The sequence below is a fragment of the Butyrivibrio sp. ob235 genome (genome assembly GCF_900109475.1).
Classification (GTDB): Bacteria; Bacillota; Clostridia; order Lachnospirales; family Lachnospiraceae; genus Butyrivibrio.
In genome coordinates this window covers 1-45,311 of record NZ_FOBE01000033.1, presented here as the reverse complement: position 1 = coordinate 45,311, position 45,311 = coordinate 1, and the positions used below count along the sequence as shown (strand labels likewise).

The 45,311-nt window shown below is 42.8% G+C and carries 40 protein-coding genes and 1 other annotated feature; of the genes, 34 read left to right on the top strand and 6 right to left on the bottom strand.

All coding sequences use genetic code 11. The features are described from left to right. The first annotated feature begins 147 nt into the window (after window positions 1-147). Window positions 148-403: a binding site (T-box leader), on the top strand. A gap of 186 nt (window positions 404-589) precedes the next feature. The 17 genes from BMW61_RS17975 (at window position 590) to rsmH (ending at window position 15,581) form a co-directional block, all read left to right on the top strand. Further along, the gene (locus BMW61_RS17975) at window positions 590-2,335 is read left to right on the top strand and encodes a proline--tRNA ligase (protein WP_091824808.1); all 1,746 of its coding nucleotides are present in this window, start codon (window positions 590-592) and stop codon (window positions 2,333-2,335) included. A 168-nt stretch (window positions 2,336-2,503) separates the two neighbouring features. After that, the gene (locus BMW61_RS17970) at window positions 2,504-3,130 is read left to right on the top strand and encodes a TetR/AcrR family transcriptional regulator (protein ID WP_022762167.1); all 627 of its coding nucleotides are present in this window, start codon (window positions 2,504-2,506) and stop codon (window positions 3,128-3,130) included. 76 nt (window positions 3,131-3,206) lie between these two features. Continuing rightward, on the top strand, window positions 3,207-4,055 hold the full coding sequence (locus tag BMW61_RS17965) for an ABC transporter ATP-binding protein (RefSeq protein ID WP_091824828.1): 849 nt from the start codon (window positions 3,207-3,209) through the stop codon (window positions 4,053-4,055). A 12-nt stretch (window positions 4,056-4,067) separates the two neighbouring features. Then, window positions 4,068-4,748, top strand: coding sequence for a fluoroquinolone export ABC transporter permease subunit (locus BMW61_RS17960; protein WP_091824806.1), 681 nt, complete (start codon window positions 4,068-4,070; stop codon window positions 4,746-4,748). A gap of 3 nt (window positions 4,749-4,751) precedes the next feature. Continuing rightward, window positions 4,752-5,465 carry a hypothetical protein gene (locus BMW61_RS17955; RefSeq protein WP_091824803.1) on the top strand — a complete coding sequence of 238 codons (714 nt, stop codon included), beginning with the start codon at window positions 4,752-4,754 and terminating at the stop codon, window positions 5,463-5,465. Between the two features lie 68 nt (window positions 5,466-5,533). Then, the gene (locus BMW61_RS17950) at window positions 5,534-6,163 is read left to right on the top strand and encodes a 5' nucleotidase, NT5C type (protein ID WP_242876798.1); all 630 of its coding nucleotides are present in this window, start codon (window positions 5,534-5,536) and stop codon (window positions 6,161-6,163) included. Beyond that, complete coding sequence (locus BMW61_RS17945; RefSeq protein ID WP_022762162.1) at window positions 6,160-6,714, top strand: NAD(P)H-dependent oxidoreductase; 555 nt, start codon at window positions 6,160-6,162, stop codon at window positions 6,712-6,714. The genes BMW61_RS17950 and BMW61_RS17945 overlap by 4 nt, the downstream gene beginning before the upstream one ends. A gap of 68 nt (window positions 6,715-6,782) precedes the next feature. Continuing rightward, entirely contained in the window at window positions 6,783-7,265 is a 483-nt protein-coding gene (locus tag BMW61_RS17940; RefSeq protein WP_242876795.1) for a GNAT family N-acetyltransferase, read from the top strand. Between the two features lie 46 nt (window positions 7,266-7,311). Beyond that, window positions 7,312-7,986: an ATP-binding cassette domain-containing protein gene (locus BMW61_RS17935; protein ID WP_049946104.1), complete on the top strand. Its 675-nt coding sequence runs from the start codon at window positions 7,312-7,314 to the stop codon at window positions 7,984-7,986. Continuing rightward, the gene (locus tag BMW61_RS17930; protein WP_091824797.1) at window positions 7,983-8,714 is read left to right on the top strand and encodes a hypothetical protein; all 732 of its coding nucleotides are present in this window, start codon (window positions 7,983-7,985) and stop codon (window positions 8,712-8,714) included. Before BMW61_RS17935 ends, BMW61_RS17930 begins: the two co-directional genes overlap by 4 nt. A 19-nt stretch (window positions 8,715-8,733) precedes the next feature. Beyond that, window positions 8,734-9,078, top strand: a complete 345-nt coding sequence (locus tag BMW61_RS17925) for a phenylpyruvate tautomerase MIF-related protein (RefSeq protein WP_091824794.1) — start codon at window positions 8,734-8,736, stop codon at window positions 9,076-9,078. A gap of 94 nt (window positions 9,079-9,172) precedes the next feature. Beyond that, on the top strand, window positions 9,173-9,847 hold the full coding sequence (locus BMW61_RS17920; RefSeq protein ID WP_242876793.1) for an HAD family hydrolase: 675 nt from the start codon (window positions 9,173-9,175) through the stop codon (window positions 9,845-9,847). A 56-nt stretch (window positions 9,848-9,903) separates the two neighbouring features. Further along, complete coding sequence (locus BMW61_RS17915; RefSeq protein WP_022762156.1) at window positions 9,904-10,809, top strand: metallophosphoesterase family protein; 906 nt, start codon at window positions 9,904-9,906, stop codon at window positions 10,807-10,809. Continuing rightward, complete coding sequence (locus BMW61_RS17910; RefSeq protein WP_091824792.1) at window positions 10,806-11,990, top strand: glycerate kinase family protein; 1,185 nt, start codon at window positions 10,806-10,808, stop codon at window positions 11,988-11,990. The genes BMW61_RS17915 and BMW61_RS17910 overlap by 4 nt, the downstream gene beginning before the upstream one ends. A 327-nt stretch (window positions 11,991-12,317) precedes the next feature. Then, window positions 12,318-13,220 (top strand): radical SAM protein, encoded by a 903-nt coding sequence (locus BMW61_RS17905; RefSeq protein ID WP_091824788.1) that lies wholly within the window; start codon window positions 12,318-12,320, stop codon window positions 13,218-13,220. Window positions 13,221-13,231: 11 nt separating this feature from the next. After that, window positions 13,232-14,485: a coproporphyrinogen-III oxidase family protein gene (locus tag BMW61_RS17900; RefSeq protein WP_091824786.1), complete on the top strand. Its 1,254-nt coding sequence runs from the start codon at window positions 13,232-13,234 to the stop codon at window positions 14,483-14,485. A gap of 58 nt (window positions 14,486-14,543) precedes the next feature. Next, window positions 14,544-15,581: a 16S rRNA (cytosine(1402)-N(4))-methyltransferase RsmH gene (gene rsmH / locus BMW61_RS17895; RefSeq protein ID WP_091824783.1), complete on the top strand. Its 1,038-nt coding sequence runs from the start codon at window positions 14,544-14,546 to the stop codon at window positions 15,579-15,581. A gap of 434 nt (window positions 15,582-16,015) precedes the next feature. Here rsmH and BMW61_RS17890 read toward each other — a convergent pair whose 3' ends face one another. Beyond that, window positions 16,016-16,783 carry a response regulator transcription factor gene (locus tag BMW61_RS17890; RefSeq protein WP_022762151.1) on the bottom strand — a complete coding sequence of 256 codons (768 nt, stop codon included), beginning with the start codon at window positions 16,781-16,783 and terminating at the stop codon, window positions 16,016-16,018. Further along, the gene (locus BMW61_RS17885; protein WP_091824780.1) at window positions 16,758-18,485 is read right to left on the bottom strand and encodes a sensor histidine kinase; all 1,728 of its coding nucleotides are present in this window, start codon (window positions 18,483-18,485) and stop codon (window positions 16,758-16,760) included. Before BMW61_RS17885 ends, BMW61_RS17890 begins: the two co-directional genes overlap by 26 nt. Window positions 18,486-18,623: 138 nt before the next feature. Between BMW61_RS17885 and BMW61_RS17880 the strand changes: the two genes are divergently transcribed. From BMW61_RS17880 to BMW61_RS17865, 4 genes are all read left to right on the top strand, one after another. Next, the gene (locus BMW61_RS17880) at window positions 18,624-19,532 is read left to right on the top strand and encodes an ABC transporter permease (protein ID WP_091824778.1); all 909 of its coding nucleotides are present in this window, start codon (window positions 18,624-18,626) and stop codon (window positions 19,530-19,532) included. A 72-nt stretch (window positions 19,533-19,604) separates the two neighbouring features. Continuing rightward, window positions 19,605-20,531 (top strand): carbohydrate ABC transporter permease, encoded by a 927-nt coding sequence (locus tag BMW61_RS17875; RefSeq protein WP_207650199.1) that lies wholly within the window; start codon window positions 19,605-19,607, stop codon window positions 20,529-20,531. Between the two features lie 71 nt (window positions 20,532-20,602). Beyond that, window positions 20,603-22,189, top strand: coding sequence for a type 2 periplasmic-binding domain-containing protein (locus BMW61_RS17870; protein ID WP_022762147.1), 1,587 nt, complete (start codon window positions 20,603-20,605; stop codon window positions 22,187-22,189). A gap of 18 nt (window positions 22,190-22,207) precedes the next feature. Next, a complete protein-coding gene (locus tag BMW61_RS17865) occupies window positions 22,208-24,646 on the top strand; it encodes a glycoside hydrolase family 31 protein (protein WP_091824775.1) in 2,439 nt (812 codons plus the stop codon). Window positions 24,647-25,015: 369 nt separating this feature from the next. Here BMW61_RS17865 and BMW61_RS17860 read toward each other — a convergent pair whose 3' ends face one another. The 4 genes from BMW61_RS17860 to BMW61_RS17845 form a co-directional block, all read right to left on the bottom strand. After that, window positions 25,016-25,885, bottom strand: a complete 870-nt coding sequence (locus BMW61_RS17860) for a CPBP family intramembrane glutamic endopeptidase (RefSeq protein ID WP_091824772.1) — start codon at window positions 25,883-25,885, stop codon at window positions 25,016-25,018. Window positions 25,886-26,085: 200 nt separating this feature from the next. After that, window positions 26,086-26,943 carry a CPBP family glutamic-type intramembrane protease gene (locus BMW61_RS17855; protein ID WP_091824770.1) on the bottom strand — a complete coding sequence of 286 codons (858 nt, stop codon included), beginning with the start codon at window positions 26,941-26,943 and terminating at the stop codon, window positions 26,086-26,088. Between the two features lie 7 nt (window positions 26,944-26,950). Then, complete coding sequence (locus BMW61_RS17850; protein ID WP_091824767.1) at window positions 26,951-28,024, bottom strand: HAMP domain-containing sensor histidine kinase; 1,074 nt, start codon at window positions 28,022-28,024, stop codon at window positions 26,951-26,953. Further along, window positions 28,021-28,713 carry a response regulator transcription factor gene (locus tag BMW61_RS17845; RefSeq protein ID WP_022762142.1) on the bottom strand — a complete coding sequence of 231 codons (693 nt, stop codon included), beginning with the start codon at window positions 28,711-28,713 and terminating at the stop codon, window positions 28,021-28,023. Before BMW61_RS17845 ends, BMW61_RS17850 begins: the two co-directional genes overlap by 4 nt. 236 nt (window positions 28,714-28,949) lie before the next feature. Here BMW61_RS17845 and BMW61_RS17840 point away from each other — a divergent pair, with 236 nt between their 5' ends. From BMW61_RS17840 to BMW61_RS17780, 13 genes are all read left to right on the top strand, one after another. Then, entirely contained in the window at window positions 28,950-30,287 is a 1,338-nt protein-coding gene (locus tag BMW61_RS17840; RefSeq protein ID WP_091824764.1) for a TrkH family potassium uptake protein, read from the top strand. A 10-nt stretch (window positions 30,288-30,297) separates the two neighbouring features. Beyond that, window positions 30,298-30,945, top strand: a complete 648-nt coding sequence (locus BMW61_RS17835; RefSeq protein ID WP_091824761.1) for a potassium channel family protein — start codon at window positions 30,298-30,300, stop codon at window positions 30,943-30,945. A 149-nt stretch (window positions 30,946-31,094) separates the two neighbouring features. Further along, entirely contained in the window at window positions 31,095-33,080 is a 1,986-nt protein-coding gene (locus tag BMW61_RS17830) for an ATP-binding protein (protein ID WP_091824758.1), read from the top strand. Further along, window positions 33,073-33,792 (top strand): response regulator transcription factor, encoded by a 720-nt coding sequence (locus tag BMW61_RS17825; RefSeq protein ID WP_022762138.1) that lies wholly within the window; start codon window positions 33,073-33,075, stop codon window positions 33,790-33,792. The genes BMW61_RS17830 and BMW61_RS17825 overlap by 8 nt, the downstream gene beginning before the upstream one ends. A 176-nt stretch (window positions 33,793-33,968) precedes the next feature. Continuing rightward, entirely contained in the window at window positions 33,969-34,889 is a 921-nt protein-coding gene (locus BMW61_RS17820; RefSeq protein ID WP_026497981.1) for an ABC transporter ATP-binding protein, read from the top strand. Next, the gene (locus tag BMW61_RS17815; RefSeq protein WP_022762136.1) at window positions 34,882-35,802 is read left to right on the top strand and encodes an ABC transporter permease; all 921 of its coding nucleotides are present in this window, start codon (window positions 34,882-34,884) and stop codon (window positions 35,800-35,802) included. Before BMW61_RS17820 ends, BMW61_RS17815 begins: the two co-directional genes overlap by 8 nt. A 12-nt stretch (window positions 35,803-35,814) precedes the next feature. Then, a complete protein-coding gene (locus tag BMW61_RS17810; RefSeq protein ID WP_022762135.1) occupies window positions 35,815-36,249 on the top strand; it encodes a LytTR family DNA-binding domain-containing protein in 435 nt (144 codons plus the stop codon). A 1-nt stretch (window position 36,250) separates the two neighbouring features. Continuing rightward, window positions 36,251-36,694 (top strand): DUF3021 family protein, encoded by a 444-nt coding sequence (locus BMW61_RS17805; RefSeq protein ID WP_091824755.1) that lies wholly within the window; start codon window positions 36,251-36,253, stop codon window positions 36,692-36,694. A 286-nt stretch (window positions 36,695-36,980) separates the two neighbouring features. Continuing rightward, window positions 36,981-38,669: a glycoside hydrolase family 3 protein gene (locus tag BMW61_RS17800; protein ID WP_091824752.1), complete on the top strand. Its 1,689-nt coding sequence runs from the start codon at window positions 36,981-36,983 to the stop codon at window positions 38,667-38,669. Between the two features lie 19 nt (window positions 38,670-38,688). After that, window positions 38,689-39,324 (top strand): beta-phosphoglucomutase, encoded by a 636-nt coding sequence (pgmB, locus tag BMW61_RS17795; protein ID WP_022762132.1) that lies wholly within the window; start codon window positions 38,689-38,691, stop codon window positions 39,322-39,324. A 153-nt stretch (window positions 39,325-39,477) separates the two neighbouring features. Beyond that, window positions 39,478-41,322: a family 43 glycosylhydrolase gene (locus BMW61_RS17790; protein ID WP_242876792.1), complete on the top strand. Its 1,845-nt coding sequence runs from the start codon at window positions 39,478-39,480 to the stop codon at window positions 41,320-41,322. A 60-nt stretch (window positions 41,323-41,382) separates the two neighbouring features. Further along, window positions 41,383-42,414, top strand: coding sequence for an alpha/beta hydrolase (locus BMW61_RS17785; protein WP_091824749.1), 1,032 nt, complete (start codon window positions 41,383-41,385; stop codon window positions 42,412-42,414). 30 nt (window positions 42,415-42,444) lie between these two features. After that, window positions 42,445-45,258 carry an alpha-L-rhamnosidase gene (locus BMW61_RS17780; protein ID WP_091824747.1) on the top strand — a complete coding sequence of 938 codons (2,814 nt, stop codon included), beginning with the start codon at window positions 42,445-42,447 and terminating at the stop codon, window positions 45,256-45,258. Window positions 45,259-45,311 lie beyond the last annotated feature (53 nt).

Sequence of the window (45,311 nt, the reverse complement as noted above, 5' to 3'; positions counted from 1 at the left end):
GCGGAAAATTCTGCGCAGTTAGAAGCATGAATAAGGCACTTGCAGGAGAACATATAGATATTCTGTAAGTAATCTACACAACAAAAAGCAATCATGATTCCGAGAGAAAAGGGCTTGTATTTTTTCTGATATGGATTAAAATAACAGTTAAATGCTAAGAACAGAAATAGTAGGTATCTTGAGACCTTCAGAGAGGAGTCGGTTGGTGAGAGGCTTCGGTTTTCGGATATTGAACCCGTCTGGGAGCAGCAGAAGGGAAAACTGATTTTATTCAAGAGAATCAGAAACTTCTGACGGAGGTCACCGTGATCATAGACATGCGAGTGCTTGCTTGCAATGAGGTGCAGGTTTTCAGGCCTGAATTTAGGTGGTAACGCGGATAAAAACATTATTCGTCCTAAGTGTACAAATAAAGTATGCTTAGGACTTTTCTTTTGCGTGTGAAGCAGAGCCATGCAAAAGCAAAAAGATGCATGCTTGCATGCAAATGTTTTTGCTTTTATATGGCGAGCAACACGAACGAGGAAATGCGAAGCATTTTCGAGTCCGTGTCTGCTTCACATCCAAAGTGAAGAAAGGAGTTGTTATTATGAAACTTAGCAAATTAGTCGGAGTGAGATTCAAGGAAAAGCCCGCTTTCTGTGTGATTGACAGTCACACTTACAGCCTTCGCGGCGGTTATGTAAAGCGTGTATCAAACGGTATTTTTTCACTTTACACGCCCATGAAGAAAGTTACTCAGAACATCGAGAAGATCCTGAGAGAGGAAATGGACGGTGTGGATTGCCAGGAAGTCATGTTTCCTGTGGTTCTTCCGGGAGCACTTTGGGAGGAATCAGGACGCTATGAGAGCGTTGGCGAAGAGCTTTTGAGATTCAAGGATCGTAATGATACTCCTATGGTACTTGGTATGACCCATGAGGAGGCAGCTGTCCATCTTGCGAGAGAGTACGGAAGCACCTATGCAAATTATCCTTTCGCTTTTTATCAGATACAGACTAAGTATCGTGACGAGGCACGCCCCAGAGCAGGACTTATAAGAGTACGTGAGTTTACAATGAAGGATGCTTATTCTTTCCATACTTCTCAGGAAGATCTTGAGAAATACTATGACAGAATGGCAAATGCTTATGACAGAATTTTCGAGAGAGCAGGTATTCCTGATGTTATCTCGGTTAAGTCTGATTCAGGTATGATAGGAGGAAGCGTATCTCACGAGTATATGCTGCTTACGGACGCAGGAGAGGACTCCATTGCACTGTGTGATGACTGCGGTTACAGCGCAAATATGGAAGCTGCGGAGACAACAGTGGACAATTCCGGATGCACACCTGCAGGTGAGCTTAAGAAGGTTTACACGCCTGATTGCAAGACCATCGAAGATGTATGCGCTTTCCTAAAGAGCAAAGTTGAGGAGTCCTGTAAGGCTGTTGTTTATCAGATAAATGCGACTGACGAGTATGTAGTTGTTTTCATTCGCGGAGACTACGAGGTCAATGAGACAAAGCTTGTAAACTACCTTCATGAGGAGGTTCACCCGGCTGAGATCACTGAGGAATCGGGACTTGTTGCCGGCTTCTGCGGACCTTACGAGCAGCACGGCAATTGCAGGATTGTTTATGATAAGTCACTTGAAGGCATCGAGAACCTGTGTTGCGGCGGAAACGAGACAAACTATCACTACACAGGCCTTAACATCAAGAGAGACATCGGAGATGTGGAGTACGTTGATGTCAGCAAAATTCGTGACGGTGACATCTGTCCCTGCTGCGGTAAGAAAACCATAAGAATCAGCAGAGGTATTGAGGTCGGTAATATTTTCCAGCTCGGTACCAAATACTCAGACAGCATGAAGATGACCTATACGGATGAGGACGGTAGTTCCAAGACACCCATCATGGGATGCTACGGAATCGGTGTTGGTCGCCTTGCAGCAAGCATCATGGAAGCCCGCCACGATGACAAGGGGCCTATCTGGCCCATCACTGTTGCACCCTGGAAGGTGCATGTTTGCTGCATGAGAAGAGATGACGATGCCTGCAGAGAAGCAGCTGACAAGATCTATGAGGAACTCACAAACATGGGCGTAGAGGTTATCTATGATGACAGAGATGTCCGCGCCGGCGTCATGTTTGCCGATGCAGATCTCCTGGGCGTTCCGGTTCGCGTGATTGTTGGTCCCAAGGCTCTTGCTAACGGAGAGATTGAGCTCTGCACAAGAGATAAGAGCGTACAGCTCTCTGTGAAAAAAGAAGATATCATCGCTGAAACCAAGAAGCTCATGGATTCTCTTTATGAAGAGATTAATTCCAAGGTGAAGAGCAGAATAAAATAAAATGCCCCTTTTACAGGATGAAAATAGTCCTGTAAAAGGGGTATTTTTATGCCCTGAATTATTTATTTGACTAAAAATATAAAAATAGTCAGAAAAGTATTGACATCGATTTGTGAGAAGGGTTATTATGACTAAAAATACAAATTTGGTCAAAAAGAGGATAAGTATATGCCAAAAACCTACACAGAAAGTGAAAGAGAGCAGATCATTATCCGCTTAAAGAAAGCAGCCAATGAGATGCTGATGAAAAAAGGTGTCAAGAAGACTACCGTGGATGAGTTGGTAAAACTTGCCGGAATTCCAAAGGGAACATTCTACCTTTTTTATCCATGTAAAGAGGTGCTGTTTTTCGATGCGGCCCAGGATTTCCATGAGCAGGTGGATGACTATATTACAAAGGGATTTCTTTCCATAATCGCAAGCCATAATATTGATCCCGAGGAGGAGGGAGCCTTCTCTGAATGTATTGATGAGATCGCTGAGGTGATCCTCGGGGCGATGGAAATTACAACCACTTCCTGCCTCAAGGTACTGCTTGAGCCTGAGGCGATGAACCAGGTTCTTTCGAAGCTTCCGGAGGATCTGCTTCAAAACCACAGGGATCAGGACACCCGTATGGGAGCAGGTATTATAGCAAAAGTGGCTGCAAGGAAGGGGCTCGACGTCGAGGCAGTTGTTGGATCCTTTTCAATGATTTTATTCGGTTCTATGTACAAGCATGTCATTGGAGAGGAGAACCTCAGAGAGAGCATGCGCATGCTGGTAAAAGGACTGGTTATACAGATTTTGGAATAAAACTCAGGATTCAAATAATTGTACGATTTTTAGGACAGCATAAAAAAGAGGAGATCAGGCTATGACAGACAACAAGGTGATTGATGTTAGAAATGTTTATTTCAGCTACAGTAAAACTCCCTTTCTGAAGGACATTACTTTTTCTGTAGATAAGGGAGAAATTTTCGGATTCCTCGGACCCTCCGGTGCAGGTAAGAGCACCCTGCAGAAGGTGCTTACCGGAATATGCACAAACTATGAGGGGAGCGCCAGCATTCTAGGTACCGAGAGCAAAAATCACGGCAAGGATTTTTATGAGAAAATCGGTGTCGATTTTGAATTCCCGAGCCTTTTTGATAAGCTTTCCGCCAGGGAAAATCTCAAATACTTCGCGTCACTCTACAGCGGAAACAAAAGGGATATCGATGAACTTCTAAAGGAAGTCGGCTTGTATGAGCACGCAGATAAGAAGGTTTCAGCTTTTTCCAAGGGCATGAAATCCAGACTGAACTTCATCAAGTCGCTGATCCACGATCCGGACGTGCTGTTTCTGGATGAGCCCACCAGCGGCCTTGATCCCAATAACGCCAAGATTATGAAGGACCTTATCCGGAAAGAGAAGGAGAGGGGTAAGACCATCATTCTCACTACGCACGACATGCAGGATGCGACCGAGCTTTGTGACAGAGTGGTGTTTATCGTGGACGGCCAGATGAAGGCGGTGGATACTCCGCATAATTTCATTATGAGTCGCGGTGCAGCCAGAGTGACCTACACCTATATGGAGAACGGACAGGAGCGAATGGTGAGCACGATTCTTTCGGACATCAGTGGCGACGAGACTTTAAAGCAGCTTATTGATGAAAACCGGATAACCTCGATTCACAGCGGGGAGCCCACACTCAATGACATTTTTATTGAGATAACCGGCACACATTTGGACTAACGGGTGACTACTATGAGACAAGCGAATGTAATAAAAGGTGACATCATCTTTCAGTGGAAGTACGGTTTTTATTTTCTGTACGTCCTCGTAATTCTGATTTACATGATAATCTTCTCATTCTTTGAAGGAAATATCAGGAACATCATTGTGTCCTGCTGCGTATATTCGGATCCGGCTGCAATGGGGATGTTCTTTATGGGAGCGTTGATCCTGCTTGAAAAGAGCCAGCATATCACAAGCTCAATAGTAATTTCGCCGGTTACACCCACAGAGTATATCTTCGGAAAAGTGATTTCCTTTGCGATAATCTCTCTGGTTGTGGGGCTTGTGTTGATCCTTTTTGGATCTACCTATAACCTGTTTTTGTGTATGGCGGGGATACTCGCAGGATCGATTCTCTTTAGCCTGTGCGGAGTTATAGTTGGAACAAAGGTCAGTAACCTCAATCAATACATACTGGGTACCGTGCCCTTTGAAGTTATAGGTTTTGCGCCTGTTATCGTGTATAGAGCAGGGATTATGTGGGACAATCCGCTGATGCTGATTCACCCCGGATGCGCCGCTATGAGGCTGATTGAGGGAAATACCGATATGCTGCCATTTTCACTGATAAGCCTTGCTGCGTGGATTGGAGTTCTGTATCTTATCGCACAAAGATGCGTCATTAGAATGTATAAGAATGTTGGAGAATAAACTATGAGTGCTACATGTAAGATGTTCGGCTTTATGGTAAAACAGATAACCCGCGATATGATGATGATCATGCTGGTCATCGCACCCTTTTTGGTGGGGAGTATCTTCAGATTCGGAGTACCGCTTTTTGAGGAAAAGATTCTTACAGGATTTGGTTATGGCAGCTTTCTTGTGCCTTACTATGATTTTTTCAGTTGGCTCCTTGCAATTCTCACGGGTATGATGTTTGCCTTCATAGGAGGACTTGTGGTTCTTGGAGAAATCGACGACGGGATCGCAAAATATATACTGGTGACTCCGCCCGGTGAAAACGGTTATCTTTTTTCAAGAATCCTTCTTCCCGGAGTGATATCGGGAGCTATGACAGCGGTTATTCTTCCTGTATTTGCCCTTACAAAGTTGAGTATTCCCGTAATTTTTGTTATGGTTATTTCATCAACACTTTGCGGAATAATCACATCCTTTCTTGTTGTGGTCATATCTTCCAACAAGGTAGAGGGCATGGCAGTTGGCAAGTTGTCCGGCCTGTTTGGCATCACTTTTTTTGTTCCGTTTTTCATAAAGGGAGCAGTCAGATATGTGTTTATCCCATTTCCCATGTATCATGTGGGTGTGTGGTCGAAGGATGAGACGCCCGTAAGCCTTTTTATTGCAGCTGTTCTTTTTGCAATATGGGGCGCGGTGTTGCTTAAGCTTTTCAGAAGAAAATTTCAATAATGCCTTCCCCCTATGAAAGGGGGAAGGTGTCAGCGTAGCTGACGGATGAGGGGTAAAAGGAGATAATTATGTACAGCAGAGAACCGCTGAAAATTTACGTAGATTTTGATGATTGTCTATGCGAGACGGCACAATCTTTTGTCGAGATCGCATCCAGACTTTTTGGGAAAAATGTCCCCTACGAAGAGCTCCATTCCTTTAATCTTCAGGAGTCCTTTTCACTGAATGATGAAGAATACGCTGAGCTGATGAAGGAGGGACATCGCCCCGAGATTCTTCTTTCCTATGAAGAGACGCCCGGAGCATCAAGGGTTCTTAATGAACTAATTGATGAGGGACATGAAGTTTTTGTAATTACAGGCCGTCCTTTCGCAGCTTATGAGGCATCAAAACAGTGGCTTGAGGAGCATGATTTAAGTCGCCCGAAGCTGTTTTTCCTTAATAAATACGGAAGAGACTTTTTCTATAAAGGCGGTGAGTTCAACCTGGAACTCGAGGACTATTACAAGATGCATTTTGATTATGCGGTGGAGGATTCACCCATGGCTTTCGGATTCTTCGATCATCTGCCGGATCTAAATGTCCTGGTGTTTGACAGACCCTGGAACAGCAAAGCAGAATTTCCCGGTGCAAACTATCATCGCTGCACCGACTGGGATATAATTCGTGACCGGATCAGAAAAGGAGGAATAAAATGATTCTTTACATTGATGCGTGTGTTCGTGAAAATTCCAGAACTAAGAGACTTGCGGATGCTCTTATGGAAAAACTCTCGGGAGAGGTCAAGTATGTAAAGCTGGAAGATATCAGTTTTGAGACCACAAGCGAAGAATATCTGACTAAGAGAGAAAATCTCATTGAGCAGTGCGCTTTCGATGATAAGATGTTTGATCTTGCAAGACAGTTTGCCAAGGCGGATACGATAGTTATCGCTGCGCCTTATTGGGATCTGTCTTTTCCTGCAAAATTGAAGCAGTATATTGAAGCCATAAATGTACTTGGAATCACCTTTTTATATACCCCGGAGGGCATGCCCAAGGGAATGTGTAAGGCTGACAAACTATACTATGTTACAACAGCCGGCGGCCCTGTGGTTCCCGATGAATACGGCTATGGCTATATAAAAGCGCTCGCTGAGAGTTACTACGGAATTAAGGACGTGAGCCTTATAAAGGCCAGCGGACTCGACGTTCTGGGAGCAGACGTCGATGCAATTATGAACGAGGCGATTGCTTCCATTTCAGTGTGAAAAGTTTGAACTATACTAATAAGAATGCCGTAAGGTTGAGAAAAAGGTTTTGATGTGGAGGTAATAAAGTGGGGGAAATTGAACTCGCAACGGAGAACGACAGAGAGCAGATACTGGCTTTATATGAGATGCAAAAGGGCAGGGAGTTTTGTGCGTGGGATGAGGATTATCCGTCGAATGAAACGATTGACTTTGATCTGTCCAGAGATGCTCTGTTTATTATAAAAGAAGACAATAAGGTAATTGCTGCAATTTCTCTTGAAGTAGACGAAGCTGTGGATAGCCTGGAATGTTGGAATAAAGAACTTTTTCCCGGGGGAGAGCTTGCACGTGTTGCGGTGGATCCGTCTATGCAGGGTAAGGGAATTGCAAGAAAGCTGATGCAGCGCGGTATGGATGAACTCAAGGCGCGTGGCTACAAGAGCATCCATTTTCTTGTGAATAAGTACAATGTAAAAGCTATACGTTGCTACTCGGTTTTTGATTTTAATGTTGTCGGCGAATGCTTCATGTACGATCAGGACTTCCTGTGCTACGAGAAGGCGTTGTAATAGAAGGCTTAGAAGTTTCGGGATGTGTATGAAAAAAGGAGAACGGATGGCTTACAAGCAGGATAGTGAAAAAATCATAACTCTTGAAAATGCGACTAAAATATATGCCGGAAACACGGTGCTGGATGGCATTTCACTTTCGTTTGTCAGGGGGGAGTCTGTCGCATTTATTGGACACAACGGCTGCGGGAAAAGTACGATGTTAAAGGTGCTTGCAGGGCTTATCTCACTTAGCGGCGGGGCTGTGAATTATCATCAAAAACTCCGATTTTCATATGTACCCGAGAAATTTCCCGGAATGGAAATAGAGATGCTTGACTATTTAAATGGCATAGCCGCTATGGAAGGTGTGGACTCCGGAGAGGTGATGCATCTGATAAATGATTTCTTTTTGGAATCGATGATACATACAAGGCTTGATAAGCTTTCAAAGGGTAGCCTTCAAAAGGTAGGTGTCATTCAGGCTATTATTAAAAAGCACGATGTTCTTTTGCTTGATGAGCCTCTTTCAGGACAGGATACGGATTCGCAGGAGGTTTTCATAGCTAAGATAAATGAACTCAGAAAGCAGGGAGTTACTGTTTTCATGTCCTGCCATGAGCAGAGACTTGTTGATGAATTGTCGGATAAGGTTTATATGATAGACCGAGGAAAGCTTGTAGAGGCGTCAGCGGATGTGGCGAATGACAGGCCGAAAGTTGTAGGAGGGAGTGAGGTATGAAAACATTACTTAGCCTTTGCAATATAAGGCGCAAACTCCTTGCTAAAAATTCAGTCCTTGTTATCCCTACGGTTGCAACTGCGATTTTTATCGGAGCTATGTATTCCGTAACGCCTGTGTTTATCTGCAGCAGTTTTTTGATGTCGTCATTTTTTATCTACATCATTGGCGTATTTATTTCCATGACGCTCCAGGCAAAAGAAAATGATGTCTTTGAAGAAACGCTTCTTTTGCACTGCGAGTCCGGAAAAAGTTACTACCTTTCAAGAGAACTTATAATGTATGGAATTAACTGCATTTATACGCTGATATTGCTTGGATATCCGATTATAAGATATCTTTCGGACAACAATTTTTTCACAAGAAACATGACCGCTTTTGATGTGATATTCGGCGGCCTGATTATCTTTGTGAGCGGACTTGCAGGTATGGAAGTCGGGGACTTTTTTCATCCGAGAATTTTTACAAAGAGAAGAGATTCCATAATAGGAGCAATATTCGTGTCGGTTCTGGCGATATGCAAACTCGGACTGATTGACAATTATCCGATTCTTAAGGTGCCTTGCATACTTCTTCCGCCGATTATGGACAGCTTCAAGCTTGTGGGAGATTCTGATATATTCAGTCCTGCAGGTATGCTACTGATCTGCATTCATATGGTGGGCTATTTTCTGGTGGTTATGCTATTGAAAATCAAGTTATTGGGAATTAAGAAGTTCAGATTTTAATATATAGGAGGAAAAAGTCATGCCATTTATTTCAACAAAAACAAATGTAACAGTATCAAAAGAAAAAGAAGTTCAGCTCAAAGAGCGTCTTGGAAAGGCAATCTCAATCATCCCCGGAAAGAGCGAGAGCTGGCTCATGCTGGCCATTGAAGGTGATATTCCGATGTACTTCAGGGGAGATGATTCTGCATCTATCGCATTCATTGAGGTTAAGATTTACGGAAATGCATCTCCGGATACCTATGGGAAGATGACAAAGGAACTGACCGGAATATACGGCGACATTCTTGGGGTAGCGCCTGATCATATGTACATCCGCTATTTCGGATCGGATGATTGGGGATGGAACGGAAACAATTTCTGATAGAGAGTGAGGATGCTTAAGGAGCGCATTGTGCATGCGCTCCTTTTATTTTAATATAGTATCTATGTGAAAAAACTTTTGCGGAGGAGATGAAATGGGCGATATTGCAGCTATGAAAAAATTTGATGCGATAGTTTTTGATATGGACGGAGTCATCTTCGACTCCGAGAGAGCAACAATGTATTGTTGGATAGAGCTGGCTGAGAAGTACGGGATTGAAGGGATTGAGAAGCCTTATCTTGAGTGCACCGGCACAAATGATGCAAAGACAAGAGAAATTATGATGAACGCCTATGGACCGGATTTTCCTTATGATGAGTACGCGAAGGAAGCTTCGAAGATGTACCATGAAAAATATGATGGCGGAAGACTCCCGATGAAAAGCGGAGTTTTTGAGATTTTGGATTTTTTGAAGAATAATGGGAAAAAGATTGCCCTTGCATCATCAACCAGAAGGCAGACCGTAGTTAACCAGCTAAGGGATGCGAAAATTCTGGACTATTTTGATGAGATAGTTACGGGAGATATGGTTTCAAAGAGTAAGCCTGAGCCTGACATTTTTCTGCTCGCCTGTGAGAAAATAGGCGTCGCACCGGAAAATGCCTATGCGATCGAGGACTCCTTCAACGGCATAAGAGCCGCTCACAGAGGCGGGCTTCGGCCGATAATGGTTCCGGATCTTCTGCCTGCGGACGATGAGATGAAACAGCTTTCGGAAGCAGTGCTCGATAGTTTGAACGACGTGATTATTTATTTTTCTCAGAATTAGCCTTCCCCCTGGGGGGAAGGTGGCGCGAAGCGCCGGATGAGGGGAAGGAGGTTCCCATGAAAATCGGAATCTTATCCGATATACACAGCAATATAGTGGCCTTTAAGGAATGCATAAAGTATTTGGAGAAGGAAGGCTGCGATGAATATATTTTCCTTGGCGACTATGTGTCTGACACACCCTACACCAGGGAAACAATGGACTGTCTCTACGAGTTTATCGGCTCGCATACATGCCACCTTCTAAGGGGGAACAGAGAAGAGTACATGCTCGGGCAGCAGAAGGTACTAAAAGAAGGCAGGCGAGATCAGTTTTGGAGATACAATTCTGCAAGTGGGAATCTGCTTTTTACCTATGAACAATTGACTGATGAGGACCTGGATTTTTTCAGTAAATTACCAATTACTTTCGATTATGAAAAAAACGGCTATCCCACAATTAGGTGCTGTCACGGATCGCCGGTAAGTTCCAGGGAACTCATACAGCTTGGAAGTGATGAAGCAAGGTCCTGGCTCGATAAGATTCCGTGCGATTACATGATATGTGCGCACACCCATTTCCCCGGAGAATATGTTTACAAAGACAAGCATTATATGAACTCGGGATGCATCGGAATATCCATAAATGATGCAGGATTTGCTCAGTGCATGATCCTGGAGGACGAGCTATCTGATGGCAAAGTTGTATGGAAGCCGACATTTCTGAAGATACCTTATGACAATAAAAAAGTGGTTCACGACATGGTTTCATTTGGACTTCTTGAGAAAGGAAAATGGTTCATCAATTGCAACATCAAGATCCTTTTAACCGGAGAGGACCGCGCAGCGGAGATGGTAGCGCTGGCAGCAAAGCTCTCGGAGGAAGCCGGAGAACAGACCGTGTGGCCGGAGATTGACGAGAAGTATTTTGCACTTGCGGCAGAGGAATTTAATATTCCGGATTACCGGGAGGAGGCTTTATGAAAATAGTGACAGCCATAGATTCCTTTAAAGGGAGCATGTCCTCAATCGAGGCAGGAAATGCCTTTGCAAAAGGAGCGAGGAAAGTTGATCCAGACATAGAAGTTATAGTCAGACCTCTTGCGGATGGCGGCGAAGGAACTGTGGACGCCCTTATAGAAGGCATGAACGGACAGCGGATATCAGTGACTGTGTCAGGACCTTTAGGTAAACCAGTCATTTGCGATTACGGAATTATAAGTGAGAAAAAGCTGGCAGTAATTGAAATGAGCGGAGCAGCAGGCATTACGCTGCTTTCAGAGAGTGAGCTGAGTCCGCTTGATACTACGACCTACGGCGTCGGAGAAGTGATAAGAGATGCAATCGGCAAGGGATGCAGGAGATTCATAGTCGGAATCGGCGGAAGCGCCACAAACGACGGAGGAACAGGAATGCTTTCAGCCCTTGGCTACGAATTTCTTGATAAAAAAGGAGAGCCGATAGCCCTCGGAGCAAAGGGCCTTAAAGACCTTGCAGAAATTTCGGATGAGCATGTACTTCCGGAACTTAAGGACTGCGAATTTCTGGTTGCCTGTGATGTGAAAAATCCGCTATGCGGACCAAACGGCTGCAGTGCAATATACGGACCTCAGAAGGGTGCAACCCCTGAGATGATAGGGGATATGGACAAGTGGCTTGAGAACTATGCAAGGTTGGCTATGGCAAAATACCCTGCAGATGCTAAGTGTCAGGGGACTAGTGCAGATGCTGAATATCCTGGGACCGGAGCAGCCGGCGGAATGGGCTTTGCCTTTCTTGTTTTTACAAATGCTACGCTGAAGCCCGGAATTGAGCTTGTTCTGGAGGAGACGAAGCTTGCGGAATATATAAAAGATGCAGACCTCGTCGTAACAGGTGAGGGCATGCTCGATGCGCAGACAGCGATGGGAAAGGCACCTGTCGGTGTGGCAGCGCTTGCAAAAAAATACGGTAAGACTGTGATCGCCTTTGCGGGCGGTGTTACAGAGGACGCCGCTGCCTGCAACAAAGCCGGAATTGATGCCTATTTTCCTATAGTCAGAGGTGTCACGACGCTTGAAGAAGCAATGCAGAAAGAGACTGCCATGAAGAATATGGAAGCTGCGGCTAAGCAGGTGATATCACTTTATGAGGTAAGTACGCGTTGCAAGGTGATTTCGCGTTAGGTTTGATGGTGACTTTGAGGTATACTTCTGCGAAATCGAGATAAATGTAAAAAGCACAGAAGGTGATTTGATGATTATTATGAGTGTATCTGTGTTTTGAAGAAAACTGGGAAAAACACAGACGTTGCTCTAGAGGACTATCTGTGAAACAGAAAGAAATTTTAAAAACACAGAAGCTGTCCTATAAAGCATCTGTGAAATGGAAAGAAAAGTAAAAAACACAGATACTATCCCCAAAACGCATCTGTGAAATGAAAAGAAAAGCTAAAAGCGCAGAAAACACCACTAAAGAAGAATAAGCACATAAGCACGCAAGGTGGGGAGGACATGAAAGCATCAGCATTTTGGCCGCTTATGCGGTTTGGAGTAAAGACAGTATTATTTAAGAAAAAGGATCCAATCCTGGGGACGGTTATAGTTACAGATAAGTGCAACTTAAAGTGCAAGCACTGCTCGGTAAACAACATAACGGCGGTGATGCATCCCTATGAACAGATAAAAGGTGAGATGAAGCAGCTCTTTGATATGGGCGTAAAAATCCTCTTTTTCTGCGGAGGCGAGACCTTTATCTGGAGAGATGGCGATAGGACTATAAAAGACCTTGTTCATGAAGCTAAAGCCATGGGTTTTCTCATAGTAAATGTGGTTACGAATGGGACATTTCCGATTGATCTTCCGGAGGCGGACCTGATACTGCTAAGTCTTGACGGAGACAGGGAGAGACATAACGCGGTCAGAGGCGACACCTACGATACCATCATGGAGAATATTAAAAATGCGACTTCGGACAACATCTGTTTTTACATGGCGGTCAATCAGATAAATAAGGATGCTATTCGAGACGTCTGCTATACAGCAAGAGACATGAAAAATGTCCGTGCAGTGTCCTTCAATTTCCATACGCCCTATCCCGATACGAGGGAGCTTGCGCTGTCTAAGGAAGAGAAGGCTAAGTGCTGCGAGGTTATATCGCAGATGATGGATGAGGGAGTTCCGGTCTTTAATTTAAAGAGCGCATTTCCGTACGTCATAAACAACAGCTTTCCCACACCCTGTGCGCAGTGCCTTGTAATCGAAAACGGCAAGATATCAGTGTGCGGACGATGCATCGATGTGCCCGGACTTTGCGATGAGTGCGGCTACTTCTTCGTTGCCGAGTACACACTTTTGTTTGGCGGCAACTTAAGAGTTATTTTTGAGATGTTTAGAACTTACTTGAAATACGTGTAATAGGATTTTATATGAGCTTTAAAACTGAACTTACAAGGATGTGGTTTACCAGAAGTCTTGAACCATTTACTTTTACCAATGAATACGACAACGAACTGGATTACGGAAAAGCCGAGCAATTGGGGCTCTACGTGCACATTCCGTTTTGCAGATCCATTTGCAACTTCTGTCCCTACTGCAAAGAGATTTATGATGAGAACAAAATGAGTGAGTACATAGATGCTCTCATCAAAGAGATACATCTTGTGGGCAGCAGGTATAAGGAAAAGAAGACAGTGACCAGCCTCTATTTCGGAGGTGGAACACCCGCGCTCGCAGCAGACAGAATTGGCGACATAATAGGTGCTCTTAAGGAGCACTTCGTAATAACGGACGGAATTGGCTTAGAACTTCATCCGGATAATGTAGAACCTCAAACGCTAAGAAAATTGAAGGAAGCCGGTGTCACAAGAATCAGCATAGGAATACAATCCTTTCTGGAAAAATACGGCAGCGTACTTGGAAGAAAAAGCATTGATATAGATGCAATGAACAGGGCTCTGGACGAGGTGCCCTTTGATACTGTTTCCATGGACCTTATTTTTGCACTTCCCGGGCAGACAATAGAAGATTTGAAGTCAGATATAGATAAGGCCTTTGAGACCGGAGCCAATCATGTGGCAGTCTATCCCTTCATTGATTTTACCTTCACGAAAAGTCCGGTCAAGGCGATGCCCAAGCGGCAAAAGCGAGAACTCATGGATGAGATGACTGAGTATTTCGAGGAAAAGGGATTTTACAGGAGCTCTATCTGGACCTTTTCCACTAAGGAGGAAGCGAAGTATTCATCTATGACCAGGGAGAATTTCCTTGGCTTTGGATGCTCTGCAACAACTCTTCTAAAGGACAGCTTCAAGGTTAATACCTTTTCAACTAAAGAGTACTGCAAGCGCATAACAGAGGGAAAACTTCCGACTTCATTGACCATCCGTTTCAGGAAAAGACAGCGCATGGTCTATTACCTGTTCTGGACATCATATAGCACAAGAGTGAATATAAGGGATTTTGAGGATTTCTTCGGAGTGCCTTTAAAGAAAATGTATGGCTTTGAAATTTTCATGGCGAAGCTATTCGGATATATTACTGAGGAAAATGGTATGCTGACGCTGACAAAAAAAGGCGCCTTCTATTTCCATTATTATGAAAACTACTACACGCTTTCCTACATCGATAAGATGTGGGGACTTATGCGAAAAGAGGCATTCCCTACGGGGATGAAGTTGTAAGCACTGATAAAATGCCGGGCAGGCTGTGCTTCCACAAAGAATAAATGAGGACAACAATATGGAACAACATAAGAGAAGAGTTCATTACTCCGGGAAGTATCCCAGGAAATTCGAAGAAAAATATAAGGAGCAAAATCCGGAGAAGTATGCGGATACGGTTGCTCATGTAATTTCAAAGGGTTCGACTCCCGCGGGGATGCATATCTCCATCATGGTGAAGGAGATTCTTGAGGTGCTGAACATTCAGCCGGGTGAGCAGGGACTTGACTGCACGCTCGGGTATGGCGGTCACACCAGGAAGATGCTGGAGCAGCTCCAAGGAAAAGGCTGTGTCTACGGACTTGATGTCGATCCTATTGAGTCGAAGAAGACAGTGGAGAGACTTCGCACAGCAGGCTTTGATGAAAACCTGTTTAAATTCAAACTCACCAATTTTGCCAACATTGATGAAGTCTGCAAAGAAGCCGGGAAGTTTGACTTTGTACTGGCGGACCTCGGTGTTTCTTCCATGCAGATAGATGACCCCAAGAGGGGATTTTCCTACAAGATTGAAGGCCCGCTTGACCTGCGACTCGATCCGAATCACGGACAATCCGCAGCAGAGAGACTTCACAGCATAACAAGAGATGAATTTGTGGGCATGCTTGCCACGAACTCCGACGAACCTTACGCGGAGGAGATTGCTGACAAGGTCTTTAACCTTATGAAAAAAGGCGATCCCATGGATACAACTTCAGCCCTCAAAGCTGCGATAGAATCCGCTCTGTGGAAGGTACCAAAGGAAGAGAAAAACGATGCGATAAAAAAGAGCTGTGCCAGAGTATTTCAGGCGCTTCGAATAGATGTGAATTCGGAATTTGAGGTGCTCTATGCATTCCTGGAAAAGCTTCCAAATATCCTTAATCCCGGTGGAAGAGTGGCGGTTCTGACTTTTCACTCAGGAGAGGACAGACTTGTGAAGCAGTCCTTCAAAGCTCTCTTCAAGGAAGGAGTCTACAGCGATATCTCCAGGGATGTCACAAGACCTTCACCGGAGGAACAAAGACTCAATCCACGCAGTAAATCCACAAAACTGAGGTGGGCTGTTAAGGCGTGAAGCATGATTTGAAGATTTTTACGGAGAGATTATTCCTCATTTATAGAAGGTAGCCAAGAAAATGCTAAAATTCATGAAATCTTGGTAAGGTAAAAGTCAACCTGTACCAAAATAAGAAACAAATAGTAGATATATTGGTACGGCAAAAACTAAATTGAACCAAGATAAGCAGGATAATATAGATATCTAGGTACGGTAAAAAAGATTCCGTGCCAAGATAAGAAATAAATCGCAGATATCTTGGTATAACAGAAAAGATATGGTACCAAGAAACAAGTAAAAACCAAGAAATCTTGGTGATAGAAAACAGAAAGAATACCAAAAAAAGGTAAAACCTAGAAAATCTTGGTAGATGAAAGACGACCTGGTGAATCTATGATGAAGATGGCCCAAGCGCAACATCTATAAAAAAACAAATAGCATATATTTCTCTATTATTTCCCCCTGAACTCGATTGGGGTGACACCGAAGCTTTTCTTGAAAAGCCTGGTGAAATAAGAGTAATTGTCGTAGCCGACGTACTGTGCAATGTCGTGAATAGGATAGTCCGATTCGGTAAGCAGCTCCTTTGCAAGGGACAGGCGCTTTTCAATCACATAATTTTTGTAGCTCATGCCGGTCTCCTTCTTGAAGATTTTGGTTATGTAATCAGGATCGAAGAAGAACATGACTGAGAGCTGCTCGCGGCTTATTTCCTCACGAAAATGATCATCGACATACTTAAGAAGCGCCTTGATATTGGATTCGTTTTCGGAGGCATCGGTAGGAATCTCGGGAATTGTGGGACCGGCTTCGGAAAATGCTTCCCTGAGATCCCTGGTTTCCTGCAAGGATTCGGCTTCCTTCAGCGCTTTCTTTATGATCCTTGTGAGTTCTGCGTAGTCGATGGGCTTCAGGAAATAGTGGAAGCTCTTCAGCTCGATGGCTTTTTGCGCATAAGTAAAATCGGCATAATTTGTCAGGAAAATTGTGGGCACGGGATTTCCCTGCTCGCGAAGAAAATTCAGCAGATCAAGACCTGAACCGTGTGGCATATCTATGTCACTAAGGAGCAGGTCTATATTATTATTCGCCATAATTTCTTTGGCGGTATTTATGTTGCCGGCGGTGAAAACCTCGGTTATTCCAAGGCTTTCCCAGGCTATTCCTTTTTGCAATGCCGCAATAACAAAGCGGTCATCGTCTACCAGCAGAACTTGCATTATTCATAATTCCTTTCAAAAACGGAAGACCAACTTTCACGACACCTCCGCCTAATTCATCATTTTCCAAAGTGAACTCAAATCTATCCTCATAGAGAAGCTTAAGTCTTCTGATGCAGTTGGAGATTCCTATATGGGTGCCGTCATCTGTGGTCAGGTACTCACCTGCTCTGATTTTTTCTATAACTTCCAAAGGGAATCCCTGACCGTTATCTCTTATACAGATCTCAATGTAATCCTCATCGTTTCTGACATAGTCATGTCCCGTGATGGAGATCTTCAGAGAGTCGTCGGAGGGCTCCGCGTACTTGATGATATTTTCCACAAAAGTAATCAGAAGGAGCGGCGGAATCATCACGTCCATATCCTTTTCATCAATGTCGCAGCTATAATCGATGTCCTCCGAAAGGCGCATCATCTGGATATCAAGATAATCCTCAGCGTGCGCAATCTCACTGCTAAGCGGCACATAATCCTTGTCCGCCTGGAATAAATACCTGAAGTACTTAGATGTGAACTGCAGCATTTTCCTGGCTGCCGAGGCATCTCCGAGACTCAGCATACTGTCTATCGTCGTCAGGCAGTTTAAATAAAAGTGTGGTTTTATCTGTTGCTGCAGGAAAAGGATCCTGAATTTATTCTGATCAAGCTCAGCTTCGTATATGTTTATTCGAAGTCTTGTTATTTCGTGAACGAGGCTTTTAAACTGGTCATTTATCTGGTTGAGCTCCTGCATCTTGCTGTCTGTCAGATCGAGACTTGCGGACTCTGCGTCGGAGAGGGAATCCATTTTTGACAGATTACTTGAAAAAATCTTGATCGGAAGAATCACCCTCTTATAGGTTACAAGTATGTAGCCTCCCATAATTAAACTAAGAGCCAGAGCGGTCAGGACGACCAGGAACTGAAGAAGGAATATCTTACCGTAGTTGCCTAGCATGTCCGAATCGATAACCAGCGTAAAGGGAAGACCGGCGTCCTCGCCTCGAAAATAGAGCCTGTTGTAGTAATAACCGATAAGCCCTTCGGGGCTCTTTGCGCTCTGATAGTAAGTATTTCCCGCAAGATCCTGGAAGGTGATATTGCCGTGTGATCCAAGATTGATTGTGAAGAGCGGAGACAATATATCATCAATGGAAACCAGCGAGATGAAGGTCCTATGTTTATAGGTGACCAGATAGTACAGATAAGTCTTTCCGTCTATGACACTTGGAATCCATGAAAAACGGTCGCCGCTGACCGGTTTTTCGACATCATCAATTACCTTCTTTTTTATCTTCTTATAGGTCTCATAGTTCACTGTAAGTTCCGAGGCATTTATGAAAATATCGCCCTCATCCCAGTAGAAAAAGTACATATATTCCGAGCCTGTGGAATATTGCATATCACTTACACGAAGGCGCAGATCATTACCCGCCTGCCTGAAGTCGCCCATGTGCTTCTCCGAAGAGAAGGCATCAAGAATGGGATCGTGCACGACTGTCCATTGGACGAAGTGCGCGATGGCATCAAGCCGGTGGCTTAGATCATTCTGATAAATTGTTATGGCATTTTCCAGTGCGAGATTGTTCTGTCTTCTTATTTCCCAAAAAGAGTAGCCGCTTATGAACACAAAAATAATGACTACAGGGATAGCTGTCCAAAGTGTTTTCCTTAAAATCTGCACCACCGGATAGCCCATATTTCTTCTTTTCGTTTTCATAGCTTAATTATAAGTAAAAGATTTAGATTGCACCACATTAAATCGTTTCCTGTTCGGAAAAGTGCTATCCATAAATCTGAAAAGTGCTATTTTTTGATTTTTGAAAAATATAACATTTAGCACGTAAGGAGAAACGACATGAAAGAAAAAACACTTAAGAATTTCAAAAAATACTATCAACTTTATCTGTTACTTGTGCCGTCGGCGATTTTGCTTTTTTGCTTTGCTTACCTTCCGATGGTCGGAATTGTAATCGCTTTTCAGAACTACTCGCCGGCACTCGGAATTTTACACAGCCCCTTCGTGGGAATGAAAAATTTTATACAGTACTTTAAGTCCTATCAGTTTGGGGTGACTATAAAGAACACGCTGTTGCTAAGTCTGTACAGCATAGCGGTGGGATTTCCCCTTCCGATTCTGCTGGCACTTATGTGTAACCAGATGAAGACAAAGATGTTCAAGAAGGTCTTCCAGGTAATCACCTACCTTCCGCACTTTATATCAACCATGGTTATGTGCGGATTGGTGCTGATCTTCTTATCACCCAGCAACGGACTGTTTGCCAATCTGTGGAGGCTCTTCGGTCAGGAATTTCCGAATGTGATGTCAAGCGCGGCAAGCTTCAAGCACGTATATGTGTGGAGCGACATCTGGCAGCACCTTGGATGGGACAGCATCATATATCTGGCAGCTCTCGCAGGAATAGACCCCACTTATTACGAAGCTGCGACCGTGGATGGTGCGAGCACCCTTCAGAAAATCAGATACATCGATATTCCGATGATCATGCCGACAGCGATGGTGCTCCTTATCATGAGAGCTGGCAGTATCTTAGGCATAGGCTTTGAAAAGGTGTTCCTTCTTCAGAATGTTCAGAACATCATGAGCAGTGAGATCATCTCAACTTACGTATATAAGATGGGTATGCAGAGCATGCAGTACAGCCTCTCCACAGCGATCGGTCTGTTCAATACGGTAGTTAATGTGATAGTTCTCTTGCTCGTGAATTTCATGGCAAGGAAGTTGACAGACAGTAGTCTGTTTTGACAATGCCTTCTCCCAATGGGAGAAGGTGGCGCGAAGCGCCGGATGAGGGGAATGAAAAGGAGAAATAAATCTATGGAAAACATACTTAAATTCGAGACCTCCCGGATGGAAATAAAAAAGCGTAGTAAATTTTCCGGAGACAACCTGGTAAACGTCATTTTTCATCTGATTGCGGTCCTCATGATAATCGCGGTAATGTATCCGCTCTGGTTTGTCATAATCGCATCCTTCAGTAATCCCGCGGATGTGGCAAACGGTAAGGTCTGGTTATGGCCAAAAGTTATAGATGTAAGGGGATACCAAAAGCTTTTCGAACAGAGCCAGATTTGGAAAAGTTATTGGAACACCATTATATATACCCTCACCGGTACTTTGGTTTCGTTGTTCGTTAATATAACGGCCGGTTACGCTATGTCAAGAAAAGACCTGCCCGGTAGAAAATGGATAAATACTTTCTACCTGATCCCTATGTTTGTAAGCGGCGGTCTGATTCCAACCTACCTTGTAGTGAAGCAGTTTGGACTTCTTGATTCATTCTTCGTAATGGTGATTCCATTTGCGGTATCCACTTACAACATAATAGTTGCGAGAACTTTCTTTCAAAACTCGTTGCCGGAATCCCTCTGGGAAGCGGCACAAATAGATGGCTGCAGCACCATGAGATATTTTGTTCAGTTTGCAGTGCCCCTTTCAAAAGCAGTGATTGCCGTAGTCGGACTTTGGACCGCGGTAGGACTTTGGAACTCATGGTTTAATGCACTGATTTATCTGCAAAATGAAGATCTCATTCCGCTGCAGCTCCTCCTTCGAAGAATTCTCATTTCCAATGAGTCCTTGCTGGGAGCGGCGACGGGAACAATGGCTCAGGAGCTGAGGCAGCTCTCTGACATGATGAAATATGCTTCAATTGTGGTTTCTACATTGCCTATCATGGCCCTTTATCCTTTCTTGCAGAAATACTTCAACCAGGGCGTGATGATAGGAGCAGTGAAGGGATAAATAACTAATTACTTTAGCGACATTTGTTCAGCAAAGTAATAAAATATTTTTAAGGAAAAAAGGAGAGAAATATGAAAAAGACGGCATTGATGACAGCAGGCATTCTTGCACTTAGTGCACTTGTATCGGCATGCGGACAGAGCAAGGCTGCAACTGACACTGCAGACATTGCACAGACTGAAACACCCAAGAGCGCAGAGGCCGGCTCTTATGAGGTTGCTACAGTAAGATGGGCAGACTGGGGAGAGGACTACCACACAGGTTTTCCGGATGAGGCTGCCAAAGAGGCAGGAATTTCCATAACCTGGGATACAATCCTCAATTCTGACTGGGCTGATAAGAAGGCTGTACTTCTTGCAGGCGGCGACCTTCCGGATGCGTTTATGGGATCCATCTGCTTTTCAGAGTCTGATGTCCTGACAAATACGGGATCCTTTATCGCACTTGACGACTATATCGATGAGTATATGCCTAACTTCAAGAGCATCATCGAGAGTGATCCTACTATGAAAGCTCTTGCAACTTCAGCGGACGGACATATCTATGGACTTCCTTCCAAGAAGCCCTGCAGACCTACTGTCGCAAACCAGATGTTTATAAATAAGAAGTGGCTTGATAACCTTGGACTCGAGGTTCCCACAACCTATGAGGAGTTTGAAAAGGTTCTTACAGCATTCAAGGAGCAGGATGCCAACGGCAACGGTGACCCTAACGATGAGATTCCTTTCGGTCAGGGTTATGCTGATTCGGTAATGTTCTTCTGCCTTCCCTTCGGTACAACAATCGGAGCAGACGGCACATACATGATGGCAATTCAGGACGGCGAGCCTGTATATCTTCCTGTGACAGAAGGCTACAAGGAAGGCATCGAGTGGATGCACAGCTGCTTTGAAAAAGGGCTCATTGACCCTGAGCTTTTCACCGAGGATTCTTCCATGCGTGACGCGAAGCTCATGAATGAGACCCCCATCGTAGGCGCAGCTCCCGGCTGGACAGCTGACTCTACCTTCGGCGCAAATTCCGACCAGTACGTTGCACTTCCCGCTCTTAAGGGACCTTCAGGTGAAAGCTACATCTCTGCTGATCCCGAGCACTGGAACTACAGCAGATACGAGTTTGTTGTAACATCATCCTGTGAAAATCCCGGAGCACTCCTTTCATGGGTGGATAAGTTCTACACAGAGGACGCTTCAATCCAGAACTTCTATGGCTCCTTCGGAGTTGGTGTTGAGAAGAATGACGCCGATGGAACATACACTGTTCTTGAGCCTCAGGACGGAAACTCTGCAGACACCTTCGCATGGATTCAGTCACTTCGCGACTTCGGTCCCAAGTATGTAGCAGACGGTTTCAACGATAAGGTTTCCTACGCGGCAGAAAACGGTGATGCAAGTAAGCTTGCACTTGATAAGGAACTCGGAAAATATGCTAAGGAAGCATTCCCTAACGTAAGCTACACAAATGACCAGCTCACCACACTTGCAACTCTTTTCACAGACCTTGATTCTTATGTTACATCCAACCAGGCAACCTGGGTAACAGAAGGCGGAATTGAAGAGCAGTGGGATAGTTACATCAAGACCCTTGAGACCATGGGCTATAACGACTTCATTCAGATTCAGAAGGACGCCTATAACACATATAACGCAAACAAATAAAAAGCAAGAAGGACAAGTATGAAAACATTTAATTTTAACCCACTTTGTCCGACCGAAAACATACTTCTTGGAGCAAACTATCGCATTAGCATTTTGACGGATAGCTTGCTCCGTCTTGAGTATGAAAAAGACGGACATTTTACAGACAACGCAACGCAGGTTGTACTTAACAGAGACTTCCCGAAGGCAGAATTCGAAGTCCTTGAAGACAACGAAGAGAAGCTGATCTTCATAACGAAGAAACTGAAAGTCACATATGACAAAAAGGATTTCACACCTAGAGGTTTACAGATAGAGCTCTTTGGAACGATGAAATCCGGCTCTGATATCCCTGAAAAAAATGGTGATGACAGCAATCAGGAGAATAATTCTGAAGTAAATAACGTCATCTGGAACTACGGAGAGAACGGCAGAAATCTCTTCGGGACCGTGAGAACGTTGGATGAAACCAACGGAGTGGTTCTGTATGAAAAGGGCCTGTTTTCACGTGAAGGCTACGCCTGGTTCGATGATGGCGAAAGCTGCGAGCTGTCCGGCGAGGACATTTTCGATAGAGAGCATCCGGAGAAGGATGTCTACTTCTGGGGCTACGGCACGAGATTCAAGGAAGCTCTGAAGGACTTCTATCACCTTTGCGGAAAGGCGCCCATGATCCCCAGATATGCGCTTGGAAACTGGTGGAGCAAATACGAGAAGTATACGGAGCAGAGCTACCTGGATCTCATGGATAAGTTCGATGAGGAGAATGTTCCGATCACAGTGGCCGTAATCGACATGGACTGGCATCTCACCGAGATTGATCCTAAGTACGGAACCGGCTGGACGGGCTATACCTGGAACAAGGAATACTTCCCGGATTACAGGAGATTCCTGTCAGAACTTCACAGAAGAGGAAAAGCTGTTACCTTGAACTTACATCCCGCGGATGGAATAAGAGCTTTCGAGTCGATGTACGAGAAGGTTGCAACCCGCATGGGCATTGATCCGGAATCAGAAAAACCGGTGGAGTTCGATCTTATGAACAAGGACTTCGTGGACGCCTATTTTGAGGATGTTATGCAGCCCTATGAAGAGGACGGCGTGGACTTCTGGTGGATTGACTGGCAGCAGGGGACCAAGGCTAAGTCGGGAAGTGTGGATCCTTTGTGGATTCTCAATCACTACCACTTCCTTGATCAGCTCCGCAGAGATAAAAGAGCTATGATCTTCTCTCGTTTTGCGGGAATAGGAAGCCACAGATATCCTATTGGATTCTCGGGAGATACCTGTGCAACTTGGGTCAGCCTTGATATTCAGCCGTTTTTCACATCGACTGCTTCAAATGTGGGCTATGGCTGGTGGAGTCATGATATCGGAGGACATATGCACGGTGAGGAGGACACGGAGAGGACCTGCAGATGGATTCAGTTCGGAGTCTTTTCACCAATAATGAGACTTCACAGCTCCTGCAATCCGTTCTTCTTCAAGGAGCCCTGGAACCTTCCTCAGCCCATGAGGAGCGTAGTCGGGGACTTCATGAGACTAAGGCACAGGATGATTCCGTATCTCTATACGGCGAACTACAATGCATATAAAAATGACGAACCGCTGATGCAGCCACTTTACTACGGAAGCCCCGAAAACGAAAAGGCGTATCGTTCCAGAAACGGTTACTACTTTGGAAGTGAACTGGCAGTTTATCCCATTACGAGCCCGCTTGATGACGAGCTTCAGATGGGTGAGGTACTTGCTTTTATCCCTGAGGGTAGATGGATAGATATTTTTAATGGCAATGTCTACGAGGGTGACAAGCTAAGAAAGCTCTACAGACCTATCGAGCAGATTCCTGTGCTTGTTAAAGCCGGCGGTATTGTTCCGATGGCGGATGAGATCACTTCGGACGTAAATAAGCTTCCCGAAAAGCTTAGAATTTACCTCGGCGTCGGCGCAGACGGAAGTTACACACTTTTTGAAGACGACGGACTCACTAACGGATACATGAAGGATGAGGGAGTTTTCACAAAGATAACTCAGACCTATGACCATGAAAAGAGAGAACTCTGCGTTGAAATCAGCGGAGCTGAAGGGATGACAAGCTTCCTTCCCGAGCAGAGAGAATTTACGCTTGTGCTCTGCGGGGTAGAGGATGGCGTAATGCTTGAAGGCTCTGAAGAGAATAACGGAACTGATGCTCAGCAGACTTTGGACTATGATGAAGATAAAAAGCAGGCGATTGTTTCTCTCGGAAAAGTCATTGCTGCAGAGAGAACAAAGCTTGTTATAAAGAATGTTGTTCTAAGCTCCAACGCCAGAGAAAAAGAAGTGTTTAAGCTTCTTAAGAGATGCAAGTTCAGCTATGACATGAAACAGCGAATTTACGACAGTTTCTTGCAGGGTGGCCTCAGATTCGAGGAAGAGATAAGAAATATTGATATCTCTGAAAAGATGAAGGATGCACTTGTAGAGATAATTGTTTAAGGTATTTATAGAGATAATTGTTTAAGGCACTTATAGGAGAAGATTTGTTGTTTGGGATTTTTTGTTGAACAACAAAAGAATAATAAATGTCTGTTTTGTTGTCTTGGAATTTTAGGTAAACAATAAAAGTGCAAAAAGGTAGCTGATTTGTTGTGAGGATAATTTCAGAAGACAACAAATATAGCAGAATTCACAGGATTTGTTGCAAGGATTAATTCTACGTACAATAAAATAAAAAGATTCCCAAGAATTTGTTGCAATACAATGCATCCCCAAACAACAAAAATAGTAGATCATGTAGAATTTATTGTATAGATATGTAATAGACATGTTTTAAGGCCGCTGCAAAACGCAGCGGCCTCAATATTATTATGCAGAAAGCTCTGTAGCTTCAACCTGCTCATCCTTTACGGAAAGCTTCTTGTAAGTGAAAACAGTAAGTGCCATAAATATTGCACAAACAACTACAGCTTCAACCATGCTGAGAGGTCTTCCGAGAACTGAAGGGATTGCAACAGCAACAGTATTGTTGATAATGTGAATAATAATTGCAGGAATTACTGAATTAAACTTATAAGCAACGAAAGCAAGTGCAAGGCCAATGGGAAGTGCATATAAGCTCTGCATGGGATTCATGTGCATGATAGCGAACATAAGCGCAGAGAGGATGACACATCCTACAATTGCAAAGGCCTTTTTAGAACTCTTGAGCATTACTCCTCTAAAGGCCAATTCCTCAGCGATAGGTGCAAACAGTGCGACTGTGAGTACTGCTACAATTTGATTTCCGCCTGTTACAAGCCCCATCAGCTGACTGAATAACTCAGAACTTCCGGGAATAAGAACTGTAGTAATTTTGGAAATGATTAAATCAAATGTATAGAAACCAAGTGAGATGCATACAAGAAATGCGATAGCATTTACATTTGAGATCTTTTTAAGACCTGATTCATAGGTTCCAAGCTTCTGATCTTTCTTAACGGATCCGAGATAGTACCAGAGACCGAATATTACGATGCATGCAATCTCACCAACGAACTGTAATACTGTTAAGATTCCGGAAATGTATTCCATGTATTCTTCATTAGTTGCAAAGGCTTCGCCGGTCTGTGCATAATGTAATGCAGATGCTCCAACAGTTCCGACAGCACCTATGATTGCCTGGATTCCTATAAAGAGCAGCATAATTCCGATTGCTGCCAATATTGCTTTTGCTTTACTTCCTTTTGTTGTTTTCATACTCTTTCTCCTTTTTTCACATAAAATTATAGTTTAATAAAATACATAAAAAAACTTCAATCGTACGGGCGATTCCGTATCGCGTTTTCTGTCGTTCCCTTGCCCGATGAAAACATGATAATTCGGAATCATTTCCTCAGATTGAAGTAAATCTTAACGTAACCTTATTTTTACATTATTTGTTTATTTATCAGATAATTCTATTCGCTTTGAGAAGGAATATCTGACTCATCCTTATGTGAAAAAGGCAATCTTCTGTAAAAGAAAATTGAAAGCCCAAGGAATATTACAACAAAGCATGCACTTATAGCAGGAGGAAGCTCCTTTTTTAGGATTTCATTCAGTATTACCGCGCCTGCATTGTTTATAATACCTATCATCATACCGGGGATTGCAGAATTGAATTTGTAGGAAACAAACATCATAACAAGGCTAAAGGGAATTCCATATATCGATTGCACAGGGTTGAGCATTATAATTGCAAGCAGTATGGAAGGTATGATTATGCATCCGGCTATTCCAAAAGTTTTCTTTAAATTCTGCATCATAATGCCCGGGAAGGCAAACGCAGTTCCCATAGAGGATAATAAAATCATTGAAATCAGATTTATGGGGGTTGGGTCAGAAACACCTGCCATTATACGGTAGAAATATTCACCGCTTTCGGGAGAAAGCATCATTACCAGATCAGCAACATGTCTGTCAAAAAGACCGATTGTAAGCGCTGAAAAAACAATAAAACCTATGGCATTGATATTGCAGATTTTATCAAGGCAAGGCACATAAGTTCCGGCAAGTTGATCTTTTTTTACATATCCCAGATAGTACCAAATTCCAAAAAGAATTGTACCTATCAGATTGGAAACAAATACCATTATTGGCTGATATGACATCACAAAAGCAGTCAGGGCTTCATTATCCATACTCTCACGTGGGACAGAAACGGAGATAATTATACTGGCAATTATTGATACCACCAATTGAATCAACAGGTAAAGGAGCGCTATACCTACTGCTCCAAATACTGTTTTTACCTTGTTTTCCTTTTTTGTTTCCATAATTCTTTTACCTCTCTAAATCCTTTTTCAAGGGTAAAGTTACTACAAAGCTTTTGTAGCCATCATCCGTGTTTTCAATGTATTCAAGACTTCCGCCATGAAGCTCGGCAATTCTTTTTGCTACTGACAATCCAAGTCCGCTGCCACCGCTTTTCCCCTTCTTGTAGGGTTCAAAGATATGGTCCTTTAAGTCATCCTGCAGAAACGGGCCATTATCTGAAAAGCTGATAACAACATCGTTTTCTTCCTTTACCGATATCTTAAGGGTAGTATTCTCAGGGTTGTGTCTGATGGCGTTATTTATCAGATTTGTAAAGATACGTTTCATCTGTTCTGTGTCATAGCTGCAGATAACTTTGTCCGGTATATCGGGTTCAAGAATGATTTTCCTGTCTTCAAATCTGTAGAACATATCTGCAAGAATCCCGCGAAGGAGCCCTGAGATATTGCCTTCTTCGGGAAAAATCTTATAGTCGGTACTTCCGTATTTTGCGTACTCAAGCATGTCCTCCAATTGGACATTGGCTGCCCTTATTTGCTGCTCGATGATAGTCAGATAATGGTTTCGCTCATCCTCTGGAATATCCTTTTCCTTGAGGAGCCTGGCATAGCCCATTACCATAGTCATGGGAGTCTTCAGATCGTGAGCGATACCTGCATATAACTGCCTGTTTTGTTCCTCGTTTTGCTCTCTGATGTTCTGAGCCTCTTTTAATTTCAAAACCATGTTATTGAAGGCTTCTTCCATCTCTGCGAATTCAAAACTGTCCTTTACTTCCATCTGAACATCGAGATTCCCTGAACTTACCAGATTCATGTTGTCCGCAATTTTTCTGGCGGGATCCGAAATGTTTTTCTCCAGAATATTGGAGAGAAACCAGAAGAGAAGATAGGTCACAATCATACTGGCTAGAGTGATCTGAGTACTCAGATCATTAGGAACTCCCTGGTTATCGTATATATTGTTTATGACCCCTGTCAGGAAATCCTTGATCTTATCCAGAAATAATATAAGTAAAAAAACGTAAGCCAGAATAAGTATCAGAAATGTTTGCAGCTTTCTTTTGTATCTCAGTCTCATTTTTCTTCCATCCGATATCCAAGTCCTCTGATGGTGTGAATATAATCATTTTCCCCGTCAGAGATCTTAGCTCTAAGTTTACTTATGGCGACCATGATGCTGTTATCATCCGGGAACTTATCACTGTCCCATGCTGCCTCATATATCTGATCCTTGGTGAGAACCTGCCCGATATTACTCATGAAAAATTCGGTCATCCTGTATTCAAGAGCTGTAAGCTCCACGGATTCATCATTTTTATAAAGACGTTTCAGACCGGGATTCAGTCTCAGAGATCCGCAAATAAGCTCTTTTCCTTCCTCCTGACGATCGTAGCCGTAGCATCTTCTGAGCGTAGACAGCACTCTTGCAGCAACCTCCATGGGATCGAAGGGCTTTACGATATAATCATCCGCTCCAAGATTAAGGCCCTTTATTCTGTCAAGAACATCGCCCTTGGCAGTGAGAAACAGAACCGGCACGTTGCTTTCTTTTCTGATCTTCTCAACCAGTTCATAGCCGTCCATAACGGGCATCATTATATCTGTGATAACAAGGTCAAACTGTTCTGATTTAAATAAATCAAAAGCTTTGCTGCCATCATATTCTTCCTTTACAGTCATTCCGTGCATTTCAAGGCAGACCTTGAGAAGACCTGCGATCTGCGGCTCGTCATCAACGACCAGCACTTTGTACTTTTTATCCGCCATAATAACTCCCTCTAACCCACTTTTTGTTTTTAAAATATAATAATAAACCACGTTTATTTCTGCAAATTGAAGTGAATCTTAACGCAACCTTAACACTCCCTGATATCTTTATACAATCTTAATACGAGAGAGCAATGTTTAATATAGTCTTATTTGATTCGGAGTTACTATCTAGATAAGTAATAAGACCTCACAGAAATTTTATGTAAAAAACAGAGGTCAACAGGAGTTTATATATGACATTAATAAAAAGTGTAAAGGAGAGACTTACTTCCTTTCAGATTATTATTATAGGATTTGCCGGCGTTATTTTGCTGGGTGCCTTTATGCTTATGCTGCCGATCGCTTCAAGAATTGGAGTGCTTACACCTTTTGATAAGGCTCTTTTTACATCCGTATCAGCAGTTTGTGTAACGGGACTTGTTGTAGTTGATACAGCCACCTATTGGTCGTTTTTTGGGCAGCTTGTGATATTGATTCTTATTCAGATCGGAGGGCTGGGGGTTATTACAGTTGCATCTTTGATGGTGATGCTTGCAGGAAGAAAAATCAGTCTTATGCAGAGACAAACTATGCAGAATGCAATCTCTGCTCCGCAGGTAGGTGGAATTGTAAAGCTTACCAGATTTATTTTTAAGATATCTTTCCTGATTGAAATGGCAGGAACAGTTCTTTTGCTTCCGGTATTTGTGCCTGCGTATGGCATAAAAGGAATATGGATGTCGCTGTTTCATGCAGTTTCTGCCTTTTGTAATGCCGGCTTCGATCTGATGGGAAATAAAACGGGCGAATTTAGTTCTTTGACATCTTTTTCCGCTAACGGATATCTTAGTTTAGTTATTTCAATGCTGATAGTAATAGGTGGTATCGGTTTTGTTACTTGGAAGGATGTTATATCCAAAAAAAATGCTTTTAATGAATACAGAATGCAGACAAAGGTGGTTATAGTGACTACCGCGATCCTTATAATTATTCCATCTATCATTTTCTTCTTTACGGAATTTTTAAGTGCTCCTATGGATGAGCGCATATATATGTCTGTTTTTCAGGCAATAACGCCCAGAACAGCCGGATTTAACACAGCTGATCTTACTAAAATGACAGATGTGGGGCAGGGGATAACAATGATTCTCATGTTGATCGGAGGAGCCCCGGGATCAACTGCCGGAGGCATGAAAACAACTACGGTGGCTATTCTTTATGCCAATGCCATTGCTGTATTTGGAAGTAAACCAAATGCAAACATTTTTGGCAGAAGAATTGAGGACTGCATTGTAAAAAGTGCATCTACTATTCTTTTTATGTATGTGACCTTTTCAATCGGTGCTGCAACAATTATTAGCATGACAGAAAATCTTCCTATGGAAACCTGCATGTTTGAGGCTTTTTCAGCTATCGGAACAGTAGGCCTCACACTTGGGGTTACACCGTCACTCTCGTTTTTTTCGCACATTTTGCTGATGTCACTTATGTTTTTTGGGAGAGTCGGGGGTCTGACCATTGTATTTGCCGCTTTTTCACACAAGGATAAGAGTATTCTCAGATATCCTACTGAGAACATAATGGCGGGATAAGGAGTAAGAAATGAAATCTATACTAATAATCGGGGTAGGCAATTTCGGAATGCTTATTGCCAAACAGGTTCATGAGCTTGGACATCAGGTCATGGCAATTGATAAGGATGAAGAGCGAATTAACGAGGTTCTTCCTTACGTTACAAATGCTCTTATAGGAGATAGTACAAATGAGAACTTTCTACGGTCTATAGGAATAAATAATTTTGATGTGTGTATCGAAACTATAGGAAATGATTTTCAGAGTTCACTTGAGACAACTTCACTCTTAAAGGAGCTTGGAGGGAAAAAAGTTGTTTCAAGAGCAAACAGGGAGGTTCAGGCAAAGTTCCTACTAAGGAACGGAGCGGATGAAGTGGTTAATCCGGAAAAGGAGATAGCTAAGTGGACTGCCATAAGGTACACATCAAAGCATATTCTGGATTATGTCAAACTGGACGATAATCACGCTATCTTTGAAGTGAAACTTCCAAGAGACTGGATAGGGAAAAGTATAAAAGAAATAAACATCAGACAAAAATTCGGAATAAATATTATGGCTATCAAAGAGAATGGTGACATGAATCTGACTATTTCGCCTGATGATGTAATTAAGGAGGGACAGACTTTACTGGTACTGGGAGAACATAAAGCGATACAAAGATGTTTTCACATCTGAGCGGAGGGTTATAATTATGATAGATGTTATAGCTTTTTTGGCAATGATTCCATTTTTCCTCGGGGCCTTTTATATTACAAATAAGGTTTTTTCCTATATTTGGGGTATTGAAGGGTCTAAGGGTGAACGAAGAAAGAAAGGGATAGTTCATGACTTACGAAACAAGAACCGAAGGCACAATCCCTACTGAGCATGTACTTGTCTGCCTATCACCTTCACCAACAAACAGAAAAATCATTGATGAGGCATCAAAACTGGCAAAAGCATTTCATGCAAATTTTACGGCACTTTATGTCTCCAAAACACAGGAGGATAATCTGCCTGATGAGGATTCCGTCCGACTTCAAAATAATATAAGGCATGCTGAGGATATAGGTGCGACGATAACCACAGTAATTGCAGAGAGTATACCCTTTGCAATTGCTGAGTTTGCCAGGGTTTCGGGAGTTACTAAAATTGTTATAGGACGAAGCAATACCAAGAGATACCATTTTTGGGAGAGACAGACTGTCACGGAGCAGCTTATTTCAATTGCTCCGGGTATCGATATATATATTATTCCCGATTCAAAGACTAACAGTAAAATTGAGCAAAGCAGCAGGTTTGCAGAACATATTGCTCCTACGGGAAAAGATTTTCTGATCACAACTGCTCTTTTGGTAGGAATGACCCTGGTGGGAATATGCTTCCGCAGGCTTGGGTTCACCGAATCCAATATTATAACGGTATACATCTTTGGGGCTCTGCTCAGTGCCATCCTTACGAGGAGCCATTTTTGCAGTCTGATCAGTTCATTCTGTAGTGTCCTTTTGTTTAATTTCTTTTTCACTGAACCAAGGCTTACTTTCCATGTATTTGAACCCGGATATTTTGTCACTTTCGTAATTATGCTGGTAGCTGCTTTGTTGACCGGATCGCTTGCTTACAGATTAAAGGATGTGGCCAGAGAATCTGCACAGTCTGCTTTTCATACTAAAGTGCTATTTGATACTAACCAACTTCTTCAAAAAAGGAGAACTGCTGATGATATTTTAAATGTTATGGCAAATCAGGTGATTCTGCTTCTTGATAAGGACGTAATCATATATCCTGTGGAAAACGACGAACTTGGGGAGGGGTACATTTATCTTAGCGATGGTGACGGTAATGGGACACCTTTCCGGAATCATGATGAAGACGAGGTTATAAAATGGGTTCTTGCAAATAAGAAAAGAGCCGGGGCTACGACCAAGGTTTTCAATAGCGCAAAATGCCTGTATCTTGCTATCAGAATAAATGGAACTGTTTATGGAATAATGGGAATACGTGTCGGGAAAAAGGTCCTGAGTTCGTTTGAATACAGTATTCTTCTATCTATACTTGGCGAATGCTCACTTGCTTTGGAAAACCTCAACAACGAGAAAGCTAAGGAAGAAGCAGCACTAATGGCTCAGAATGAAAAGCTGCGGGCAAATATATTAAGGACAATATCGCATGATCTACGGACTCCGCTGACATCAATATCCGGAAATGCAAGTAATCTCTGTAGCCATTATAAGTACCTTGATGATGAGACCAGAGAACAGATTTTTTCTGACATCTATGATGACTCCGAGTGGCTTATACAGCTGGTTGAGAATCTTTTATCCGTAACAAGGATAGAAAATGGCGAGATGCAGCTGAATAAATCACTGGAAATTCTTGATGATATTGTTGATGAGGCTATTAAACACATTGACAGGAACAGGGTAGATCATGAGATAAAGATAAGTCGCGCTGAGGATCTTGTCGTTGCGGAAATGGATGCAAAACTAATTACGCAGGTTATAATTAATCTCGTAAACAATGCAATAAAGTATACCCAGAAAGGCTCCGAGATAGATATTTCATATGGAGTCAAGGACGATCTTGTTTATGTGAATGTTATAGATAATGGTCCCGGTATGGATGATAATATGAAGGAGCATGCCTATGACATGTTTTATACCGGGCATAACACTGTTGCGGATGGTAAGAGAAGTATGGGGCTTGGACTTGCCTTGTGCAGATCAATAGTGGAGGCTCATGGAGGAACTATTGAAATCAGGGATAACTATCCTTCGGGGTGTATTATAACTTTTTATCTGAAAAAGAAAGATGTGTGTATAAATGAATAAATTTCAGATTCTGGTTGTGGAGGATGATCCTCCGATCAGAAACCTAATAGCTACAACTTTAAAAACCCATGAGTATAAATACTTGTTGGCGAAGGACGCAGAAGAAGCAATTCTTCAAGCCTCAACACATAATCCTGACGTTGTTTTTCTTGACTTGGGACTTCCGGATTTTGATGGGGTTGAGGTGATAAAACGAATTCGTGAATGGTCAAATATGCCAATTATAGTGATCAGCGCAAGGAGTGAGGACGAAGATAAAATAGAAGCTCTTGATGCTGGCGCAGATGATTATCTCACAAAGCCTTTTTCTGTGGAGGAGCTTCTGGCAAGACTTCGTGTAATGCAAAGAAGAATAGCCATGCTACAGCCGGATAATGATGCTTCCGAGAGCTCTGTCTATGAAAACGGAAAACTGAAAATTGATCTGGCGGCAGGCTGCGCTTATAAAAACGGAGAAGAACTGAAGCTTACTCCTATTGAGTATAAACTTCTCTGTCTTCTTGCAAAGAACACCGGAAAAGTTCTTACGCACAAATATATAACACAAAAAATATGGGGTAGTGCCTGGGACAGTAATGTAGCATCGCTTCGTGTGTTTATGGCCACTCTCCGAAAAAAGCTTGAGGATAAAAATGATTCTTCTGCTTATATTCAGACACATGTCGGAATAGGCTATCGAATGCTTAAGGTGGATGGGAAGGAAGTAATTTAAAAGCTTTAGTGCGCAATGTTGTTGCAAAAAGGAAAAAATGTATTTCACCTAATGAAAAGTGCAACTCACCGTAGTTGCACTTTTTTTCTGTCAAAAATGCGTTAATATCGTTTTCAGAAAGAACATAGAAATAAATTTGAAAGAAAAAATATAAGCTTTGACGAAAGGGGTACGGTATGCAAAATGCAATTGAAGTAAAAGGACTGCAGAAAAAGTACGGAGCTATGACAGCTGTAAATAATATTTCTTTTTCGGTAAAACAAGGTGAGCTGTTCGCCTTCCTCGGAGAGAACGGCGCCGGAAAATCCACAACGATAAACATGCTAAGTACAATTCTTCCGAGAACTTCAGGACAGGCGATCCTCATGGGACATGAACTTGGAAAAGAGGATGATCTTATCAGAAAAGAAATCGGAATCGTTTTTCAGAATTCGGTTCTCGATGATAAGCTCACGGTAAAGCAGAATCTTATGACTAGGGGAGCCTACTACGGCTACACCAAGAGCGAGATAATGGAGAGGCTCAAGGATTTCTGGGAAGAATTTAATCTGGAAGAAATCTGGAACAGAAAATATGAAAGACTCTCAGGCGGACAGAGAAGACGAGTTGATATAGTAAGATCTCTCATCCACAAGCCTAACATCTTGTTCCTGGATGAGCCCACCACTGGACTTGATCCGATGTCACGCAAGATGGTTTGGGACTACATCAATCACTTAAGAAAGCATGAGAATCTAACAATTTTCCTCACAACTCATTACATGGAGGAGACGGCGGAAGCTGACAACGTGGTGATCATGGATAAGGGAAACATCATTGCCGAGGGGACACCTGCTGAACTTAAGAGCAGGTACACGGGCAAAAAGCTCATCTGGTACGCTGAGGAATCTGAGGAGAACAAGAGAATCCTGGAGAATCCTAATGTGCAGAAATATCGCTACGAAGCGGATCATTACAACATAGCGATGGATGAGGGAATATCCGAATTTGTCTGGAGAAACAAAGATTATATCAAGGATTTTGAAGTGATCAAGGGAACAATGGACGACGTATTTTTAACACTTACAGGAAAGGAAATGGTGGAGTGCAATGGCTAAATTCAGAGGACTTTTAGGACTTACAAAGAGAAATATGATGGTATTTTTTAATGATAAAGGAGCGATATTTTTCTCGATGCTGACACCTATTATCATACTTGCGCTTTACCTGCTTTTTCTTAAAAACACTTTTGTTTCATCACTTGAAGGAGCTGCGGCAGGGCTTTCGAATTTCATAAGCGCAGCGGATATGGATCAGTTTGTAAACGGACTTTTGCTCACGGGAATAATAAGCACCGCGCTTCTTACAATCCCTTATAACGCACTGGAGATCATCGTTAAGGACAGAGAGGATAAGGTTGATCTTGATATGATTTCAACTCCCGTTAAAAGGTGGGAGATCATCCTTTCTTATTTTCTTGCAGCAGTGACGGCCGCTTTTCTACAGACAATGATAGTTCTGGCGTGCGGAATAGGAATCCTTGCGGTAAACGGCTCCATGTATCTTGTGGCATCCGACATCGTTAAACTCGTGGGAGTTATTTTCCTAGGAACGGTTTCTTCAACGGCAATTTTCATGCTGTTTATGATGTTCTTCAGAAACATGGGAACCTGCAGCGCCTTCATGGGAATTCTGTCTGCGGTATCGGGTTTTGTGATCGGCGCGTATATTCCGCTTTCGGAGTTTAACAAAACTATCCAGAATGTATGTAACCTCGTACCTGCTACAGGCATCTCAATTCTTATCAGAAATTATCTGACCGGAGGAGTGCTCCGTCACATGGATGAGAGCATAGGTGGAGTAGATAACGGTGCATTCATGGATGCCATGCGCGAAGTCTTTTCCTTCAATCAATGCGCACTCGGAAAAACCTTTTCATTGAATCAGTCGTGCATATATATAATAATAGTAACAGTTATATTCATTGCAGCCATAAGGCTCATATATCCCAAGGTTTACAACAAGAGATAAAGGGGAAAAGTTTTGAGGGTTACTTTTAATAAGATTCCGCAAGGAGAAACTGAATACGCGGTGATCAATGCTCACGAGCGCACATCTTCCATAGATACCGTGATAGGACTTCTTGAAAACGGAGAGCAGATGATTCTGGGGTACAAGGACGGCGAAAGTGTACCCTGTGCCATTTCGAAGATTTACTATTTTGAAACGGTTGATGACAAGTGCTTTGCCTACACAAAGGACGACTGTCTTGAGATTAAGAGCAGACTATATGAGGTGGAGGGACAGTTGGATTACAGATTTTTCAGGTGCTCCAAGTCCATGATCTGCAATATCAGGAAAATTAAAAGTGTGAAGGCTGAGTCGAATGCGAGGATGCGCGCAACACTGCTAAACGGTGAGCCCGTCATTATCACCAGAAGCTACGTCAAAGAGATGAAGAACAGATTGGGGTTATGATATGAAAAAGGTGAAAACTATAATTGAACAGACTATGATGGTAAGCTTCATGGTACTGTGCTATGTCGGTATCTACGGCCTTCTGGTAATGAGACCGCTTGATTATCATTTTGACTGGTATATTCCTGGATCCATTGTGGTTGCCAGCTTTATGTGCAGTCTCGTAACCGTGATGTTTTATTATGGCGACAACGACAGCGACAAGAATGAAAATGCGGATTTGAAATTTAAACTGAAAACGGTGGCGCATTTTATTCTGCTCTACGCGGTTATCATGTCGTTCGGGCGTATCTGCTACTGGTATCACGGAACCTTCGGCTTTATCGTTACCTCGATAATTTATGTGATTATCTACATCGGATCCTGGTTTGGAACCTACCTGATTTTCAGACATGATGAAAAGGTTATATCTGAAGCTCTTGATAAAATCAGGGATGAGGACTAAGAGATTTTTTAGGGCTCACAGCATGAGAGTGCTGTGGGCACTTTTTTATTTAATACGAGGAAAAAACTATGGCAGAAAAACAAAAGTAATGGACAATCCCGGATGAAAATTCAGCCTATTGGATCCATAGCTAAACTGAATCTAATACATTAAAAAATGTCGGATTGTCAATAATAAAAACTGTTCAGTAATTATTTCCCAAATAATAGAATCATAATCATGAAATTGTTTAAGCGAGGCAAAATGCATAAGCATAGAAATAATGCCGAAAGATAGGAGCATGATTATGATCAATTACAAAGAAAAACCCTTTAACTTAAGCGATGAGAAAATCAAATGGGTTGAGGATACATATGAAAAAATGACGCTTGATGAAAAAATCGGACAGCTTTTCTGTCCGGTTATTTTCAGCAAGGATGAGAACGAATTAAAGGAGACCCTCGATAAATATAAGATAGGTGGACTACTTTACAGAGAAGGACCGGGCGAGGAAATATGGAAGGCTCAGAGCTTTTTACAAAAGGAGAGCAAGATACCACTCCTCATTGCTGCAAACCTCGAGTATGGCGGAAATGGTTCGGCAGTTGAAGGAACCTACTATGGCAGAGAGATGCTTGTTGGTGCTACAGGAAATGCCAGACGCGGTTATGAGCTGGGGAAGGTTAGCTGCTCAGAAGGCGCAGCTGTAGGAGATAACTGGTCCTTTGCACCTGTAGTTGATCTCGACAGAAACTACCATAATCCAATTATAAATGTCAGGGCATTTTCAGATGATGTGCAGACAGTCATCGATATGGGAAGAGGTTATCTTAAGGCAGCAGCCGAAGAGGGCGTTGCTACAGCAGTAAAGCACTTCCCGGGTGACGGAATAGACGAGAGAGACCAGCACCTTCTTACAAGTGTCAATTCACTCTCTGTTGAAGAGTGGGACGAAACCTACGGAAAAATCTACGAGGCAATGATCGATGCCGGAACACTTAGCGTGATGGCGGGACATATCGCAATGCCTGCCTATGAGGAACTCTTTGATGGAAAAGCACCTGAAAAGATTATTCCTGCTACGCTGTCTAAAAATCTTCTCGGTAAACTTCTCAGGGAAAAGCTCGGGTTTAACGGCCTTATTGTGTCTGATGCCACGCCTATGGTGGGCTTTTGCAGTGCAATGGACAGAGAACATGCTGTTCCACTTTGCATAGAAAACGGCTGCGACATGTTCCTGTTTAACAGAAACATCGATGAAGATTACGAATACATGCACAAGGGCTATGAAAAGGGCATCCTGTCCGAAGAGAGATTAGAGGAGGCCGTTAAGCGAATTCTTGCGACCAAGGCAGCTCTTAATCTTCCTGAAAAGAAGGCAAACGGTACTCTGGTTCCTGCTAAGGAAGGGCTTAACATTCTCTCATCAGAGGAGCATGTGACCTGGGCAAAGGAGTGTGCTGATGAAGGAATTACCCTTGTAAAGGATACACAGAAGCTCCTTCCCATAAAGCCTGAAAATCATAAAAGAGTTCTTCTTGAAATGATGGGAGGTTTTGAGTCTGACGAGCGCGTAACAAAATTTGTAATGGATAGACTTAAGGCTGAAGGTTTTGATGTGACACTGTATGAAAAAGAAGGCTTTGAAGTAATGACCGACTCCGTGTCAAAGCTAAAATCCAGATACGATCTAATCATCTATGTTGGAAATGTGGAAACTGCATCCAACAAAACCACAGCAAGAATGAACTGGCACACAATGTTCGGACTTGGAAATAACATGCCCTGGATGGTACATGAGCTCCCGGTTATGTTTATAAGCTTCGGTAATCCGTATCATCTTCTCGATGCACCGATGATAAAGACCTTTATCAACTGTTACTGTAATTCTGAATTCGTTATGGATGCAGCAATTGACAAGATTTTAGGCAGAAGTGAATTTAAGGGAAAATCACCTGTTGATCCTTTCTGCGGAAAAATGGATTTGAGATTTTAAAGCGGGAGGATGACATATTATGAAAGCTTTTATATTTGATCTTGACGGGGTTCTTGTTTTTACTGATAAATATCACTATCAGGGATGGAAAATGATAGCGAATAAGCTGGGAATAGGCTTTGATGAAAAGAAGAATTCAAGACTTCGCGGTGTCAGCAGAATGGAATCTCTGGATATTATTCTGGAAGACAGTGTCAGAAAGTTTTCCGAAGAAGAAAAGGAAGATCTTGCTGCTGAGAAAAATGAATATTACAGGGAACTTCTGGGAACAATGACACCGGAAGACGTATCACCTGAAGTAAGGAATACACTTGCGGAACTTAGAAACAGAGGACACAAGCTTGCGATAGGTTCTTCAAGTAAAAATACAAAGTATATCCTGGAAAGGGTGGGACTTACAGATTATTTTGACGCTATATCTGACGGAACAAATATTACAAAATCCAAGCCTGATCCGGAGGTGTTCTCAAAGGCAGCAGAATTTTTAAGTGAAAATCCCGATAACTGCGTAGTTGTTGAGGATGCTGTTGCCGGAGTTATCGCAGGTAAAAGAGCCGGCATGAGAGTTGCGGGAATAGGCGACGCAGCAGCATACGAAAAGACAGACTACAAAATAAGCGGATTTTGCGAACTTCTTAATATTTCTGTAAAGTGATGGCCCTTTTAAATGCCGGATTATCAAAAATAAAAACTGTTCAGTAATTATTCCCCAAATAATAGAATCTATAAAAAGAGAGCAGGATACCGCTTCTAATCGCTGCAAATATCAAGTCTTCCACTTGAGGGGATAATTACTAAGGAGAATAACGTGAAAAAAATACTTTGCAATCCCATAAACATAGATTACCATTACCAATTCATAAAGGACGGAATGTCTGGCGAGCAGCACATTTCCAGAGAAGCAGCTGATCCCACATTTTTATTTTATAAGGGGAAATACTATATTTTTGCATCCATGAATATGTCAGTGTGGGTATCTGATGATCTCATCAATTGGAAGAGCGTGCGTCTTCCCGACAACCTTCCGCTTCTTGACTATGCTCCGGATGTAAGAGTCATCGGAGACTATGTATATTTTAGTGCATCAAAAAGGGGAGAAATCTGCAACTTCTATCGCACCAGAGATATTGAGAACGGACCATATGAGGAGATAGAGGGAACCTTTGACTTCTGGGATCCCAACCTTTTTCAGGATGATGACGGAAGAGTTTATTTCTATTGGGGATGCTCTAATATGACACCAATCTGGGGAGTGGAGCTTGACCCTGAGACCATGAAGCCTCTTTCAGAGAGAATAGAGCTTATTAATGGACGTCCAAAGGAACTTGGATATGAGAGATGCGGTGAGAATCATTCAAAGAGACTTATTGAAGGCGAGGAGCTGGACAGAGTATTTGAGGGATTTAAAAAGAATATGGGAGAAGAGGCATTTAGTAAGGCCTCTGATACAGACAAGGCTTTCTTTAGGAGTATGCTCAGCAACAATCCTTTCATTGAAGGTGCATACATGAATAAGCATGATGGAAAATATTATCTTCAGTATGCAGCGACAGGTGCTGAATATAATGTTTACAACGATGGGGTATATGTATCCGATTCACCCCTTGGACCTTTTGAGCTTGCAAAGAACAATCCCTATTCCTATCAGCCCGGAGGGTTTATGCCTGGGGCAGGACATGGCTCAACTATGGAGGATAAAAACGGTAATTTCTGGCATACATCAACCATGAGAATAAGCCTTAATGACCCCATGGAGCGAAGAGTCGGTATATGGCCTGCAGGCTTTGATAATGATGGTGAGCTGTTCTGTAATACTGGCTACGGAGACTGGCCAAGGAGCATAAATGACGGGAAAACGGATCCATGGGCTGAGCCTGAATGGTTCCTTCTTAGCAGGAATGCAAAGATGAGTGCATCATCTGTAAGTAAAGAGGATACGGTTTCACCTGTAGGTGATAACAATCCTGAGAGAGCCTGTGAAGAGGATACCAGAACCTGGTGGAGAGCAGCTAGTAACAAGCCTGGTGAATGGCTTCTCATGGATATGCGCGAAGTTAAGGACGTCAGATTTATTCAGATCAATTTCGCGGATGACAGTATTGAAGCTCTTCCGCCCGGAGAGATACCTGAAAACGGATTCGGTGCAAGACTCATTGATGAGAGAAAATATGTGACAAGATATGTTCTTGAAGGATCATCTGATGGCGAAAATTATGAGATTCTGAGCGATAAATCCAAGGCTGATACCAATCTTCCTCATGATACTTTGCTTATAGAAAATGGAAAAAGGTTACGTTTTATAAAGCTCACAATTCTGGAGCTTCCAATGAATCAAAAGGCAGCTGTCTCAGGACTTCGTGTTTTTGGAAAAGGAAATGGCAAGGCGCCCGGGGAGGTGAAGTTCAATGCTACTCTTGAGGGTGATTTGGATATGAAAGTGACAATGTCTTCCGAGTGCGCAGATGGTTTTAATATCAAGTGGGGACATGATAAAGATAAGCTTTATCACAGCTGCATGTACTATCCCGGAATGGGATCATCTAAAGGGGAAAGAACTATCGGAGCTCTGATAAAAGGGCAGGAGATATACCTTCAGGTTGATGCCTTTAATGAGAACGGAATTACTCACGGGGAAGTACAGAGGCTGAGATAAGTTCAATATTATTGGATATTATCGAGGCTATTTAAATGATGATATAAAGCGAGGTTAAAAATGAGATTTAGTCCTGAAAAAGAGAAAGAGATAATTAAAATATGGGGTGACAATATTCCGGGAAATACCGGAGAGTCCAAGCATGACAGAATGAACTGGGATGATTCACTCTCTCCCGAGGATATGTTTGTTAAATATCCCGGAATATGGGATAAAACCACAGATAAAATCGGAGATATGCGCGGCAATGACACTATGGTGTACAGGCAGGAAATACAGGATGGTTATGCGAATGAAACATATGTTGATGAGCCTTTCATTGTTCCATATCTTGTACCCGGAAGTAAGAAATGCGTGATTTCCTGTCCGGGAGGTGCATATCTTACCAAGAGTATTGATAGCGAGGGAGCAGATATAGCCGAGTTTTTAAATGCAGCAGGAATAAGCTGTTTTGTTCTCTGGTACAGATCATATCCATACAAGGCTCCTTACATGTTTCTTGATCTTCAGCGTGCAATCAGATATGTAAGATTCCATGCAGATAAATATGGGATTGATCCTGACAAGATAGCTACAGTAGGCTTTTCAGCAGGAGGAAATCTTGTTGGTGTTCAGGCAGTTATCACTCAGGATAATCCTGTGAATGTTGAAGGATATGTAAGTGATGAGATAGATAAAGTAGATGGAGAACCAAATGCTGCAGGTCTTATCTATCCTGCTGTTACTGTTGCAGATGACAAGATTCAGGTTGTTATGGCGGATGTGGAAACCTACAATGATTCCGAAAAACGAGCTGATTTTGCTGCCAAATACGAATTAAAGGATCATGTTAATGAAGATGTATGCCCTGTGTTTATGTGCAATGCAGCTGATGATGATGTGATTGATGCATATCATATGGTGGATTTTGCAAGGGCGCTCAGGGATAAGAAAATTCCTCACGAGCTGCATGTTTTCCCTTATGGAGGGCATGGCTTTGGTGGCTGTAAGCCGAATGATACAATATATTATCCCGGCTTTGTACCTCCGGATCTTACAGCCGTTTCACAGTGGAAAGATCTGTTTGTGACCTGGCTGAATAAAGTGCTGTGATGAAATGACATAAAAATAGAAGAGGTATTTATGAAAATAACAAGAGCAAAACTTAACGGAATAATTAACCCAATCGGATATGATTTTAAAAATCTTATAGCATCCTGGAATGTGGAAGAGACAGATGCGAAGACATTAAAAAATGGCGTGCTGGAGGTGGCTGCAGACAGGGACTTTACTAAGATTCTCTACAGAAAAGAATCTGCTGACCTGGATCAGACAGGTGAAGTTATCAATGGTGATAAGGTAAATGTTGATCTTAAGCCCCGCACCGTATATTTCTGGCGCGTAACGATTACAGGCGACAACGGAGATACTGCAGTCTCAGATGTGCAATACTTTGAGACTGGAAAGATGGACGAAGCCTGGACAGGAAAATGGATTGCAGCAGAGGATGGTGCTAAATATCATCCGATTTTCAGAAAAGACATTGAGCTTAGGGAAAAGCCTGTGAAGGCCAGACTTTATGCGAGTTGCCTTGGTGTATTTGAGGCATATCTTGATGGTGAGAAAATCGGAGATGAGGTTCTGACTCCTTACATCAATGATTATGAAACAGGAATGCAGATTATTGCATTTGATGTGACAGACAAAATAGGTGAAAAAAGTCAGCTCGATATCCAGGTTGCTAGGGGCTGGTATATGAGTAACTTCGGTCTTGAGGGCGGCCATAATTTCGGTGACAGAATGGAGGCCATTGCTGAGCTCCATGTGGACTTTGCTGATGGAAGCCATGAAGTAATCGGAACGGACAGTACCTGGAAGGTACTGAAAAATGATGTTATCGAATCCGGAATTTATTACGGAGAAGATCTGGATAGAACAGCAGGAACACCTGAAATCGGTAATGCTGTCGAAGTAAAGGCAGAGAGAGCACTTCTTGACAGATACAGTATTCCGGTAATTGTAAAAGAGATACTTCCCGCAAAAGAAATAATCCATACTCCTGCAGGTGAAACTGTAGTTGATTTTGGACAGAATCATGCAGGCGTAATGGAGTTTGATGCTGATTTTCCTGCAGGTACAAAGATAATTATTTCCTGCGGAGAGATACTTCAGAAAGGCAATTTTTTCAACAAGAATTACCGCGAAGCCAGATCACAGTTCACTTATATATCTGATGGAAGGAAAGAGACAGTACATCCCAGGTTCACTTTTTTCGGATACCGCTATCTGAAAATTGAAGGTTGGCCGGAGGAGTGCGCACTTACAACTGACAAGATAAGATCCTGCGTTCTCTACTCCGATATGGAACGCACAGGTTATATTGAGACCAGTAACGAAAAAATCAACAGGCTCTATGAAAACTGCATATGGGGTCAAAAATCCAACTTCCTTGATATGCCCACAGACTGTCCGCAGAGAAATGAGAGACTTGGCTGGACAGGTGATGCGCAGGTATTTTCTCAGACAGCCAGCTACAACATGGATACCCGTGCCTTCTACAGGAAGTTCCTTCGCGATCTTGCACTTGATGCAAAGCGTCACGAGGGAGGCGTTGCAAGCTTCCTGCCCAATACAGCCAATAACCTTGCGGGAGTTGGAAGCATCTGGGCAGATGTAAGCACAATAGTTCCCAATGTACTTTATAATACCTTCGGTTCTCTGGAGGATACCAAAGAACACTATGAAATGATGAAGGGCTGGGTAGAGTACATGCATCGAAATGATGCAGAGCATGGCGACAAGGGGTTCTTCATTTTGCCTTTCCAATTTGGCGACTGGCTTGGTCTTGATGGAATAACTGAGCAGAGCTTCAAGGGAGGGACCAATGACGACTACCTTGCTGCAATCTATTACTATCGCTCGACAGTCATAACAGCACAGATGGCAGAGAGGCTTGGACTCAAAGAGGATAAGAAAAAATATGATGCCCTTGCAGAAAAGGTAAAGAGCGCAATTCTTGATGAGTACTTCTCAAAGACAGGACGTCTTGCCTGTGATACTCAGGCAGCATATATTGTTGCACTTGCCTTCGATGTATATGTGGACAGGGATAAGCTCATAGAGCAGTTCATTGACAGACTTAATAAGGATTGTTACCAGATAAAATGCGGTTTTGTGGGAGCACCTCTTCTTTGTACCACTCTTGCAAAAATCGGAAGAATGGATCTGGCATATCATTTCCTGTTTAATGAAGGGTTCCCAAGCTGGCTCTACTGCGTAAATCTTGGAGCTACCACAATCTGGGAGAGATGGAATTCGGTTATGCCTGATGGAACAATATGTGATGAGGGAATGAACTCCCTTAACCACTATTCATACGGAACGGTCGTGCAGTTTATGTATGAGTACATAGGAGGACTTCGTCCTGCCACTGAAGGCTTTAAGAGTGCAATAATTGCACCGCAGCCTTCCATGAAATTCAGACATTTTAATTCCTCTATGGTAACTGCAGCAGGAAAATATGTATCCAATTGGAAAATTGGGGAGGATGGAATACTTACACTAAATATCGAAGTTCCGTTTAACGGAAGTGCTAAAGTAACTCTTCCCAGATTTAGCAGAAGTAAGCTTGCAGTTACAGGTTTTGATGCAGAAACTATTGATGAAAGCGGAGCAGTGGTACTTCCTGCAGGAAAGTATGAAATCAGCTACGTGCCTTCAAGAGATTATCGATGCGTGTACGGACCTGAAACCAGGCTCTCCGAGCTTGAGAAGGACGAAGAAGTGATGGCACTTCTTGAGAAGGAGCTTCCCCCTGCCTATGGAATAATCCGTAAGCATGATAAGGAAAACGGCAATCATACCTTGGGCGAGCTGCCATTCCTGTTCTTTATGGGCTTTACACCTGAAAATGTAGGCCCTGTGAATGAAAAGATATTCAATTTTAAGAGATGGTAAAACTCTTTTATGATGTATCAGCGAGAAAACTCCTTCCGACATAGTCGGTGGGG

Excerpts from the sequence above, each read along its gene's own strand:
- BMW61_RS17975 (WP_091824808.1), top strand. The coding sequence starts at position 590 with ATGAAACTTAGCAAATTAGTCGGAGTGAGATTCAAGGAAAAGCCCGCT.
- BMW61_RS17970 (WP_022762167.1), top strand. The coding sequence starts at position 2,504 with ATGCCAAAAACCTACACAGAAAGTGAAAGAGAGCAGATCATTATCCGC.
- BMW61_RS17960 (WP_091824806.1), top strand. The coding sequence starts at position 4,068 with ATGAGACAAGCGAATGTAATAAAAGGTGACATCATCTTTCAGTGGAAG.
- BMW61_RS17955 (WP_091824803.1), top strand. The coding sequence starts at position 4,752 with ATGAGTGCTACATGTAAGATGTTCGGCTTTATGGTAAAACAGATAACC.
- BMW61_RS17950 (WP_242876798.1), top strand. The coding sequence starts at position 5,534 with ATGTACAGCAGAGAACCGCTGAAAATTTACGTAGATTTTGATGATTGT.
- BMW61_RS17945 (WP_022762162.1), top strand. The coding sequence starts at position 6,160 with ATGATTCTTTACATTGATGCGTGTGTTCGTGAAAATTCCAGAACTAAG.
- BMW61_RS17935 (WP_049946104.1), top strand. The coding sequence starts at position 7,312 with ATGGCTTACAAGCAGGATAGTGAAAAAATCATAACTCTTGAAAATGCG.
- BMW61_RS17930 (WP_091824797.1), top strand. The coding sequence starts at position 7,983 with ATGAAAACATTACTTAGCCTTTGCAATATAAGGCGCAAACTCCTTGCT.
- BMW61_RS17925 (WP_091824794.1), top strand. The coding sequence starts at position 8,734 with ATGCCATTTATTTCAACAAAAACAAATGTAACAGTATCAAAAGAAAAA.
- BMW61_RS17920 (WP_242876793.1), top strand. The coding sequence starts at position 9,173 with ATGGGCGATATTGCAGCTATGAAAAAATTTGATGCGATAGTTTTTGAT.
- BMW61_RS17915 (WP_022762156.1), top strand. The coding sequence starts at position 9,904 with ATGAAAATCGGAATCTTATCCGATATACACAGCAATATAGTGGCCTTT.
- BMW61_RS17910 (WP_091824792.1), top strand. The coding sequence starts at position 10,806 with ATGAAAATAGTGACAGCCATAGATTCCTTTAAAGGGAGCATGTCCTCA.
- BMW61_RS17905 (WP_091824788.1), top strand. The coding sequence starts at position 12,318 with ATGAAAGCATCAGCATTTTGGCCGCTTATGCGGTTTGGAGTAAAGACA.
- BMW61_RS17900 (WP_091824786.1), top strand. The coding sequence starts at position 13,232 with ATGAGCTTTAAAACTGAACTTACAAGGATGTGGTTTACCAGAAGTCTT.
- rsmH (WP_091824783.1), top strand. The coding sequence starts at position 14,544 with ATGGAACAACATAAGAGAAGAGTTCATTACTCCGGGAAGTATCCCAGG.
- BMW61_RS17890 (WP_022762151.1), bottom strand. The coding sequence starts at position 16,783 with ATGCAAGTTCTGCTGGTAGACGATGACCGCTTTGTTATTGCGGCATTG.
- BMW61_RS17885 (WP_091824780.1), bottom strand. The coding sequence starts at position 18,485 with ATGAAAACGAAAAGAAGAAATATGGGCTATCCGGTGGTGCAGATTTTA.
- BMW61_RS17880 (WP_091824778.1), top strand. The coding sequence starts at position 18,624 with ATGAAAGAAAAAACACTTAAGAATTTCAAAAAATACTATCAACTTTAT.
- BMW61_RS17875 (WP_207650199.1), top strand. The coding sequence starts at position 19,605 with ATGGAAAACATACTTAAATTCGAGACCTCCCGGATGGAAATAAAAAAG.
- BMW61_RS17870 (WP_022762147.1), top strand. The coding sequence starts at position 20,603 with ATGAAAAAGACGGCATTGATGACAGCAGGCATTCTTGCACTTAGTGCA.
- BMW61_RS17865 (WP_091824775.1), top strand. The coding sequence starts at position 22,208 with ATGAAAACATTTAATTTTAACCCACTTTGTCCGACCGAAAACATACTT.
- BMW61_RS17860 (WP_091824772.1), bottom strand. The coding sequence starts at position 25,885 with ATGAAAACAACAAAAGGAAGTAAAGCAAAAGCAATATTGGCAGCAATC.
- BMW61_RS17855 (WP_091824770.1), bottom strand. The coding sequence starts at position 26,943 with ATGGAAACAAAAAAGGAAAACAAGGTAAAAACAGTATTTGGAGCAGTA.
- BMW61_RS17850 (WP_091824767.1), bottom strand. The coding sequence starts at position 28,024 with ATGAGACTGAGATACAAAAGAAAGCTGCAAACATTTCTGATACTTATT.
- BMW61_RS17845 (WP_022762142.1), bottom strand. The coding sequence starts at position 28,713 with ATGGCGGATAAAAAGTACAAAGTGCTGGTCGTTGATGACGAGCCGCAG.
- BMW61_RS17840 (WP_091824764.1), top strand. The coding sequence starts at position 28,950 with ATGACATTAATAAAAAGTGTAAAGGAGAGACTTACTTCCTTTCAGATT.
- BMW61_RS17835 (WP_091824761.1), top strand. The coding sequence starts at position 30,298 with ATGAAATCTATACTAATAATCGGGGTAGGCAATTTCGGAATGCTTATT.
- BMW61_RS17830 (WP_091824758.1), top strand. The coding sequence starts at position 31,095 with ATGACTTACGAAACAAGAACCGAAGGCACAATCCCTACTGAGCATGTA.
- BMW61_RS17825 (WP_022762138.1), top strand. The coding sequence starts at position 33,073 with ATGAATAAATTTCAGATTCTGGTTGTGGAGGATGATCCTCCGATCAGA.
- BMW61_RS17820 (WP_026497981.1), top strand. The coding sequence starts at position 33,969 with ATGCAAAATGCAATTGAAGTAAAAGGACTGCAGAAAAAGTACGGAGCT.
- BMW61_RS17815 (WP_022762136.1), top strand. The coding sequence starts at position 34,882 with ATGGCTAAATTCAGAGGACTTTTAGGACTTACAAAGAGAAATATGATG.
- BMW61_RS17805 (WP_091824755.1), top strand. The coding sequence starts at position 36,251 with ATGAAAAAGGTGAAAACTATAATTGAACAGACTATGATGGTAAGCTTC.
- BMW61_RS17800 (WP_091824752.1), top strand. The coding sequence starts at position 36,981 with ATGATCAATTACAAAGAAAAACCCTTTAACTTAAGCGATGAGAAAATC.
- pgmB (WP_022762132.1), top strand. The coding sequence starts at position 38,689 with ATGAAAGCTTTTATATTTGATCTTGACGGGGTTCTTGTTTTTACTGAT.
- BMW61_RS17785 (WP_091824749.1), top strand. The coding sequence starts at position 41,383 with ATGAGATTTAGTCCTGAAAAAGAGAAAGAGATAATTAAAATATGGGGT.
- BMW61_RS17780 (WP_091824747.1), top strand. The coding sequence starts at position 42,445 with ATGAAAATAACAAGAGCAAAACTTAACGGAATAATTAACCCAATCGGA.